Genomic DNA, 56,102 nt, shown 5'->3' with positions numbered 1-56,102 from the left:
ACTGAGCTATAACGCCATCGGCGCTCCGAGTATGACAGGCTTCGGCCCCCGTCAAGAGCCAAAGCCAATCTTCTTGAATTATTCGCCTTCGCGTACCGTATCGATCATGCGCTGCACGTTGTCAGGATCGGCATCCGGCGTGATCCCGTGGCCAAGGTTAAAGATATGCGGCCCCTTGGAAAAGGCTTTGACGATCTGGCGCGTATCGTCCACCAGCGCCTGCCCGCCCGTGACCATATGGGACGATGCAAGATTGCCCTGCACACAGCCGTCAACTTGCACATTCTGCGCGGCCCAATCCGCCGAGACAGAGTTATCCAGCGCCACACAATCCACGCCCGTTGCCTTGGCAAACCCGATGTATTTATCTCCTGCCTCGCGCGGGAAACCGATGATCGGAATACCGGGGTGCCGCTTCTTCAGTTCTTGCGTGATCTCGCGGGCCGGCGCGACCGCGTATTTCTCGAACGCATCGCCGGGCAACGATCCCGCCCAGCTGTCGAAAATCTTCATCACCTCGGCCCCTGCGGCAATTTGCGCAGACATATATTCGATGGTTGCCTTGGTAATCAGGTCCAGAAGCTTTTCAAAAAGCGCGTTATCTTGCGTGCGCAGCAGATGGGCTGGCCCCTGATCCTTGGTCCCCTGCCCTGCAATCATATAGGTCGCCACGGTCCAGGGCGCGCCGGCAAAGCCGATCAACGTCGTCTCCCGCGGCAGCGCCGCGGTAAGGTTACGCACCGTCTGATAGATCGGGTTCAACGTCTCGTGAATATCACCCACGGGCCGCAGCTTGTCGAAATCCGCCTGCGTGGTGACAGTCGACAGGCGCGGCCCTTCGCCAGTGACAAACCACAGATCCGCGCCAAGCGCTTGTGGTACAAGCAAAATATCCGCAAACAGGATCGCCGCGTCAAACCCGTAACGACGGATCGGCTGCAAGGTGACCTCTGTCGCAAGATCAGGATTATAGCACAGCGATAGGAAATCCCCCGCCTGCGCCCTTGTCGCCTTATACTCTGGCAGATAGCGACCCGCCTGCCGCATCATCCAGATTGGTGGCACCGGCAACGTCTCTCCTGCCAATGAACGCAGAATGGTTTTGCTTTGCGTATCGGTCTGCGGCATCTGGGTTTCCTACTCTTCAAAGGTTTTGTCTTAGGTCAAGATGTAGCGCCCCGATGTCAAGGCAATGGCACCGCTTGTCAGATCAGATCGGCCCCCCTAAAGAAGGGCCATGACTGTGAACCTGCCCACCCCCGAAAATCCTATGCGCATAGGTACCCGCGGCTCGCCTTTGGCGATGGCCCAGGCCTATGAAACCCGCGCCCGTCTGGCTGCCGCTTTTGAAATCCCGCAAGCGGCTTTCGAAATCGTGGTGATAAAGGTGACCGGCGATATCATACAGGATCGCCCGCTCAAGGATATCGGCGGCAAGGGCCTGTTTACGCGCGAGATCGAAGAGGACCTGCTGGCGGGCAAAATCGACATCGCCGTTCATTCGATGAAAGACATGCCGACGATCCAGCCGGGGGGCTTGTTGCTCGACACCTATCTGCCCCGCGAAGACCCCCGCGATGCCTTTGTTGCACCGACGCTCTCTGCGCTGGATCAATTGGCCCAAGGCGCGGTTGTCGGCACCTCCAGCCTGCGCCGCCGCGCGCAGCTGTTGCACCAGCGCCCCGACCTGCAAGTCGTCGAATTCCGCGGCAACGTGCAAACCCGTCTGAAAAAGCTCGCCGATGGCAAGGCCGAATGCACCTTCCTTGCGGTGGCCGGCCTGAACCGGTTGGGCATGCAGCACGTCCCCGCCACCCCGATCGACGATACGCTGATGCTGCCCGCTGTCGCGCAAGGGGCGATTGGCATCGAACGCCGCGCCGGTGATATTGACACCGAAGCCATGCTCGCCGCGATCCACGACACCCCCACCGGACAACGGCTCGCGGCGGAACGCGCCTTCCTGCTGACACTCGACGGGTCGTGCGAAACGCCGATTGCCGGGCTCGCGACGCTTGACGGTGATACGCTGCACCTGCGCGGCGAAGTGCTGCGCCCCGACGGATCAGAGGCGCTGAGCGGGGAACGCAGTGGCCCTATCTCAGACGGCGGCCTGATGGGTGTCGATCTTGCTCAAGACCTATTGGCGCAAGCAGGCCCCGGATTCTTTGACTGGCACACCAAAGGGTAAGATCGAAACTTATTTCACACGGCGTTTGAAACTAAGCAACGCATGGGCGCGTTACTCCGTCATGATCAGCAACTGATCACGATATAAACCCAGGAGAACACCATGACTTTCGCCAAGAAAATGATGACAGCAACCGCAGCTCTGGCCCTGACTGCGGGCGCGGCGTTCGCTGAAGAGATGAAAAACCCGATGGTTGGTGGCGCCGAGATGTTTGCCGAAAAAAACATCGTTGAAAACGCCGTGAACTCTGCCGACCACACCACATTGGTTGCCGCCGTAAAAGCAGCCGGTCTGGTCGAAACCCTGTCCGGCGAAGGCCCCTTTACCGTATTCGCCCCCACCAACGCCGGTTTCGACCGTCTTGACGCTGGTGCCGTTGAGAACCTGCTGAAGCCCGAAAACAAAGACCAACTGACCGAAGTCCTGACCTGCCACGTGGTCGGCAAAGCTGTAATGGCCGAAGCCTTGCAAGGCATGATCAAGGATGACGGCGGCGAGCACCCCGTACCCACGCTGGGTGGCTGCACACTGCAAGCATCCTATGCTGACGACGGCCGCATGATGCTGGCCGATGAAAACGGAAACGCGGCGTTTGTGACCATTGCAGACGTTAAACAGTCGAACGGCGTGATCCACGTGATCGATGGCGTGATGCTGCCAAAGCAATAATCTGACACCAAACTGACCGAAAAGGCCCCCTACTTGCACAGTAGGGGGCCTATTTATTCGAGATGGCTCAAATCCCGGCGGAGCCCGCAGGGCGGGGGCTGGCCCCCCTACACCCACTTCGCCAAGGGTGGCAGGCTCATAAGAACCGCATTGGCATCATGGCCGGTTTCCAGCCCGAATTTTGTGCCGCGGTCATAAACAAGGTTATATTCCGCATAAAGTCCGCGATGCACCAGTTGCGCGTCTTTGTCGGCGTCCGACCAGTCTTGCGTGATCCGCTGTTGCACCAGCGGCAAATAGGCAGGCAGGAACGCGCGACCAATGTCTTGGGTCAGGGCAAAGTCGGCCTCCCAATCCCCTGTTGCGTGATCATCCATAAATATCCCCCCCACCCCGCGTGCGCGGTGACGGTGCGGGATGTAGAAGTACTCGTCCGCCCATTCCTTCAGACGCGGGTAAAGATCGCGCCCGTGCGGGTCCAGATGCGCCTTTTGGACAGCATGGAAATGCGCCGTATCCTCGGCATATTCGATACAAGGGTTCAAATCGGACCCACCGCCAAACCAGCTGGCATGGGGCGTCCAGAACATGCGGGTGTTCATGTGCACCGCTGGGGCGTGGGGGTTTTGCATATGCGCCACCAGACTGATGCCTGATGCCCAGAACCGCGGGTCTTCGGTCATGCCGGGGATGCCCTTGCGCGCCGCCATGGCGGCCTGCGCCCGCTCTCCCAATGTGCCAAAAACTGTCGATACATTGACGCCGACTTTCTCGAACACGCGCCCGCCGCGCATCACGCTCATCAGGCCACCGCCCGCGTCGCTGCCATCGTCGCTGCTACGTTTGGTCGGGGTTACCTCGAATGTGCCAGCGACCGCATCTGACAAAGGCCCATTGGCGTGGTCACGCTCCAGCGCCTCAAATGCCTCCACGATCTGGTCGCGCAGGCTGCGGAACCAATCAGCGGCGCGGGTTCTTTCCGCCTCGAAATCATCGGACATGCGCAAAGCCTTTCGTTGCTGTGTTTTTAGTGTGCCGGCGCATCCACGGCGTCCAACAAGGACCGCCCCCCGTCCACCACGATCACTTCGCCGGTCAGAAAGCTTGAACTGTCGGCAGCAAGATACTGGATCGTATCGGCCAACTCCGACGGAGAGGCGATACGCCCCAGCGGCGTGTGATTGCGAATGTCGTCGCGCCATTCACGGTTCTCGGCGCAAGACGCCTTTAGCGAGCCGCTCATCACCGACCCGAAGGCGACGGCGTTCACGCGGATGCGGTGCGGCGCCAGGGTCAGCGCCATTGACCGCGTCATCTGTTCCAGCGCTGCTGCCGCCATGGAATAGGCCATCAGCTCGGGCCGTGTGTGCCGCGAGGTCGTCGAGCTCAGGTTGATGATGCTGCCGACTGCGCCACCCTCTTGCCCTTCGGCTTGTTTGATCATGCGCTTTGCGACCTGCTGTGTCAGCTGCATCGCGGTCATCACGTTTTCCTGCCACAGGGTTTCAACGCTGGTGTCGTCACCGTCCAACGCATCCGTCGGCAAAAACTGCCGCGATGCATTCACCAGCACGTCGACCTCGTCAAAGGCATCGATGGTAGCGGATACAAGGTTCGCAATGGTTAAACGTTGCCGCAAATCGCCCGCGAAAAAGCGGATGTTGCCTTCGTCCTTAGCATCACCCAATTCTTCAATCAGCGCTTTCTCGTCAATGTCGGCGCACATGACATTGGCACCTTTGTCGGCAAACTGACGTGCAATCGCCAGGCCGATGCCGTTTGCGGCCCCTGTGATGATGACGTTCTTGCCAGAGATTGAGAATGACATAGCTCGTTCCTTAATCAGCCGCAGCCAACCTACCGACGCTTGCGCAAGGGCCGTGCCGCGTGAAACAATTTAAACCGCGCATCGCCGCCGATTTCCTCGACATGGGCGAAACGGGTTTTCAACTCTGCCTCATAGGGCAGATGACGGTTTGCCACCATCCACAGTTTGCCTTGAGGCGACAGAATGCGGGCGGCCGTGGCTACAAAAGCCTGTCCGATTTGTGGTTCAGCGGCGCGTCCGATGTGAAACGGCGGGTTCATGATGACGCCGTCCAACCGGTGCGGCGGCTCCCAGCTGGTGGCATCCTCCCAATGAAAAGACGCGCGGTCATCGGTGACATTGCGGCGTGCGCATTCAAGCGCCAGATGCCCTGCCTCAACGACATATAGGTTTTTGATAGCCGGCCGTGTCAGCGCGTGCGCCGACAAAAAGCCCCAACCGGCCCCCAGATCGGCGACCTCGGATCCCAGCTTTTCGGGCAAGGCATCGACCAGCAACGCAGACGCCAGATCGACGCCATCCGCAGAAAAAACCCCCGGTGCAGTCCAAAAACCGCCCTCTGTCAGTTCGGGGCCCTGACGCCAATCGGTAAAGAATTCTGCCGCGGGCTCAGAGATCCAGAACATCTTGCCATGTGCCTTGGAAATCGGGCCCTGCACCGTCACCCGGTCGCGCATTTCGCGCAGGACACTATCGGCACCGTCGGTCTTTTGTCCGTCGATTACAACGATCCCGTCACAGACCTCGCAGGCGGCGGCGATGACAGCGCGGGCTTCGGCCTTGGCGCGTGGCAAGCAGACGATACAGGCCGCATAGCGGTCCTTGATCGTGCGCACGACATCATAGCCCCGTGCCGCCCACGCGTCGTAATCAGACTTAAAGCCATGGATGATCTGAACGCGGTCCTTATCAAGGCCGGGCAAATCACTGTCACGGGGGGGCTGAAAGACGGCAATCGTCCCTTCAGCGGGCAACTCAAGACCACCGCCGTCAAGCGCCAGGTGCAGGCGTGCATCAATCACGTGTTATTCTTCTTTTTCCATAGTGCATTGCAGCGGGTGCTGGTGACGTCGGGCGAAATCCATCACTTGCGCGACCTTGGTTTCGGCGATCTCGTGGCTAAACACACCCACGACCGCCAGCCCTTTTTTATGCACGGTCAACATGATCTCGAAGGCCTGGGCGTGGTTCAGCCCGAAAAAGCGTTCAAGAACGATCACCACAAACTCCATCGGTGTGAAATCATCGTTCAACAGCATCACCTTGTACAAAGGCGGCCGCTTGGTCTTTGGTTTGGTCTTGGTCAACAGATCGGTTTCGTCGTCGTCCCGATCTTTGCCCGCCATCATAAGATCATCAAGGCGCATTGCTGCTCCTGCCTAAGAAGTCGTTTCAAGTGAGTCGTATAGGCGTCTATATAACCCTAAAGCAGAATTAGAAAAGAGGGCGCGCCAAAGATGGGCAATCCGCTTACGACCATCGGTTTTGATGCCGATGACACTTTATGGCACAACGAACGTTTCTTTGCTTTGACACAGGTCAAATTTGCCGAACTTCTTGCCGATTATACAGACCGCGATAGCCTGATGGACCGGCTGCTTGAGGCAGAGCGCCGCAACATTCCGCACTACGGTTTTGGTATCAAGGGGTTCACCCTGTCGATGATCGAAACCGCAATCGAGATCACCCAAGGCCGCGTGCCTGCCGATGTCATTTCTCAAATCCTCGCGGCGGGCCGTGATATGCTGGCGCATCCGGTCGAATTGCTGCCTGATGTTTGTGAAACCCTAGAGGCGCTGCAAGACACCTATACTCTCGTGCTCGTGACCAAGGGCGACCTGCTGGATCAGGAACGCAAGCTTGCTGAGTCCGGACTGCGCGGGATGTTCAGCGCGATAGAGATTGTGTCGGATAAGACCCCGCAAACCTACCAGCGCATCTTTGACAGCCACGGCGACGGTCCGGCCCGTGGCATGATGATTGGCAACTCGATGAAGTCAGACGTAGTGCCGATGATTCATGCGGGCGGCCATGGCGTCTATATCCCGTACGGTATCACCTGGGCACTGGAGCACGCCCCCGCGCCAAGTGATTCGCCCCGCTTTCATCAGATCGCCCGACTGTCCGAGGTGGCAAAGCTACTGCCCTGAACTTTGTTGGATTCTCGCCGCACCTTTGCTGCGTTCTCGCCCAACTCCCGCCACAATCCCGCCGCAATCGCCTCTATAGTGGCGGAAGATTGAGCATACGCTACATGTGCTGCCCAAAAATCGCCGCTTTTGAGGAGCCTGCCACATTGGACGGGTTTATCGAAAATTCGTCCTATGATACGGTGACCTCAATAAAAATGGTCAGTCGAAAAATCGGCGGCTTAGGCAGAGCAAAGGCAGTTGTTATGAGAGTGCGGCGTGTGCAGCCAGCCCGGTTTGGGCTATTCATCCTTGCGGCTATATGGATCCTGATGATCTTGCCGCTCAGCGCAATGGCGGCCCCTTATGCCGCTTATGTTATCGACGCCCGTACAGGCGAAGTGCTGCATTCCCAAAACGCCGACACCCGTCTGCACCCGGCCTCCCTCACCAAAATGATGACACTTTATATCGCATTCGAGGCGATTAAACGTGGTGAGATCTCGCTGGACAGCAAGGTCAAGATCACCAGCCACGCCGCGTCCGAACCGCCCAGCAAACTAGGGCTGAAATCGGGTCAAACCATCTCCCTGCGCTACTTGATCCGTGCGGCTGCCGTCAAATCTGCCAACGACGCCGCCACCGCCATCGGCGAGGCGATCGAAGGCTCCGAGGCAAATTTTGCACGCCGCATGAACCGCACCGCCAAAGCGCTCGGCATGACCAACACCACCTTCAAGAACGCCCACGGCCTGACAGAATCCGGCCACATGTCTACCGCCCATGACATGACCATCATGGGCCGCCACCTGCTGTATGATCACCCTGAATACTACAACCTGTTCTCGCGCATCACAGCCGATGCCGGCGTGCGCAAAGTCAGCCACACCAACCGCCGCTTTCTCGGCTCCTACAAAGGCGCTGACGGCATCAAAACGGGCTACACCCGTGCCGCGGGCTTCAACCTCACGGCCTCCGCCGAACGGGGCAATGAACGGGTGATCGTGACAGTTTTCGGCGGCACCTCGACCAGTGCGCGTAACGCCAAAGTAACCGAGCTGATGGATCTGGGCTTTCGCCGCGCCCCGTCTAGCGCGCCTTTGAACAAACCCTCAAAACCGGCCTATGCCGACATCGAAGACACGCCTGTCGCCTCCAACGGAGGGGCTGGAAAAGTCATCCGTCTTGTGGGCGCGGTCACCAGCTCCAAACGCCCGACCTTGCGTCCGGGTCACCAGGCTCAGGTCGTTGTCGCAACCGCCGAAGCACCGCAAGCGACCTCGCCTATTCTGAATGCCGACATCACCGCAGCACTGCAAGAGGCGCAGAAAACCGCGCCAGCCATCGTCGCCGCGGCCCCTGCCCCCGAACCCGAAGCAGAAACCCTGCTCGCCGCTGTCTCTGTGCGTCCGACCCTGCGCCCCTCTGCCGCCGCATCGCTGGTCGAAACAGCCGCTGTCAGACAGATCACCCCCAAAGCGCCCCCCGCACCCGAAGTCATCACGCGGGTTTCCACCTCTGGCGGCCGTCACTGGGGCGTCAACGTGGGTCGTTATCCCAGCCGCTATGCCGCAGAGAAAATCCTGCTAAAGACCGCTTTGGCCGAAATCTCGACCCTCGACGGGAGCCTGCGCAAAGTCGTGCGCCGCCCGCAGGGGTTCGACGCCAACTTCCTTGGCATGACCCGCGAGACAGCCGATCTGGCCTGTCGCCGCTTGGTCGCACGTAATGTGAACTGCTTTATGATCGGGCCAAGCTCCTAAGCTTGGCCTGCTCAGGTCGTCGCCTGCAACAAGGTGCGCGTATAGTCTGACTTTGGGTTGTCATACAGCGTATCCACGTCGCCGTATTCGACCACATCCCCCCGCTTCATCACCATCACCTTATGCGACATCGCGCGCACGACCTTGAGGTCGTGGCTGATGAACAGATACGCCAGCCCGTATTTGCGCTGTAGATTGCGCAGCAGGTCCACGATCTGCACCTGCACGGTCATGTCCAGCGCCGAGGTCGGCTCGTCCAGCACCAGCAGTTTGGGCCGCAGCACCATCGCCCGCGCAATCGCGATCCGTTGACGCTGACCGCCGGAAAATTCATGCGGATACCGGTCCATCGTGGCAGGGTCCAACCCCACCTCGATCATCACATCATGCACCAGCTCACGCGGGTTTCGGTCCGGGTCGACCTTATGCACGCTCAGCCCTTCGGCGATGATCTGCATACAGGTCATCCGCGGCGACAAGCTGCCAAACGGGTCCTGAAACACGATCTGCATATCCTTGCGCAGCCGCCGCAACTGCCCCGTGGACCAACTGCGCACGTCCTGCCCCATAAAGCTGATCCCCCCTTCAGAGGAGATCAGCCGCATGATGGCCAATGCCAGCGTCGTCTTGCCAGAACCGGATTCGCCGACGATGCCCAAGGTCTCTCCGGCACGCACAGATAAAGAGGCGTCATTGACCGCCTTCACGTGATCCACGGTCTTGCGCATGAACCCCTTCTGGATCGGGAACCAAACCTTCAGATGGTCGGTGCTGGCGATGACTTCGGCATCGTGTGGCACAGGGTCGGGGCGGCCCGATGGTTCGGCCCCTAGTAGCTTGATCGTATAGGGGTGCTGCGGGTTCTCGAAAATCTCGTTCGTGGGGCCGTGCTCGACGATCTCGCCCTGTTTCATCACGCAGACGCGGTCCGCGATGCGACGCACGATTCCCAGATCATGGGTGATGAACAGCAGGCCCATGCCCTCGCTGTCTTTTAGCTCTTTCAACAGATCAAGGATTTGCGCCTGAATGGTTACATCCAGCGCAGTGGTCGGTTCATCCGCGATCAGCACGTCGGGTTTGTTGGCCAGCGCCATCGCAATCATCACACGTTGCCGTTGCCCACCCGACAGCTGGTGCGGGTACGCCCCCAGCCGGCTTTCAGCGTCAATGATCCCGACCTTGTCCAGCAGTTCAAGGATACGCGCCCGCGCCTCCGCCCCCGCCACGCCCTGATGCAGCGCCAGTGATTCCGACAGCTGTTTCTCGATCGTGTGCAGCGGGTTCAACGATGTCATCGGCTCTTGGAAGATAAAGCTGATGTCATTGCCGCGCACCTTGCGCAGCAGCTTGCCGCTCGCGCCGACCATCTGCTGCCCGTCATACAGCACCGATCCAGACACCTCGGCACTGTCGCCCAACAGCGATACGGTGCTCAACGCCGATACGGATTTACCCGAGCCGGACTCCCCCACCAGCGCCACGGTTTCCCCGCGCTGCACGGCAAAGCTCACGCCCTTGACCGCATGGGTCAACGCACCTTCCTGACGGAAGGACACGCGCAGGTCCTCAACTTGCAGCACCGCAGTGGACGGGGTCGAAGGCGTCATGAGAACGTCTTTCTCGGGTCAAAGGCGTCGCGGATCCCCTCGAAAATAAAGATCAGCAGCGACAGCATGATGGCAAAGGTGAAGAACGCGGTGAACGCCAGCCAGGGCGCTTGCAGGTTCTGTTTGGCTTGCAAGGTCAGTTCGCCCAAAGACGGTGCCGACGACGGCAGGCCGAAGCCCAGAAAATCAAGGATCGCAAGCGTGCTGATCGTGCCGGTAATGATAAACGGCAGCATCGTCAGCATCGCGACCATCGCATTGGGCAGCATGTGGCGGAACATGATCGTCATATTCCCCACCCCAAGCGCGCGCGCCGCACGCACATATTCAAGGTTCCGCGCCCGCAAGAATTCCGCCCGCACCACACCCACCAGCGACGTCCAACTGAACAGCACCAGCAAGAACACCAGCAGCCAGAAACTACGTCCCAGAATGGCGAACATGATGATGATCACATACAGCGATGGGGTCGAGGTCCAGATTTCGATCACGCGCTGAAAGATCAGGTCCGTCCAGCCGCCAAAGAACCCCTGCACCGCCCCTGCGATGATCCCGATCAGCGATGCGGCACCGGTCACAATCAGGGTAAAGATGATCGACAACCGGAAGCCATGAATAACCCGCGCCAACACGTCACGTTTGGTACCATCGGTGCCCAGCAGGTTCTGCCCGTCCGGCGGCAGCGGGGCCGCGCCGGGCCGGTCCACGGCGGTATTAAAGCTATAAGGGATAGGCGGCCAGATCGACCAGCCCGCCGCAATCGCCTCGCCTCCGACCTCGCCATCCTGCGCGTCCTCGATGATCCCCTCGGGGTCGTCCAGACAGTCGATCACCCCGCCCGAGGCGATCAGACATTGAACCTCGGGGTCGCGGTAGATCGCTTCGGTCAGGAAATCACCGCCGAATTCGGTCTCGGGATAGAACTTGAAAATCGGCATGTAATAGTCGCCGCGGTAGTTCACGAGGATCGGCTTGTCGTTGGCCACAAATTCAGCGAACAGCGAAATCCCGAACAGGATCGCGAAAATCCAAAGGCTCCAATAGGCGCGACGGTTACGGGTAAAATTACGCCAGCGGCGTTGGTTCAGCGGGGATAGCGCCATAGGGTTCAGCCCTCGCGTTTTTCAAAGTCGATGCGCGGATCAACAACCACATACATCAGGTCAGACAGGATACCGACCACCAAGCCGATGAGGCCAAAGATGAACAGTGTGCCGAAGACGATCGGATAATCCCGTGCGACCGCCGCTTCGAACCCCAGACGGCCCAAGCCATCAAGGCTAAAGATCGTTTCGATGATCAGCGAGCCGCCAAAGAACACGCCGATAAACACCGCTGGAAAGCCCGCGATCACAATCAGCATCGCGTTGCGGAACACATGGCCGTACAGCACTTTGCGTTCTGACAGGCCTTTGGCCCGCGCAGTGACGACATATTGCTTTTTGATCTCGTCGAGAAAGCTGTTCTTGGTCAGCAACGTTAGCGTCGCAAAGGCCGAGATGGTCGAGGCCAGCACCGGCAGCGTAATGTGCCAGAAGTAATCCGCGACCTTGCCCAATGGGCTCAGCTGGTCAAAGTTATCCGAGGTCAGCCCCCGCAGCGGGAATATCTGCCAATAGGACCCGCCCGCGAACAGCACCAGCAGCAGGATCGCGAACAGAAAACCGGGAATCGCATAGGCCGCGATAATCGCGCCGGAGGTCCATGTATCAAAGGCCGTGCCATCCTTGACCGCCTTGCGGATGCCAAGGGGGATCGACACCAGATAGGCGATCAACGTGGACCAAAGCCCCAACGTGATCGACACGGGCAGCTTTTCCTTGATCAACTCGATCACGCTGATCGACCGGAAGTAGCTGTCGCCGAAATCGAACCGCATGTAATTCCATAGCATGTTCACGAACCGCTCTACCGGTGGTTTGTCGAAACCGAACTCTTTCTCAAGCTCTGCGATGAATTCGGGCGGCAGTCCCCGTGCACCTACGTAATTCTCGTTGCCGCCGGTATCGACCGCGTTGCCCGCATCCGATCCCCCGCCCGAGAACCCTTCAAACACGTCACCACCGCCCTGAATACGCGCGATCGCCTGTTCAACAGGGCCACCCGGCACAAACTGTACCAGTGCAAAGTTGATCAGCATGATCCCAAGCAAAGTCGGTATGATCAGCAACAGCCGTCGAAGAATATATGCGCCCATGGCCGGCGTTTACCTCAGTGCGCCCGCAGCGCGCAAGGCGTCTGCTTTGTCCGCGTCGTACCACCAGAAATCGAGATAGCCCAAAGCGTAAGGCGGCTGCGTTTCAGGGTGTTCGTACTGGTCGTAATAGGCGGTCCAGAAACTGTCGTTATACCAGGTCGGGATCATGAAGAATTCATAGCGCAGTGCCCGATCCAGCGCCATCAGGCTAGCGTCCTCTTCCTCTTTCGTGTCGGCCGCCAGCGACGCGGTCACAATCGCATCCACCAGTGGGCTGGCAAGCCCCGCAGGGTTGAACAGCGAATAGGCCGCCGCCTCTGACCCATAGCGTTGTTCCAGCCCGGTGCCCGTGCCCAGAAACGCACCATAGCTGTCATAAACCATGTCATAATCGCGGTCCCGTTCGCGGGCCGTGTATTGGGAACTGTCGACTTTCTCGAGCACGGCATCAATGCCCATGTTCTGCAAATTCGACATAAAGTTTTCAATCACCGCCGACAGCGTGGCCGATCCAGACGAGTTCAACAAAAACCGCAGCTGCAAGGGTTTGCCCTGCACATTATAGCGTTTGCCGTCATCGCCCACGGCCCAACCGGCCTCGTCCAGCAGTTTCATCGCGCGGCGCAAGTTGCGACGGTCCGACAGGCGGCTCGCATCCGACGTATGCGGCACTACGGCGTCTTGCGTCAGCAGTTCGGGCGGCACGACATCGCCAAGGCTTTCCAGCAGCGCCAGTTCGGCCCCTTGGGGCGTGCCCGTGGCCATCAGCGGGGTATCTTGGGTAAACGATGCACGCGGTTTAAACAGCCCGTATTGCAGCGATTCATTGGTCCATTCAAAGTTGAACCCCAACGCTACGGCCTCGCGCACGCGCTTGTCTTGCAACACCTCGCGGCCAAGGTTGAACACGATGCCCGAGGGCGTGGGCGGCGACCCGTCGGGAATATCCTCTTTCACCACCTGCCCTGCGGTCACCTTGGGGAAGTCGTAGGATGATGCCCATTGTTTCGAGCTGCCCTCGGTACGGAAGGTATATTCACCCGCCTTAAAGGCCTCGAACGCGGAATTTTCATCGCCGAAGTATTCCACGCGGATTTTATCAAAGTTGTTGCGGCCCACGTTGAACGGCAGGTCCTTGCCCCAGTAATCGGGGTTGCGCTTGTAGACGATCCGACGGTTCACATCGATGCTGTCGATCATATACGGGCCAGACCCGGGCGAGGTTTCAAGCCGCGATTCGTCGAGCCGCGCGCCGGTTTCCTCGTACCATTTTTTCGACCATGCAGGCACACCGCCGACCTGTTCGATCAGGCTGCGGCGCGACACGCCGGGGCTGAAATAGAACTTGATGGTGTAATCGTCGATCACCTCGACCTCGGGGATCAGCTTGCGCACTGCATCGGCATAGGATTTCAGCCCCTGATCCAGCAGCAGGTTGTGGCTGAAGGCGATGTCATGGGCCGTCACCGGATCACCGGTCGAGAATGTGGCGTCCTTGCGCATGTGGAACACCACCCAGTCCTTGCTCTCGGGGTATTCAAGGCTCTCGCACAGCAGGCAATAGGCTTCGCCGTAAACATCGGCGGGCACGGTCTCTCCGCCAACGCCCTCGCCCAACAGGCTTTCGTACATTACCGTGCTCAGCGCGCCGCCGCGGCCCTTGCGTGAATAGGGGTTCATCGAATCAAACGTCCCAAGCGTCGAGATTGAAATCTCGCCGCCTTTGGGTGCGTCGGGATTCACATAGTCGAAATGGGTGTAATCGGCGGGGTATGTCAGATCGCCATAAAAGGAATAGCCATGCGCGGTGATGATATCGCCGCTGCCTTGTGCGGCATCCTCCTGCCCCCAAGCTGTCCCGCCCAGCATCGCCACCCCAAAGACAAGTAAAGCCGCGCCAGCGACGCGCAGCATGGGGGTTTGCGATTTTGTGTCAGCACGGGCATGGGTCCGGGGCATCGGGCGTATCCTTTATAACAACGGGCGTTAGGCGGTGGTCGCCGCGGCAGATGACTGCCGGATACACGCTAACGGCCCGACCGCCCAAGTTACAAGTTGCGAATATGTTACCTGACTGAAAACAGGGCACTTCACAGCAAAAGGCCGCCCACGAGGGGGCGGCCTTGCATTCGGAATATAGGATGGATCAGTTGTCCAGGCTGTCGAGATAGGCGATGACATCTGCCCGGTCTTCGATCTTGGGCAGACCTGCAAAACCCATCGTGGTGCCCGGTGCAAAACCCGCAGGCTTGGTCAGGAACGCGTTCAGGTTTTCAGGTGTCCATGTGTCCGCGGCTTTCTCAAGCGCGCCGGAGTAGGACGCATACCCGTCAGCGGAATCAACCGGACGCCCGACAACACCGTAAAGGTAGGGACCAACCGCATTCGCACCGTCTTCGGCCCTGTGACAAGCGGAACATTTACGGAAAACCTTTTCGCCTTTGGACGGATCGGCGGCCGCCATAATCTCGGCAAAATCGACTTCTTCTGCGGGCTCTCCGCCAGCGGAGGCATCAGCCACTTCAATCACATAGCCCTGTTCGCCATGCGAACCCGCATTATAAAGCTCTTCGCCCGCGAATTTGCCAAGCAGAAGGACAAGCCAAGCGCCAAACAGGCCGGCAGCGATTTTGGTAACGGTCATTGTATCGAACATGCGTGAAGGTCCATCGTTGGTATTCGGGCATCGTATTGCAGGCGTATCTATTGCTTTCCCTTCGTCGGGGCAAGGTGTAGTTACCGCGACCAAACGCCATAGTTGGCAACGGCTTGAAGAAGGATGCCCCTAATGACCCATAAAACCGCGCCGCGCATCGCGTTTCAAGGCGCTTTGGGGGCCTATAGCCACGAAGCCTGCCTGCAAGCCCGCCCCGACATGATCCCCGTGCCCTGCATGACCTTCGAAGGGGTGATCCGCGCCGTGCGCGAAGGCCGCGCCGATCTGGCAATGCTGCCGGTCGAGAACTCTACCTACGGGCGCGTCGCGGACATTCACCGGCTTTTACCACAAAGCGGGCTGCGTATCATCGGCGAGGCATTTGTGCGGGTACGCATCAGCCTGATGGCCCATGACGGTGTGAAGCTGGAAGACATCAAACACGTGCGCGCGCATATGGTGTTGATCCCGCAGGCGCGCAGCTGGCTGGACGCCCATGGCATCACCTCAGAGGCAGCGGCGGACAGCGCGGGTGCGGCGGCTGATCTTGCGGTGTCGGATGAACGTGACGTGGGTGTGCTGGCAAGCGAGGTCGCGGCGGATATTCACGGGCTTAAGGTGCTGGCCCGCGACATCGAGGATCTGGATCATAACACCACGCGCTTTTTGCTGATGTCACCCGAGCTGGACCAGACCCGCCGTGCGGACAATATGCTGACCACCTTTGTGTTCCAGGTGCGCAACATCCCCGCAGCGCTGTACAAGGCCATGGGCGGCTTTGCGACGAATGGCGTCAACATGACCAAGCTGGAAAGCTATATGGCGGGCGGGTCGTTCACGGCGACGCAGTTCTATGCCGATATCGAAGGCCACCCCGAAGACCCCGCCGTCGCCCGAGCGATGGAAGAACTGGAACACTTCACCAATGTGATCGAGATTCTAGGCGTCTACCCCGCGCATCCCGACCGCCACGGAAAATAAGCGCGTCAAACCCCTTAGCGGGGTTTGTGGTAGCGTTCTTCCATGTCCTTGGCGTAGTCGCCGACGCGTTTCTTGAACTTCTTGGTCAGCGCGTTTTTGGCCAGCTTCAACGACTGCACCAAAAGACGCGCCGACAGGTTTTGCGGCTTGAGGTCAAGTGCTACCATGATCCGGGTGCGGCTGCGCGACAGCGCGACCAGATCAAAGCTCATATCGCCGGTCAGCCCCTGCGACCGGGTTTCCAGCTTCATCTCTGTCGGGCGTTCGAAACGGTCCATCTCGACCTGAAGCGCGCGGCGCTTGCCGCGCATGTCAAAGGCAGCTTCCCACTGCATCCCCGCCCCCGGTTCTGCTAGCTGGTCCACGCGCTGGACCTCGGCACCGCGGCGCATGGCGGCACGTTCGAACTGGTCAAATTCGCACAGCATCTCGAATACCGCATCAATCGGCGCGTCGATGTCTTCTTTGGTGGAAAATTTCATGTTCTGCCTTGTCCGTCGTCTTTCCCGAAGGTTGCCTTAATCCAGCGTATCCGCAAGCCAGTTTTGCAGCAAGAAATGGGCGATTGCCCCTTTGCGGGCCGGTTTGATTGTGGGGTGCTGTCCGGCGAAGACATCCATCATCTCTTCTTTGGTGACCCACATCGCCGCTTCGATTTCCTTGGGGTCGATGGTGATCTCGCTGCTGGTCGCCTCTCCGGCGCAGCCGAACATCAGCGAGGCGGGAAATGGCCAAGGCTGGCTGGCAAGGTAGCTGACGGTGCCAACCTGAACACTGGCCTCTTCAAAGACCTCGCGGCGCACCGCGGCCTCCAGCGTTTCGCCCGGTTCGACGAACCCCGCCAAAAGCGAGAACATACCCTCGGGCCAGCCCGGCGACCGGCCCATCAGGACAGAGTTGCCATGGGTAATCAGCATGATCACAACCGGATCGGTGCGCGGGAAATGCGAGGCGCGGCAAGCGGGGCAGTTGCGTTGCCAGCCTGCGTCATTCACCACCGTTTCAAACCCGCAGCGCGCGCAGTACCCATGGCTATCATGCCATGCCAAAATCGCCTTGCCCGTCGCGGCCAGTTCGGCGTCGCGCGGGGTGAGCCATGTCATCACCTGACGCATTTCGACAAACACAAAGTCGGGCGGCAGCATCGGGTGGCGCTGTTCGCTTTGATCCACAAAAGACCCCAGCTGGCGCGGATCGAATATCTCGTCCGGCATCCACGGTGACAGGTCATAGGCAAAGCGCGCAGCACCGTCTTCGCGCCCCAGCAAGATCGGGGCGGAACCGGCATCGGCGAGTGCGGGATGATCCAGTGGCAAACGCACCAAAGACGCGGGGCGCGCGGGGTCGACCAACACCTTGCCGCGCCAGAACAGAATGGCGCGGGCGGCATCATCTGCACGCAGTGCGGCCACGGCGTCTTTGTCGGCGCGGACCTCTCCGGCACGGTCCAGCGCGGACCCTCCGAAAGTCACCGTTTCAGCGTGCTTCATGCGTATCCTCCCGATTGCGTGGTACATGCCTATTGGCCAATTCCAGCGATGCCAAGGCTGCATGATCCCCCTGCCCGATAAAAACGCATAGGGAAAAACGCCTTTGGGTCCGTCTTGCATCCCACCGGACCCTATACTATATGGGCGGTGAGAGGTTGGTGCGGGCAGGTGCCTCGCCAACCCGGTCAGATCCGGAAGGAAGCAGCCGTAACGAGACCCACTTGGGTCGTTATCAGCCTCTCACCCCTGCGTATTTTGCAAGGCAAAATACGCGTCGCCCCGCAGGGTCATCCAAAGGATGGCACGAGAGGGGCAGCCCACCCCGCCTTAACAATATCTGCTTATTGCCCCTGCCCCGATGTATTTGATCATCGGCATTTTGGCACGGCCGAAAGCAACAGGTCAGGTTACCCATGGGTAACTTAACCTGTTGTTTATAATAGTTATTTTTTCGTTATGGCGCCGAACGCTCTTACAGTTGCTCTGCGGCAAAGGTATCGCATTGCCCGACCTGACCGCTGTCAAACCCGCGCTGGAACCAGCTTGAACGCTGCTCGGACGTGCCATGGGTAAAGGTGTGCGGCTGCGGGACACGACCGGCCTGACGTTGCAGGTGGTCATCGCCGATCTTGCGGGCGGCATTCAATGCCTCGTTCAGATCGCCACGCTCCATCAGACCCTGAACGTTTTTGGCCCATATGCCGGACAGGCAATCAGCCATCAGTTCAAGCCGGACCGTCAGCGCATTCGCCTCAGTGGTGGAGGACTGGCGACGCAGCGCATCAACCTGAGGCAGGATACCCAATTCATTCTGCACATGGTGGGCGACCTCATGCGCAATGACATAGGCGGCGGCGAAATCCCCGCCTGCCCCCATGCGCTGCGCCAGAAGATCAAAGAATTGCGTGTCGATATAGGCTTTTTCATCCGCGGGGCAGTAGAACGGGCCCGTCGCACCAGAGGCACCGCCACACGCGCTTTGCGTCACATTTGAAAAGACGACGAGCTTGGGCGGCACATAGTCACGGCCCAACTGCTGTGGGAAAATCTCGCCCCAGACGTCTTCTGTGGTGGCCAGAACCTGTGCGGTAAATTGCGTGGCTTCGCCGTCACTTTCAGACACGGGTGCGCCCTGCTGGGTTTGCGGCGCGCCCCCACCACCAAGCAAGGGTGATACGTCTATTCCGGTAAAATACCCGATTGCCAGCACGGCCAGAACGCCGACGATCCCCAGACCGCCCGCACGACCGGCACCCCCACCGCCCCCGCCGCGGCGCACCTCTACGTTTTTGCTTCGTCTGATGCCACGCAACCGCATAATTCTGTCCCCGCAATGTCAAATATTATTGTCAGCGTAACGCGCGAGGCGCACAATAGTTCAATGAATAAAAGCAATGAACTGGCCGAGAACCGCACCGATTGGGCCGAAGACCGCACGATTCTGGCGAATGAACGCACCTTTGCGGGATGGATGCGCACGGGGATGGCGTCGCTTGCCGTAGCGATCGGGCTTAAGGCGGTGTTTGGGGATTTCGACCCGACATGGGCCGCGAAAGCCGTCGCCTCGATCTTTGTCGTGGCGGCGGTCTATATCTTCTGGGCGGCCCATGATGCGGCGACCAAGACGCTGGACCGGCTGAACGACCACCATGCCAATGCGCAACCCAATGCGCGGATGAAGACGCTGGCGGTGATTTTCAGCTTTGCCTCGGTTGCGGTTGGCGGCATCCTTTGGATGCTCTAGGTTCAGGGCCTTAATCGAATCTTGCAGGATCGTCATGACAGCACCCTCTGCCTATCGCGTATTGGCCCGCAAATACCGGCCTGAAACCTTTGCCGATCTGGTCGGGCAGGACGCGATGGTACGCACGCTGAAAAACGCGTTCGAGGCGGATCGCATCGCGCAGGCGTTCATCATGACCGGCATCCGCGGGACCGGTAAAACCACCACGGCGCGGATCATCGCCAAGGGGATGAACTGCATCGGGCCGGACGGCAATGGCGGGCCGACGACAGACCCCTGCGGTGTTTGCGAACATTGCGTCGCCATTATGGAGGGCCGCCACGTCGACGTGATGGAGATGGATGCCGCATCCAACACCGGCGTCGGCAACATCCGCGAGATTATCGACAGCGTGCATTACCGCGCGGCCTCGGCCCGGTACAAAGTCTATATCATCGATGAGGTGCACATGCTGTCGACAGGGGCGTTCAACGCGCTGCTGAAAACGCTGGAAGAACCGCCCGAGCACGTCAAATTCATTTTTGCGACGACCGAGATCCGCAAGGTGCCCGTAACCGTTCTGTCGCGGTGTCAACGGTTCGACCTGCGCCGGATTGAACCCGAGGTGATGATCGCGCTAATGCGCAAGATCGCCACGGCGGAGAATGCACAGATTGCCGATGACGCGCTGGCGTTGATCACCCGCGCCGCCGAAGGGTCGGCGCGCGATGCGACGTCGTTGCTGGATCAGGCGATCAGCCATGGCGCGGGCGAAACAACGGCCGTGCAGGTGCGCGCCATGCTGGGGCTGGCGGATCGCGGGCGGGTGCTGGACCTGTTCGATATGATCCTGCGCGGCGATGCGGCCGGCGCGCTGAACGAGCTGGGCAACCAGTATTCGGATGGGGCCGACCCGATGGCCGTGCTGCGCGATCTGGCCGAGATCACCCACTGGGTATCCGTGGTCAAGATCACCCCCGACGCCGCCGAAGATCCCACCGTTTCCCCCGAAGAGCGCACCCGCGGCGTGACCATGGCCGAAACCTTGCCAATGCGCGTGCTGACCCGTCTGTGGCAGATGCTGCTGAAGGCACTGGACGAAGTCGCCAGCGCCCCGAATGCAATGATGGCCGCCGAAATGGCAGTGATCCGCCTGACCCATGTCGCCGATCTGCCCAGCCCGGAAGAACTGGCGCGCAAGCTGGCCAACGCCACGCCGCCGCCTGCCTCGCCACAAGGTCCGGGCGGGGGTGCCACGGTGCCTTCGGGGAATGGATCGACCGGCGCAATGGGCAGCCAGCAGATGTCGGGCGGGCCTGCGGGCGGCGCGACGATGGCAGCGCTTGCACCGGCCGTGTCCTCGGCGCTGGCCCAATATCCGAGTTTTGAACATGTGGTCGAACTGATCCGCAGCAACCGCGACGTCAAGCTGCTGGTGGAGGTCGAAACCTCGGTCCGCCTTGCCGCCTATCAACCGGGCCGGATCGAATTCACCCCGACAGATTCCGCCCCCCGCGATCTGGCGCAGCGCCTTGGCACGCGGTTGCAACTGTGGACCGGCAACCGCTGGGCGGTGACCATCGTGGGCGACAGCAGCGCCAAAACCATCGCCGAAATCCGCGACGCCAAGGAAAACGCGCTGAAATCGCAGGCCGAGAACCATCCGCTGATGCAGGCCGTCATGGCGAGCTTTCCGGGGGCCAAGATCCTGTCGATCCGCACGCCGGAGGAAATCGCCGCCGCCGCTGTGTCCGAAGCGCTGCCCGAGGTCGAAGACGAATGGGACCCCTTCGAGGACGACTGAGCCTGCCGGTCTCGTCGCCGCCTCTCTGGCCTCTGCCCCCTTGTCGGACCGCGGCAAAGACCGCATATACATAGGCAAATATAGCTACAGGAGACGACCACATGCTTAAAGGTTTGGGTGCCATGGGTGACATGGCCAAAATGATGAAAACCGCGCAGCAGATGCAGGGCAAGATGGCCCAACTGCAAGAAGACATGCACAATATCATCGTCGAAGGTGAATCCGGTGCCGGTCTGGTCAAGGCGACCTGCACTGCCAAGGGCGAGCTGAAGTCGCTAGATATTGACCCGTCGATCTTTAACGGCGACGAGAAAGAAGTCGTCGAGGACCTGATCCTCGCCGCGATCAAGGACGCGCAGACCAAAGCTACGGATCGCGCCCAGTCCGAGATGAGCAAGCTGACCGAAGGCATGGGTCTGCCCGCGGATATGAAGCTGCCGTTCTGATCCTTCCAAATGGGGTTAAATCCTCGCCGAAGGCATTAGAACTCTTTCACACCAACGCCATGGGGGTCCACGGATGAGCAGCACACGCGACATTGATGCGCTCATCGACCTGATGGCGCGCCTGCCCGGATTGGGGCCACGCTCGGCCCGCCGGGCGGTGCTGCATCTGATCCGTAAACGCGCGCTGTTGCTGACCCCCTTGGCCGATATGATGCAGACCGTGGCGGCGACGGCGCGTGAATGTGTCAACTGCGGCAATGTCGGCACCACGGACGTCTGCGATATCTGCACTTCGGAAAAACGCGCCAATGGCGAGATTTGCGTCGTCGAAGATGTCGCCGATCTATGGGCGATGGAACGGTCCGGCGTGTTCAAGGGGCGGTATCATGTGTTGGGCGGCACGCTGTCGGCGCTGGATGCCATTGGTCCGCAGGAATTGCGCATACCACGCTTGATCGATCGTGTGCGTGAAGATGCCGTATCCGAGGTTATTCTCGCGCTCAACGCCACCATCGACGGGCAAACCACGGCGCATTACATCGCCGACCAGCTGGAAGGTCAGGTGCGGTTGACGTCACTGGCCCAAGGGGTGCCCATCGGCGGCGAGCTTGACTACCTCGACGACGGGACGATCACTGCGGCGATGCGGGCGCGCAAGTCGCTCTAGGGCTTTAAGCCATCTTTAATCTTTTTGCGCTGCCAAGCGCTGCCGCATCTGCGCAAGTTCGATCAGGGCTGCGTCGCGCTCTGCCTCCAGCTGGGTAATGCTGCGGCCTGCGGCTTCGGTGTTCACACCCTCTACCAGTCGCGCGCGGGTGTCGGCGTCCAGTGTGGGCGAGCCTAAGCTGTCCCAGCGTTTTTGCTGGCTTGGCCCCAAGTGTTCGAGATAGCCCGCCATGCCCCCCACGCCCCCGCCAAGGTGATAGGCCATATGCGCCCCCAAGACCGACCAGCGCAGCCCCGGCCCGTTGACCAGCGCCATGTCCACCGCGTCGACATCCGCGATGCCGTCGGCAACGATATGCACCGCCTCGCGCCACAGGGCCGACGACAGACGGTTGGCAATATGCCCTACCGCGTCTTTTTTCAATCGCACGGGGGCGGAGCCGAGACTGCGGTAGAATGCTTCGGCCCAGTCGACCACTTTCGGGTCAGGGCCATAGAGCTCAACCAGCGGCACCAGATGCGGCGGATTGAACGGGTGGGCGGTGATCAGACGGTCGGGGGAGCGCATCCCCGGTACAAGGTCCGACCACGGGTGCGCCGAGGTGCTGGAGGCGATGATCACATCGCGCGGCACCGCCGCTTCGATCTGGGCATAAAGCCGGTGTTTCAGCGGTATGTTTTCGGGCGCGTTTTCCTGAATCAGGACCGCGCCTCGAAGAGCGTCCTCTAATCTGTCGTGGACGGTCAGGTCGCCCTGCGGTGCAGCACCCGTCTTGATCTGTTGCAGCTGCGTCAAAGGCCCTGCCACGCGGGCGGCAAACCCGCCGCGGGCACCCGTGTCGGGATCCCATGCGCGCACAGTGTGGCCGGCATGCTGGAACAGGGCGGCCCAGCTGGCCCCGATTAACCCGCATCCCACGATCGCGACACAGCAAGGGGCCACAGCCGCAGCGTCCTTAGTCAAGCGACAACACCGTTTCTGCGCCGTTTTCCAGCACGTAGACGCAGCCCTGACGGTTCGAGAGCTGGCCCAATTCGTCGCGGCTAAGACCACAAAGCGCACCACGCAAAAGCTGCCCGCTGAGCCCGTGGGCAACGATCACGGTGGGTTCGGTCAGCGTGTCGACAAAGGCATTCACCCGCGCCTGAAACACGTCAAAGCCTTCGCCATCGGGTGCGGCGCAATAGAATTCCATATGCGGACTTTGCGGCGTGATGCCTTCGGGGAGGTTCTTGAAGATATCGGCGCGCAGGTGTCCTTCCCAGCTGCCGGCGAAAATCTCTTTCAGGCGATCGTCGGTCTGGTAGTCCCGCCCGCCGAGCGCGATATCCGCAGTCTGGCGCGTGCGTTTGAGCGGCGACACGATGCAGGGTGGGTTCTGCGCAAGGATCGGGGCCATCAGTTCGGCCTGTTGCTGCGCGTGGATCTTGCCCCGTTCAGACAGCACGGATTCGGTCTGGCCTTGCACCCTGCCCTCTGCGTTCCATTCGGTTTCGCCGTGTCGCAGGAACCAGACTTTGGGGTAGGATTTCATGATGACGGGCCTTTTATCGTGTTGAGCTTTCTAGCACTTTGGCTCAAGCGCCCGCAGAACGCCACCCACACAAAAATCAAGCAACAGATCGCGATATGCTAAGGGACTGTCGGGCACTTCGCTTTGCGCCAACCCTGCGATGCGGATGCCGCTTGCGACAATAGAAACCATCGAGGCCACGGTCAGCGACAACAGCGCGGCAAGCTGGTCGCGGCCGGCATCGGGGCATAAACGCTCCATCTCGTCGAGGTAGACGGCGGCGACACGATCATACAGCGGGCCGGCTTCGAGATAGTAGCGTTCGTCGGACACGATCCGCGCCACCAATTGCGCATAGGCGCGCCATTGTGGATCCCCGCGCGAGGCGATTTCGAGGTAGGGCGTAACATAGGCGTCGATCAGGGTTTCCAGCGTCAGTCTTTCGGTCGCTTTCAAAGCGGACAGCCTGGAGATACGCAGCGCATTCAAGGTTTCGACCCGGCGTTTCAAAACGGTCAGGAACAGTTCCTGTTTCGTGCCCCCGTGAAAGCCGACAACGCCAAGGGTCACGTCGGCCTCTCGGGCAATCTGGCGAATGCTGATCGCATCAAAGCCCCGTTCGGCAAAGCAACGTTCGGCGGCATCAAGCACCCGCTCGCGGGTAATCTCGCCTCGGGCGACGCGCCCGTCTTTGCTTGTCCCGTCTTCCCTTCGGTCAGTCATGACAGCACGGCCCCTTCAGTCAGGTCATATGGTCTATTGATCTGCATCCTGCGCAGTCTGGCAGTATCGGAATATGCCCTGCGTCTTTTATTATTGGTCGCATCGTGTTGTTTTACAAACGCTATCAATGTCCCAGCTTTTCAGGTCGTTAAGAGCGAATTCGGCAGCGCTTAGCGGTATCTTAACGTGTTTGCGACCCGAATTTGTAAAGAATCAGCTATTACCACAGGGAACTAGCACCCGATGGTTGAACCAGCGAACAGAGCGACACGGCATAGGCTAAGCCGCCGAACCTGCACGTGTATCACCGAAAACACTTTCAACTTGATTAATAGTATAGGGCACGACGTGATTCGTTTTGCATTCATCCGTTCCGCGCTATGTGAGGGTGCGATGGTTATCCTGCGCCCTTCGCCGCCGCGCAGTGTACTTTCCCCGCCCCGGAAGCGCAGTGGAGGTGGATATTTCAAACTAAGTGTACTATCGCATACCAAACTTTAGGAAAGGCTGGATACCATGGCTGACACGCAGACACCCGACATCATTTACACACAGGTCGACGAGGCCCCCGAACTGGCGAGCTATTCGCTGCTGCCGATCATCCGCAGCTTTGCCGATGCGGCGGGCGTTTCTGTGGGCACCCGTGATATTTCCTTGTCGGGGCGCATTCTCGCGGCTTTCCCCGACGCGCTGACCGATGCGCAAAAACAGTCTGACGATCTGGCGATCCTGGGCGATCTGGTGAAAACGCCCGACGCCAATGTGATCAAGCTGCCGAACATTTCGGCGTCGGTGCCGCAGCTGGTTGCCGCGGTTAAGGAATTGCAGGGTCAGGGCTACGCTCTGCCCGACTATCCCGAAGCCCCAAGCACCGACGCGGAAAAGAAAGCCCGTGCGGCCTATGACGCGATCAAGGGCTCTGCTGTGAACCCTGTTCTGCGCGAGGGTAACTCTGACCGTCGTGCGGCCAATGCGGTCAAGAAATACGCGATGGCGAACCCCCACTCGATGGGCACATGGTCCAAGGACAGCAAAACCAAAGTATCGTCGATGTCGGGCGGTGATTTCTTTTCGAACGAGAAATCGCTGACGCTCACCGACGCGCAAGCCGGTGCGGCCAAGATTGTGCATGTCGGCGCTGACGGGTCCGAGACCGTGTTGAAGGACGGCGTTTCTTTCCCTGCGGGCACTGTGGTCGACACCACGTATATGTCTGCCAAGGCGCTGGATAAATTCCTGGCCGAGCAGATCGAAGAGACCCAAAAAGAAGGCACATTGTTTTCGTTGCACATGAAGGCGACGATGATGAAAGTGTCGGACCCGATCATCTTTGGCCACGCTGTGCGTGAATACCTGAAGCCCGTGTTCGACAAATACGGTGACGAGCTGAAGGCGGCGGGTGTGAACCCGAACGCAGGCATCGGCGACATGATGGAGCGTATTAAGGACAACGCCGAGATCACCCAAGCCGTCAAAGACGCGATGGATGCACGCCCGCCGATGTATATGGTGAATTCCGACAAAGGGATCACCAATCTGCACGTGCCATCCGACGTAATCATCGACGCGTCCATGCCCGCGCTGATCCGCGCCGGCGGCAAAGGCTGGGGCCCCGACAATAAGGAACACGACACCAACTGCGTGATTCCTGACAATTCATACGCCCCCGTCTATGAAGAAAGCATTAATTACTTCAAAGAAACCGGCGCGCTGGACCCGACCACGTCGGGCACTGTGCAGAACATCGGTTTGATGGCGCAGAAAGCCGAGGAATACGGATCGCACCCCACCACCTTTGAAATTCCGGCTGACGGCACCGTGAAAATGATCGCCGCCAATGGCGACGTGATTTCCGAGCACAGCGTCGAGGCGAATGATATCTGGCGCGCGGCGTCTGCCCGTAAGGCCCCGATCGAAGACTGGGTACAGCTGGCCATCGACCGTCAGAAAGCCGAAGGCTGCGAAGCGATCTTCTGGCTGGACGAGAACCGTGCCCATGACGCAGAGCTGATCGCCTATGTAAAGCCGATCCTTGAAGCCAAGGGCGTGGCCGACAAGTTCCAGATCATGTCCCCCGCCAAGGCCACGCGCCAGACGCTCGAGACGATCCGCAAGGGCGAGAATTCGATCGCGATCACCGGCAACGTGCTGCGCGACTATCTGACCGACCTGTTCCCGATTTTGGAACTGGGCACCTCGGCCAAGATGCTGTCGATCGTCAAGCTGATGCAGGGCGGTGGCCTGTTTGAAACCGGTGCGGGCGGGTCCGCCCCCAAGCACGTGCAGCAGCTGGTTGAAGAAAACCATCTGCGGTGGGACAGCCTGGGCGAATTCTGTGCGTTGGGCGAAAGCCTGAAGTTCCTCGCGGACCAGAAGGACAACGTCAAAGCGGGCATCTTGGGCAAAGCGGTAGACGCCGCGACCCAAGGCATTCTGGACAATAATAAATCGCCATCGCGCAAAGTGGGCGAACCGGACAACCGCGCCAGCCACTATTACTTTGCCCTCTATTGGGCACAGGCGCTGGCAAGCCAGAGTGACGACGCCGCATTGGCCGAACATTTTGCCCCCATCGCGGAAAAACTGGCCGCGAATGAGGACAAGATCATGGCCGAGCTGGCCGAGGTTCAGGGCAAAGCGGTCGATCTGGGGGGCTACTTCCATTCCGACCCCGCCAAGACCGAAGCGGTTATGCGCCCCTCGGCCACGTTGAACGCCATCATCGGCTAAGGGTCACCTAGTTCAAGGCCGTTGCGCCCCGTCCTTTTACCGAAGGGCGGGGCGTTTTCATGTCTGCCCGCTTTTGGTCGGTGCAGATCGTTCGTCGGGCAGCCGGCTGCGCACTCGGCAAATAACCGTCCCGCGCCCAAGCTGTCAGTTGATCCCTGCGGGCAATCCTTCTATCGAAGAGAGCAATATTTAAACGCCGATAGATCAGGATATTTTCATGACCAAGCCGTTGAACAAAGTTACGCCGAACACATGGGAATTTCTGCGCGATCCGATGATCGTCCCCACCGGGTTTCGCGAATATGACGCGCGCTGGCAGTACCCCGAGGCGATCAACCTGCCGGGCATCACCGCGCTTGGCCTTGGTCTGGGCACGCAGATGCAACAGCGCGGGATCGAGCCCGTTATCGCTGTCGGCAATGATTACCGCGACTATTCCCTATCGATTAAAAATGCGCTGATTTTGGGCCTGATGCAGGCGGGTATTCACGTCAAGGATATCGGCCCCTGCCTGTCGCCCATGGCCTATTTCGCGCAATTCCATCTGGATGCGCCTGCGGTGGCGATGGTCACCGCCTCGCATAACCCCAATGGCTGGACGGGCGTGAAGATGGGCTTTGAACGCCCGTTGACCCACGGCCCTGACGAGATGGCAGAGCTGCGCGATATCGTGCTGGAAGGGCGTGGCGAACAGCGCGAAGGCGGCAAATATGAATTCGTCGATGGCGTGCGCGAAGCCTATCTGGATGATCTGGTGGGCGACTTCAAAATGACCCGTAAGCTCAAGGTCGTCTGCGCCACGGGGAACGGCACCGCAGCCGCCTTTGCGCCCGAACTGTTCCGCCGTCTGGGGGTCGAGGTGGTCGATAGCCACAACACGCTGGATTACACGTTCCCGCATTACAACCCGAACCCCGAAGCGATGGAAATGCTGCATGATATGTCCGACAGCGTGAAAGCCTCGGGCGCGGATTTCGCGCTTGGGTTTGACGGCGACGGCGACCGCTGCGGCGTGGTGGATGACGAGGGCGAAGAGATCTTCGCCGACAAGATGGGCGTCATCATGGCGCGCGACCTGTCCGCGATCTATCCCAACAGCACCTTTGTCGCCGATGTTAAATCAACCGGGCTTTATGCCTCTGACCCCGTGTTGCAGGCCAATGGCGCGACGGCGGATTATTGGAAAACCGGCCACAGCCACATGAAACGGCGGGTCAAACAGTTGGGCGCGTTGGCGGGGTTTGAAAAATCCGGCCACTATTTCTTGGCTGAACCCATCGGGCGCGGCTATGACTGCGGCATGCGCGTCGCGGTAGAGGTCTGCAAGCTGATGGACCGTAACCCCGACATGAAGATGTCGGACCTGCGCCGCGCCCTGCCGCATACGTTCTCGACGCCCACCATGTCGCCCTATGCGTCGGACGAGGACAAATACAACATCCTCGACCGGATCGTCGCCAAGCTGAAAGATGTGACTGAACTGGGTGGCCGCCCCGTGAAAGAGGTCGTGGCCGTGAACGGTGCGCGGGTGATCCTGGACAACGGCAGCTGGGGGCTGGTGCGCGCCTCTTCGAACACGCCGAACCTTGTGGTGGTCTGCGAAAGCTCTGAATCCGAAGAAGAATTGCGCGCGATCTTTGCCGATCTGGACGCGGTGATCCGGACAGAGCCGGACGTTGGCGATTACGATCAAACCTTCTGATTGCATCAAGACTCGCCAAAATCCTCTAAGTTGAGTAGTTACTGATGTGTCTGCCCCCTCGGGCAGGCACATTTTTTGTTTAGGGGCCCTGATGGTAAAACGCGCGCTGATCACCGGCATCACCGGTCAAGACGGGTCCTATCTGGCGGAGTTGTTGCTGGAAAAAGGATATGAGGTGCATGGGATCAAGCGGCGATCGTCATCTCTCAATACGCAGCGGATTGATCATATTTATCAAGACCCTCACGAGGATGACCCCGATCTGATCCTGCATTATGGCGACCTCACCGACAGTTCGAACCTGACGCGGATCATGCGCGAGGTGCAGCCGGACGAGGTCTATAACCTTGGCGCGCAAAGCCATGTCGCGGTCAGTTTCGAGACGCCCGAATATACGACAGAGGTGAACGCCAACGGGGCCCTGCGGCTGTTAGAGGCTATCCGTTTTCTGGGATTGGAAAAAAAGACCCGCTTTTACCAAGCATCAACTTCTGAGCTGTATGGCTTGGTCCAAGAGACACCACAGACGGAGGAAACACCCTTTCACCCGCGCAGCCCCTATGCGGTTGCCAAGATGTACGCCTATTGGATCACGGTAAACTACCGCGAGGCCTATGGGATCTATGCCTGCAACGGCATCCTTTTTAACCACGAAAGCGCCCGCCGTGGCGAAACCTTTGTCACGCGCAAGATCACGCGCGGCTTGGCCAATATCGCGCAGGGGTTGGAGGGGTGTCTTTATATGGGCAACCTCGACGCGCTGCGCGATTGGGGGCACGCCAAGGATTACGTGCGCATGCAGTGGATGATGCTGCAGCAGGACGTGGCAGAGGATTTCGTGATCGCCACGGGCGTGCAGTATTCCGTGCGCCAGTTCATCACGTGGTCGGCGGCTGAGCTGGGGATCACCCTGCGGTTCGAAGGGACGGGCGTGGATGAATATGCGGTTGTCGATAGCGTCAACGGGGGAGATGCCCCCGCGGTCAGCCCCGGAGATATGGTGATGCGCATTGATCCGCAGTATTTCCGCCCCGCCGAGGTGGAGACGCTGCTGGGGTCGCCCGCCAAGGCGAAGAAGAAACTCGGGTGGGAACCGCAGATCACCGCGCAAGAGATGTGTGCAGAGATGGTGGCGAATGATCTGAAAGTCGCGCGGCGGCATGCGTTGTTGAAAGAGCACGGGCTGGATCTGCCGATCCCGCTCGAGAACGGGTAGGCCCATGCGGAAGATCTATATCGCAGGGCATCGCGGCATGGTCGGGGGAGCGATCTTGCGGCAGCTACAGGCGCGCAAGGATGCTGGGGAGGCGTTGGAGCTGGTGACGCGCACCCGTGCGGAACTGGACCTGACCGATCAGGCGGCGGTGCGTGACTTCATGCGTTCTAAGGCACCGGATGTGGTGATCCTCGCCGCAGCCAAGGTTGGCGGGATCATGGCGAACAATACATATCCGGCTGAGTTCATTTACGAAAACCTGATGATCGAATGCAATGTGATCCATCAGGCGTTTGCGGCGGGGGTTCAACAGCTGCTGCAACTGGGCAGCTCTTGTATCTATCCGCGTGACGCGGCGCAGCCGATGGCGGAAGAGGCCCTGCTGACTGGCCCGCTTGAGCCCACGAACGAGCCTTATGCCATCGCCAAGATCGCGGGCATTAAACTTTGCGAAAGTTATAACCGGCAATATGGCGTGGATTACCGCAGTGTGATGCCAACGAATCTCTATGGACCGGGGGATAATTTTCATCCGCAGAACAGCCATGTTTTGCCCGCCCTGATCCGCCGTTTCCACGAGGCCACGCGCGACGGGGCGGCGGAGGTTGTGATTTGGGGCAGCGGCAAACCGATGCGGGAATTTCTGCATGTGGACGATATGGCGGAAGCGTCGCTGTTTGTGCTCGACCTGCCGCGTGACGTTTACGCCGCGAATACGCACCCCATGCTCAGCCATATCAACGTGGGCACGGGCCGCGATGTCAGCATCGCCGCGCTGGCGCAGATGGTGGCAGAGGTCACAGGGTTTGAAGGGCGGCTGGTGTTCGACAGGTCTAAGCCCGACGGGACAATGCGCAAGCTGATGGATGTCTCGCGGCTGGCCGATATGGGATGGCGCGCAAGGATCGATTTGGAAGACGGGTTGCGCGAAACCTATGATTGGTTTTTGGAGCAGGAAAGGCTGCGGAGCTAAATCACTCGCATTTGATTAATCTCTCGTTAGAATTTTTCAGATTTAATGCCCCGATGATGCAAGCCATTCTTCTTTGCGGCGGGTCGGGCACACGTCTTTGGCCACTGTCGCGCAAATGCTACCCCAAGCAGTTTGCCAAACTGATGGGCGACGAAAGTCTGTTCCAGATCTCGGCCCGTCGCCTGTCCGGCCCCGAATTTGCCGCTCCGATCATTGTGACGGGGGACCCGTTCCGTTTTATCGTGACCGAACAACTGGCGCAGGTCGAAATGACGGCGCAGGCGATCTTGATTGAACCTGACGGGCGCAATACCGCCCCTGCAATCATCGCCGCCGCACTATACGTCGCACAAACTGATCCGCAGGCGCTGATGCTGGTGGCCCCGTCGGACCATGTGATCCCCGATTGTGATGCCTTTGCCCAGACGGTGCAGGCGGCCGTTCCGCGGGCACAGGCTGGTGATCTGGTCACATTCGGCATAACGCCCACGCGGGCCGAAACGGGCTATGGTTATCTTGAGCTTGCCGCGGATGCAGACGCCACAGCCAAATCCCCGCAACCCCTTGCGCGCTTTATCGAAAAGCCGGACGGCCCGACCGCGACCGCGATGCTGGAGGGAGGGAATTTTCTGTGGAACGCGGGCATTTTCCTGTTTACCGCGCAGGCGATAATTGATGCTTACCACACCCACGCCCCCGACCTGATCAGCGCCGTCACCGCAGCGCTCAACGGGGCGGATTCGGATCTGGGGTTTACCCGTCTCGAGGCCGAGGCGTGGGGCCAAGCCGATGATATCTCTGTCGATTATGCAATCATGGAAAAGGCAGATAACCTGGCGGTGATGCCTTTCGCCGCCGGCTGGTCCGACTTGGGCGGTTGGGATGCGGTCTGGCTGGAAAGCGGGCCGGACACGGCAGGGAATGTCTGTTCCGACAATGCAACGGCGATTGACTGCGCGGGCACGCTGTTGCGGTCGGAAACCGACGGGTTGCAGCTGGTGGGCATCGGGCTGGACAATATCATCGCCGTTGCCATGGGCGATGCGGTGCTGGTCGCGGATAAATCGCAGGCGCAGCGGGTCAAGGAAGCCGTTGATGCCCTGAAGAAACGTGATGCGAGCCAAGCGGTGCAGTTGCCGCGCGATTACCGGCCCTGGGGGTGGTACGAAAGCCTTGTGATCGGCGGACGGTTTCAGGTGAAACGCATCGTTGTGAACCCCGGTGCCGCGCTCAGTCTGCAAAGCCACCATCATCGGTCGGAACATTGGATTGTGGTGGAAGGCACCGCAAAAGTCACTGTGGACGAGACGGTGAAGCTGATCAGCGAGAACCAATCGGTCTATATTCCGCTCGGGTCCGTTCACCGGATGGAGAACCCCGGCAAACTGCCCATGGTACTGATCGAGGTCCAGACCGGCAGCTATTTTGGCGAGGATGATATTATCCGCTACGAGGATGTCTATGCGCGGGGCTGAGGCTTCGTCTATCGCGAAAATGAAAAAAGCGCCCCCGGCTAGGGGCGCTTTCGCTTTTCAAGCTCAGTGCCGGATCAGCTGCGCGACAGGACGCTGGCAGGGCGCGCTTTGGCCAGACCACTTGTGATAAAGCCTGCTAGCACTGCTTTGATCAGGTCGCCGGGGATGAACACGGTGACAAGGGCAGCGGATTCAAGCAACGATTTGTCCAACGCGTTCGACAGGCCAATGATCCCGAAGATATAAAGCACGACGATCCCGCCGATGACCGAGGCGACCGCCGCAACGAGTGTCAGCGACGGCCCGTACCATTTTTCAACGATCAGGCCAGTGACAAAAGCCGCCACGGGAAAGCCGATCAAAAAGCCCGACGACGGCAGCATGAACGCGCCAAGCCCGCCGTTGCCACCCGCCAGAAGCGGCAGACCAAGGGCGACCAGCAGCAAGAAGAGCAATACCGCCAGCGCGCCGCGTTTCGCCCCCAGCACGGTCCCGCAGAGCATGATACCAAGACTTTGCGCCGTGATCGGCACGCCAAAGCCCAGCGTGAATTTAGGGATCAACGCAAGCGCTGCAATCAGGGCAGCAAACAGCGCGACGAGGGTCAGGTTACGTTCCATTGGAGAGGTCCTTTGCGTAAATTTGACAGCATGTATCCCCGCGATCCCGCAATTAAGCAAGCGTCGTGATCGTGACCAAAGGTCAGGCCTACATTATGCAACCGGCGCGGCACTCGCCAGCAGCGCAGACACGTCCAGATGTGTTTCCATGTGGTCGGCCAGCGCATCGAGCGTGTCTTCGACGGTCTGACTGTAGGAGGTCGGACCCGCAGTCAGCCCCAGCTGTTGCAACCACGCGCTGCGGAACGCGTCATTGGTAAACAGCCCATGCAGATAGGTGCCGCTGATCTTGCCGTCGCGCGACCCTGCCCCGTCTGGCACACCGTTGATGCGCGAGAACGGGGCGGTGCAATCGGGCCCCAAGGTCTGGCCGATGTGGATTTCATAGCCGTCGATCTGGGTGGCGGTCGCGGTGTGGTCTGCGGTGACGCGGGTCAGGGTCTTGTCCGGTGCCATACGGGTTTCGACATCCAGCAGGCCCAGCCCCTCTTCGCGGCCCGCAGGTCCCTCAAAGCCCTGAGGGTCCTCGATAAACCGGCCCAGCATTTGGTAGCCGCCGCAAATCCCCAGCACCGCGCCGCCGCGCCGAACATGAGCATATAGGTCGATGTCCCACCCTTGAGCGCGCAGGAACGCGAGATCGCCGCGGGTGGATTTCGTGCCCGGCAGGATCACCAGATCGGCGTCGGCGGGCAGCGGCGTACCGGGGGGCACCATGGTCAAGCGCACCGACGGCTCCGCCGCAAGCGGGTCAAGGTCGTCGAAATTGGCGATGCGCGACAGCATCGGGCAGACGATGTGGAAACCGCCCGCCGATGGGGCACGCGACAGGTCCACCGCGTCTTCGGCGGGCAGCAGATGGGCATTGGCGAACCATGGCAGGGTGCCAAAACCGGTCCAGCCGGTGCGGCGTTCAATCTCGCGGTAGCCGTCGTCAAAAAGGCTCACATCGCCGCGGAACTTGTTGACCAGAAAGCCGGTGATCATCGCCGCGTCCTCCGGGTCCATCACCACTTGGGTGCCGACAATCTGGGCGATGACGCCGCCACGGTTGATATCGCCGGCCAGCACGACGGGCACGCCTGCGGCGCGGGCAAAGCCCATGTTGGCAAGGTCGTTCTGGCGCAGGTTCACCTCAGCCGGGCTCCCCGCCCCTTCGACGATAATCAAATCGGCGCTTTGTCCGAGGATACCGAAGCTTTCGAGCACGGGGGCCATCAGCCCTGCCCGGGCTTTGCTGAAGTCACGCGCTTGCAGGGTGCTGTGGCGCTGCCCTTGCACGATCACCTGCGACCCGCTGTCGGTTTCGGGTTTCAGCAGGATGGGGTTCATATGCACCGACAGGGACCGCCCGCAGGCAATCGCTTGCAGGGCCTGTGCGCGGCCAATCTCTCCGCCATCGTCGGTGACGGCGGCGTTGTTCGACATGTTCTGCGGTTTGAACGGCGCGACGGAAAGCCCCCGACGCGTGGCCGCGCGGCACAGGCCCGCCACCAGCATGGATTTCCCCACATTCGATCCGGTGCCCTGGATCATGATAGCGCGGGTGGGCATGGCGGAACCTCGTGGTTTTCGTGCAGCCCTTGGTGTCAGTCCGCGGTGATCCCGTCAAGCATCCGCAACGCGCCGGCACGGGGGGCGGTCGCGGTAAAATCCGCGCAAAGCGGGTTTGGCCCCCGCGTTATGACAGCCGCTGCTTGACAGAGGCGGGCAAATGACCAATGCAGGGCGTATGTTGGTTCCTGTCCCAGACAGGCGAAGAGGGAACGCGATACGCATTGATCCAGCCTTGGGTCAGCGCCAAGCGCAGCCGCCCCCGCGACCGTGACCGGAGAGACCTTTCAACCACTGGCCCGATGGCTGGGAAGGTGAAAAGTTGCAAGGCAAGCTGCCTTAGATCCGCAAGCCGGGAGACCTGCCAGCATAGTTTGTAACGGGCGAACGGGGTGTTTCGCGACTGGCCTAGAACGCTGTTCGCATGTCGTTCGCTGCTGGCGATCCCCCTTGGCCCATCGACGTATGAGGCAAGATATGACCACCACGGATCAACCGGTCACCGTCACCATCTGCACCACCTGTCGCGCAGGTCAGATCACCTCCGAGGACGCGCCGCGCCCTGGGCAACAGCTGTTTGACGCGCTGTCGGGGCACCTGCCTGACGGTGTGCAGCTGCGCGGTGCCGAATGTCTGTCGGCCTGTTCGCGGGGCTGTTCGATGGTCCTGTCGGGTGGCCCCTCGCGCTGGACCTATGTGTATGGCGATCTCGACACCGACGCGCATTTGTCCGATATCGTGAATGGCGTTTCCGCCTATGCCCAGACCACCGATGGCGTGGTACCCTGGCGTGAACGCCCCGTGGTTTTCCGCAAACAATCCATCGCCCGCATCCCCCCACAGGAGCCTACCGAATGACCAACCTTACCAAAATTCCCGTCACCGTGATCACCGGTTTTCTGGGTGCCGGCAAAACCACCTTTATCCGTCACCTGATGGAGAATGCGGGCTCCAAGCGTCTGGCCGTGCTGGTCAATGAATTCGGCACCGCCGGTGTGGATGGCGATATCCTGAAATCCTGCGCGATCGACAACTGCCCCGCCGAGAACATTGTCGAGCTGGCGAACGGTTGCATCTGCTGCACCGTGGCCGATGACTTTATCCCCACGATCGAGGCGTTGATGGCTTTGCCGCAAACGCCGGATCACATCCTGATCGAAACCTCTGGCCTTGCGCTGCCCAAACCCTTGCTCAAGGCGTTTGACTGGCCCGCAATCCGGTCGCGCATCACCGTGGACGGCGTGATCACCCTTGCCGATGCAGAAGCTGTGGCGAGCGGGCAGTTCGCCCCCGATCTAGATGCCATCGCTGCACAACGTGACGCGGATGACAGCCTGGATCACGAAACGCCGCTGTCCGAAGTCTTTGAGGACCAGATTGCCTGCGCCGATATCGTGCTGCTGTCCAAGGCCGATCTGGCGGGCCCCGAAGGCGTAGAAGCCGCCCGCAAGGTGATCGAGGCGCATGCACCGCGCAAGCTGCCGATCATTCCGATGACCGAAGGCGTGATTGACCCGCGCGTTGTACTGGGGCTCGAAGCCGCCGCCGAGGATGACATCGACGCACGCCCCAGTCACCACGACGGGCATGATGACCACGAGCATGACGATTTCGAAAGCGTTGTGATCGACATGGGCGAAGTCGCCGATGTCGCCACGCTTGAGGCCGCCGTGCTGCGGCTGGCGCGCGAGCAGAAAATCCTGCGCGTCAAAGGCTATATCGCCGTTCAGGACAAGCCGATGCGTCTGCTGGTGCAGGCCGTGGGCGAACGTGTACGCAGCCAGTTCGACCGCCCTTGGGGGGATATGCCGCGCCGCAGCCAGCTGGTCGTGATCGCAGAGCATGATCACGTGAACGAAGCCGCGATCCGCGCGGTGCTAGAGGGCTAAACTGCCATGCATGTCGTCTTTCGCGAAAGCCACGGACTGGATCAAAGCGATCTGCCCCAAGACTTGGGGCAGACGCCGGCGGATCTGGTTGTGCTGTCCTTTTCAGACAGTGATCTGGGGGCTTTCGCGGCGGGCTGGCATCGTGCCGAAGGCGGGCTGCCGTCGTTGCGGCTGGCCAATCTGGTGGCGCTGAAACATCCTTTGTCTGTCGATACCTATGCTGAACAGACCCTTGCGGGGGCCAAGGCGGTTTTGGTGCGGCTGATCGGCGGCGAGAGCTATTGGCCTTACGGGCTTGCCACCTTGCAAGATATGGCGCGCAAACAGCAGATCGCGCTGGCGGTGCTGTCTGCGGACGGCCAACCCGACCCACGGCTCGACGCGCTGTCGACGCTCCCCCATTCGACATTAAGACGCTTGCAACATCTGTGCGATACAGGTGGCGCGGTGGCTGCGCAGGCGGCACTGGCGCAGCTATCGCTGGCCGCAGGGCTTTATGCGGGGCCGGCAAAAGGGGCCAAGACCGTACCTCAAGCAGGGTTTTACCAGCCCCACACTGGCGTGATCCCCGCGCCGGAGGCATCTGACAAGCCGCGCGCCATCGTGACATTCTACCGGTCCTATCTGACGGCCGCCGATACCGACCCTGTGGATGCCCTGATCACGGCGCTCGAGGCCCGCGGTTTTGACGCCATTGGGTTGTTCGCGCCCAGCATCAAGGGGGACACCGCCCCGTGGATCGCGCAGCAGATTGCCCGGCTTGATCCGGCGGTGATCGTGAACGCCACCGCTTTTTCCGCCCAGCGCGGGCCGGATGAACCGTCAGTCTTGGGCGTATCAGATTGCCCCGTGGTGCAGGTGGCCCTGTCCACCGCGCGGCGGCGCGATTGGGCGGGATCAGAGCGGGGGCTGTCGCCCACCGATCTGGCGATGCATGTCGTGTTGCCCGAGGTGGATGGCCGTCTGTTTGGCGGCGTCGTCAGCTTTAAACAACCCGGCAAACGGGACGAGGCGTTGCAATACAGCCGTTTCGCACACCGCGCCGATGCAGCGCGTGTGAATTTCATCGCGGATCGGGTGCTGCGTTTGCACCAACTGCGCGTGCAGGACAATGCGGCAAAGTCCATTGGGGTCGTGCTGTCGACCTATCCTGGCAAGGACTGGAACATGGCCCATGCGCTTGGGTTGGATGCGTTGGCGTCCCTGCGCGAAATGACAGCGCAGTTGGCGGTGCAGGGCTATGACGTCGATGCGCATGCGCTGGCCGATACGCAAACTGTGGCCAGCCGTCTGGGCACCGAAACCATCCGTTGGCCGCTAGAGGGTTACAAAGCCGCCCTCGCCAAGCTGCCGCAGGTGCTGCGCGATGACCTGACTGAAAGCTGGGGCGCGCCGCAGGACGATCCGCTGTTTCACGACGGGGCGTTCTGCTTTCCGGCGCTGCGCAGTGGCAAGCTGCTGGTTGCCCTACAACCCGAACGCGGCACTTTGGCCGAACGGGACGACGACTATCACGATCTGAGCCGCACGCCGCGTACGGGCTATGTCGCCTTCTATCTGTGGCTGCAACAACAGGCCGATGCGATGGTGCATGTCGGTGCGCATGGCACGCTGGAATGGCTGCCGGGCAAATCCGTCGCCCTGTCAGAGGTCTGTTGGCCCGAGGCGCTGATTGGTCCGATGCCGGTGATTTATCCTTTCATCGTCAACGATCCCGGCGAGGCCGCGCAGGCCAAGCGCCGCATCGGGGCCGTCACCGTGGGGCATATGCCACCGCCGCTCGTGGCGTCGAAACTGCCCGAAGACTTTGGCCGGTTGGAACGGTTGCTCGACGAATATTCTACCGCAGACGGGCTCGACCCCGCGCGGCGCGACCGGCTGATCGCTGATATCCGCACCGAAGCGCAGGGCCGCGGCGTAGAGCAGGACCTAGGTCTTGATGCCAGTGCCAGCGCGGCAGAGGCGTTGACCCGCATCGACCGCTTTGTCTGCGACATCAAGGAAACGCAATACGGTGACGGGCTGCATGTATTTGGTGCAGGCGATCATGGCGCGAGCGAGATCGACGGGCTGATCGCGGCCTTGTCTGCGCGGTTCGTGCCCCCCGGCCCTTCGGGATCGCCCTATCGCGGGCGCAGCGATGTGCGGCCCACGGGGCGCAACCTGTTCACTACCGATCCGCGTGCTGTACCGTCGCGGGCGGCCTATACCCAAGGGGTGAAGCTCGCCGAGGAACTGCTGCGCAAGCATTTGCAGGATCACGGCGACTGGCCCAAGGGGTTGGTCATGGACATGTGGGGCTCTGCCACCATCCGCACCGCGGGCGAGGAATTTGCCATGGCGCTGCATCTGGCCGGTCTGTCGCCCCGCTGGGATGACGGCAGCGACCGCGTCAGCGGGTTCGATATTCTGCCGCTTGCGCTGTTGAACCGTCCGCGCATTGACGTGACCCTGCGGGTGTCGGGCCTGTTCCGCGATATGTTCCCCGGTCTGGCGCAGCTGTTCGAGGCGGCGATTGCCAAGCTGGCCGAGCGTCCCGAAAGCGCTGCCGACAACCCATATCTGGTCCAGACCCCCCGTGTCTTTGGCCCGCGCCCCGGCTCTTATGGCTTGGGGATCGGCGCCGCGATGGATGACTATTCCGACGAAGCACGCGCAGCGGCGGGAGAGGCCTGGCTGGCTGCGTCGTCCTACGCGATCGACGCGCGCGGAGAGATCACCTATGCCCGCGACGCGCTTGAGACGCAGCTGACGCGGGCCGATAGCTTCGTGCACCTGCAAGACCTGCCCGAGACCGATCTGCTGATGGCAGAGGATTACGCCGCCCATGAAGCAGGCTTTGCCGCCGCGATGCAGCGTTTGGGCAAGGGCGGTGCTGCCGCGCTGTATCATCTGGACGCCACCCGCCCTGACCAGCCTCGTGCCCGCACCCTGACCGAAGAGCTCGCCCGTGTCGTGCGCGCCCGTGCCGCCAACCCTGATTGGGCCACCGGCATGATGGCGCATGGTTTCCGCGGTGCCGCCGAGATCGCGGCGACGCTGGATCACCTTGCCGCCTTTGCGCATCTGGCGGGCGTTGTGCCGGACCACCTGTTCGACCTGATGTTCGATGCCACGCTGGGGCGCGATGATCTGGTCGACTTTATGCAAGATGCCAACCCGCAAGCGCTTGCCGCATTGCGCGCGCGGTTTGATGCGTTGCACCGTGCGGGGCTTTGGTCTTCGCGCCGCAACTCTGTCCTCGCCGAATTGGGAAGCCCCGCATGAGCGCGCCGCAGGTCTTTGGTTGGTGCCCCGGTGCGCTGCGGCCGATGATGTCGGGGGACGGGCTCGTGGTGCGGCTGCGTGTGCCGATGGGGCGGCTGAACCCCGATCAAATCCGCCGCGTTGCCACGCTGGCGCGCACCCATGGCAACGGCATGATCGATCTGTCGGCCCGCGCGAACCTGCAACTGCGGGGGGTGACAACTGATAGCCATGTCGCGCTGATTGACGGGCTGCGCGAGATTGGCCTTGTCGATGCCGATCTGGACGCAGAGGCGCGGCGCAATATCACCGTGACGCCGTTCTGGCAGGATGGGGACGACAGCCACCACGTGGCGCAAGCGCTGGCCCATGCGCTCTCCAGCGACGACGCGCCCGACCTGCCCAGCAAGTTCGGCTTTGCGATCGATTGCGGGGAGCGGCCTGTGCTGACGGTCACCTCTGCGGATATCCGCATCGAACGCAGCGCCGCTGGCTTGATCTGCCGGGCGGACGGGGCTGGGATGGGCCAACCGATCACAGTGGATACCGCCGCAGATGCTGCGCTGGCGCTGGCGCGATGGTTTCTGGACACCGGTGGCGTGACCGACGGACGGGGGCGCATGGCGGCGCATATCGCGACGCGGGGGGCTCCGCCGGATGCGGATACCGCCCCCCTGCCCGCTGCGCCCGTCCCTGAGCCGGGTGTGACCCCGCAAGGCACGCTGCTCGGGTTTTCCTTTGGCCAGACCACGGCGGAAAGCTTTGCGCAGCTGGCAAAGCTTGGCGCGCTGCGACTGGCCCCTTGGCGCATGGTTCTGATGGAAGGGGCCGCCCTCCTGGCTCCTCTGCCCGATTTTATCACCGACGCGAGCGATCCGCGCCGCCGTGTGCAGGTCTGTACCGGCGCCCCCGGCTGCCGTCAGGCCCTGTCAGACACACGCCATGCGGCCCAAGCCATCGCCGCGCATCTGTCGCCGGACAGCGACGATACGATCCATATCTCGGGCTGCGCCAAAGGCTGCGCCCATCCCGCCCCTGCCCCCGTCACGCTGACCGCCAGCCATGACGGGCATTTCACCCTTACCCGCCACGGGCGCGCGGGCGATCCGCCGCAAAGCGCGCCGCTGACAGTGACCCAAATTCAAGACAGGAGGCTTTGAGTGCCCCACACATACGAGACCAACGGTGCCGCGATCTATCTGGAAAGCTTTGCCACCATCCGCGCCGAGGCCGATCTTGCCCGCTTTACACCCGACGAGGAGCGTGTGGCCGTGCGCATGATCCATGCCGCCGGTCTGGTCGGGCTGGAAAAGCACGTACAGTTTTCTGAAAATATGGCGCAGATTGCGCGGGCGGCGCTGGCAGACGGCGCGCCGATCCTGTGTGATGCGCATATGGTCTCCGAAGGGATCACACGTACGCGTTTGCCCGCCGACAACCAGATCATCTGCACCCTGCGCGACCCCAAGGTGCCCGAGATGGCACAGCAGATGGGCAACACGCGCTCTGCCGCAGCGCTGGAACTGTGGCGGCCGCATCTGGCGGGGGCTTTGGTGGCCATCGGCAATGCGCCGACGGCGCTGTTTCACCTGCTCAATATGCTCGAAGACCCCGACTGCCCGCGCCCTGCGGCCATCATCGGTTGCCCCGTCGGCTTTGTCGGCGCGGCGGAATCGAAAGAGGCGCTGATGCAGGATTTGCCCGTGCCGTCGATGATTGTGCAGGGGCGTTTGGGCGGTTCGGCAATTACAGTGGCCGCGGTGAACGCGCTGGCCACGTGGAAGGAATAACGATGGGCAAGGTCATTTGCATCGGGCTTGGCCCCGGCGATCCCGAACTGATGAGCGTCAAGGCGCACCGTTTGCTGACCGGCGCGCAGCACGTCGCGTTTTTTCGCAAACCCGGGCGGCGCGGGCAGGCCCGCACCATCGTGGACGGCATCATGGCCGAGACGGCGGTGGAACATGCGATGGAATACCCCGTCACGACAGAAATCCATTTCAGCGATCCAGAATACAACCGTCTGCTGTCGGCTTTCTACGACGATTGGGCTGACCGTTTGACCGACCTTTCGCAGACCGAAGATGTGATCGTGCTATGTGAAGGGGACCCGTTCTTTTACGGGTCGTTCATGCATCTGCACAGCCGCCTTCAGGGCCGCGCCGAGGTTGAAATCGTGCCCGGTATCACCGGCATGTCGGGCTGCTGGACAGCCACGGGGCATCCGATCACTTGGGGTGATGATGTGCTGACCGTGCTGATGGCGACGCTGGACGAAGAAGAGCTGACCACGCGGGCCGCCAACACCGATGCGCTGGTGGTGATGAAGATCGGACGCAACCTCGACAAACTTAAACGCGCGTTGACCAAGGCGGGCCGCTTGCAAGACGCATGGCTGGTGGAGAAAGGCACGATGGCAGGCCAGACGGTGCAAAAGCTGACGGAAGTCCCCGCCGAAGTGCCCTATTTCTCGATCGCGATTGTGCATGGACAAGGGCGCCGCCCATGACCGGCTGGGTGCGTGTTGTCGGCCTTGGCCCCGGTGACGAGGCGCTGGTGACACCAGAGGTGCGCGCCACCGTGGACGAGGCCACCGATATTGTCGGCTATATCCCCTATGTGCGCCGGATCACGCCGCGGGACGGGCTGACCCTGCATGAAAGCGACAACCGTGTAGAGCTGGACCGCGCCGCCCATGCGTTAAAGATGGCGGCAGCGGGGCACCGTGTGGTGGTGGTGTCTTCGGGCGATCCGGGGGTGTTTGCCATGGCCTCTGCCCTGTTCGAGGCGCTGGAGAAAGGCCCGAAAGACTGGCTGGCAATCGACATTCGCATCCTGCCCGGCATCACCGCGATGCTGGCGGCGGCGGCACGGCTTGGGGCACCCCTCGGGCATGATTTCTGCGCGATCAACCTGTCAGATAACCTGAAGCCTTGGTCGCTGATCGAAAAGCGGTTGCGGCTGGCAGGCAAAGCGGGCTTTGCTATGGCGTTCTACAACCCGCGCTCGGCCTCGCGGCCGCATCAGTTCGCCACCGCGCTTGATATTCTGCGCGAGGCTTGCGGGCCGGAGACCTTGATCTCTTTCGCACGGAACGTGAGCCATCCCGACGAGACCTTGCGCACTGTCACGCTGGCCGAAGCGACGCCAGAGATGGCCGACATGCGCACAGTTGTGATCGTGGGCAACGCCGATACCCGCCGCGTCGGGTCGCATATCTACACGCCACGGTCTGCCGAATGATCGAGCCACGCCAAGATATCGTCGAGCTGCGCGAATGTCGTGCGAGGGGGCACTGCGGGGCGCTGGATCATCAGCACGCGCAGCCCCAGTTCGCGCGCGGCGATGAGCTTGGCCTCGGCCCCCGTGCCGCCGGCGTTCTTGGCGATGATCAGCTCGGTCCCGTGGTCGCGCAGCAGGGCGATGTCTCCGGCCACGTCGAACGGCCCTCGGGCGAGGGTTACGGTCGTGTGCGGCAAGGGCAGCGGCGCGTTGGGCTGGTCCACCAGCCGCAGCAGATAGTGGTGTTGGGGATGGTCGGCAAAGACGGGCAACGCCTGCTTGCCGATGGCCAGAAAGACCCGCGTCGGGGTCTGCGGCAGGGATGCGGCGGCGGCTTCGATATCAGGCAGATGGGTCCAGGTGTCGGCGGCGGTCTCGGACCACGGGGCACGTTCATACGCGGCCAGCGGGATACCGGCCTGCGTACAGGCGGCATGGGCGTTACGACTCATCTGTGCGGCGAAAGGATGGGTCGCGTCGATCACGCGGGTGATGTGGTTTTGCGCGATAAAGTCCAGCAATCCGGCCACGCCACCGAAACCACCCACGCGGGTGGGCAACGGTTGCGCCACGGGGGCCGCCGTGCGTCCGGCATAGCTGAACAGCGCATCATCGCCACGTTCAGTCAGCGCGCGGGCGAGGCTGGAGGCCTCTGTCGTGCCGCCAAGAATGAGGGTGCGCGTCATGGTTGATCCTGTCGGTCCGTGGGTGACCCTGATCGGTCTGGGCGAAGATGGCCTTGCTGGGTTGACCGATGCAAGCCGAAAGGCGCTGGCCGAGGCCGAAGTGATCTTTGGCGGGCCGCGGCATCTCAGCTTATGCGACGCAGGCGCGCGGGGGCGGGAATGGCCGCTACCGTTCAGCGTAGAGCCGGTGTTGGAACATCGCGGGCGCGCGGTTGTCGTGCTCGCCTCGGGCGATCCGTTCTGGCACGGCGTGGGCGGTTCGCTGGCGCAGGTGCTGGACCCGTCGGAATGGCGCTGCTTTCCCGCGCCGTCCTGCATGACTCTGGCGGCTGCCCGACTTGGCTGGCGATTGGAAGAGGTCACGATCCTCGGCCTGCACGCGGTTCCGTTCGAGGTGTTGCTGCCCCATCTGGCCGAAGGCGCTCGGCTCATCTGTACGTTGCGCGATGGTGTGGCCCCTGCGGCGCTGGCTGAGTATTTAAACGCGCAGGGTTTCGGCGCCTCCCGCCTGACGGTGATGGAGGCGCTCGGCGGTCCGCGTGAAATCTCGCGTGGGGCCGATGCCGCGACGTTTGACTTGGCCGGCATTGCCGCCCCCGTGGTGGTGGCGATTGCGGTGTCGGGGGGGGCTGGGATCAGCCACGCAGCGGGGCGGCCCGAGGGGCTTTTTGCCCATGACAGCCAGATCACCAAATCGCCGATGCGCGCGTTGACGCTTGCTGCGCTGGCCCCCCGAGCGGGGGAGCTGCTGTGGGATGTGGGGGGCGGATCGGGCTCTGTCTCTGTCGAATGGTGTCTGGCCGCGCCGCAAGCGCAGTCCATCGCCATAGAGCCGCGCGAAAGCCGGTGTGAAAATATCACCGAGAATGCCCGCCGCTTTGGTCTGGCGGGTCGGATGCGCTGCGTGCACGGCACGGCCCCCGATGCGCTGGCCGATCTGCCCCTGCCTGCTGCTGTCTTTCTGGGCGGCGGCGCGACCGAGGATGTGTTGCAGGCGATCTGGGACAGGATCACGCCGGGCACGCGGTTGGTGGCGAATGCGGTGGCGCTTGAGACGCAAGCCTTGCTCATCCGCTGGCACGGGATGCACGGCGGGCAATTGCTGCGGATCGATCTGGCGCAGGCCGCCCCCTTGGGGACCATGCAAGGCTGGCAACCAAGCCGCCCGCAACTGCAATGGAGCGTGACCCGATGATCGTTGCAGGCATAGGGATGCGGGCAGATGCAACCGAGGCGGATTTACACGCGGCACTGACGCTGACACGGCGCACGCCGGACACATTGGCGACGCTCGCGATCAAGGTGACGCCGGCGTTGCGGCTTTTTGCAGACAATCTGGGGGTGCCGCTGATCGAACTGTCGGAAGCCGATATTGCGGATATCCCGACGCGCACCGTGTCGCCGCGTATTCAGGCGCGGTTCGGGACAGGATCACTTGCCGAGGCCGCCGCATTGCGCGTCGCCGGTCGCGGTGCCAAATTGACGACCTTGCGTGTGACCAGCCCCAATGGCATGGCCACCGTAGCTATCGCGGAAGGAATTGCCCCATGACTGTTCACTTTATCGGCGCGGGCCCTGGTGCCCCTGATCTGCTGACCCTGCGGGGGCGCGACCTGATCGCGGCCTGCCCTGTCTGCCTTTATGCTGGGTCGCTGGTTCCGTCAGAGCTGCTTGCGTACTGCCCAGCCGACGCGAAAATTGTGAACACCGCGTCGCTGTCGCTCGATGATATCATGGCAGAGATCAAAGCCGCCGATGATGCCGGTCACGACGTCGCGCGGTTGCATTCGGGCGATCTGTCGGTCTGGTCCGCCATGGGCGAGCAGCTGCGCCGGTTGCGCGAGCTGGGCATCAATTACGACATCACCCCCGGCGTGCCTGCCTTTGCCGCTGCTGCCGCCGCGTTGGGCACTGAACTTACGCTGCCCGAAGTCGCACAATCGCTGGTGCTAACGCGGACATCTGGGCGGGCGTCGGCCATGCCCGAGGGCGAAACGCTCGAGAATTTCGCCGCCACGGGTGCTACGCTGGCGATCCACCTGTCGGTGCATGTGCTGGATGATGTGGTCGCGCGGCTCACCCCTCATTACGGAGAGGACTGCCCCGTCGCCATCGTCTGGCGCGCAAGCTGGCCAGACCAAAAGGTGGTGCGGGCGACTTTGGGCACCGTGATCGACGCCACCGACGGCGAACGCGGGCGCACGGCGCTGATCCTTGTGGGCCGCGCGCTGACGGCAGAGGAGTTCCGCGAAAGCTGTCTGTATGCCGGCGATTATGACCGCCGTTTCCGCCCCGTGGGCACAGAGCCACGCTTTCCCGAGGGCACAGAATGATAGAGACAACGCAACTGCCCAAAGGCCTGATGATCTCGGCCCCCGCGTCGGGCACGGGCAAGACCACGTTGATGCTCGGCCTGCTCAATGCGCTCAGCCGTCGTGGTGTTGACGTGCGTCCGTTCAAAAGCGGGCCGGATTATATCGACCCCGGCTTCCACCGTGCGGCGTGCGGGCGGTCGTCGTATAATATCGACAGCTGGGCCATGGGCTCGGGCGTGTTGTGCAACCTGATCGGCACCGCCCATGGCGGAGATCTGGCGTTGATCGAAGGGTCGATGGGGCTGTTCGATGGTGTCGCGCAACCGGGGGAAACCTCTAACGGGGCGAGCGCGGATATCTCTGCCATGACGGGCTGGCCGGTGGTTTTGCTGCTGGATGTATCGGGTCAGGCGCAATCGGCTGCGGCCACAGCACTTGGGTTCAAGACGATGCGCCCGGATGTGCTTGTCGCGGGTGTGGTGCTGAACAAGGTCGCCAGCCCCCGCCACGAGGCGCTGCTGCGCTTGGGGATGGAGCAGGTCGGCATCCCTGTTCTGGGCGCGCTGCCCCGTCAGGGATCGGTCGCGCTGCCGGAACGCCACCTCGGCCTCGTGCAGGCCGAAGAACAGCCAGAGCTGATGAAGCTGCTGGATGCGGCGGGAGACTTTATCGCGGAGCATATCGATCTTAATCTGATCGTCTCAGTCGCCCAAGGGCGCAGTATTCCCGATGGGCCAGACGTATTGCCCCCGCCCCCCGGTCAACGGATCGCCTTGGCCAGGGATGCCGCATTCTCGTTTATCTATCCGCATCTTCTGGATCACTGGCAGGCTGCGGGCGCGCAGGTATTGCCCTTCTCGCCGCTGGCGGATGAGGCACCGGACGGCAGCGCGGATATTTGCTGGCTGCCCGGCGGCTATCCTGAGCTACACGCCGGTCGCCTTGCCGCTGCCGCGCAGTTCCGCGATAGCCTGCAACAGTTTGCCACGACGCGCCCGGTGCATGGGGAATGCGGGGGCTATATGGCGATGGGGGCCGGATTGGTCGACAAGGAAGGTGTGCGGCATCAGATGGCAGGGCTGCTCGGACTGGAAACCAGCTATGAGAAGCGCAAGATGCATTTGGGCTACCGGCTGGCCACCCTGAACGAACCCGGTCCCGGATATGACGCAGGTGCACGGTTGCGCGGTCATGAGTTCCACTATTCCACCATCCTGTCGCAGCCCGATACACCGCTGGCGCGAGTGGTCGATGCCAATGGTGCCGAAGTGCCTGAAACCGGATCGCGGCGCGGCCATGCCACGGGTACGTTCTTTCACCTGATCGCGGGGGCATCATGACGGGTTTTGTGTCTTTCGTTTCCTCTGGTCCCGGTGACCCCGAACTGCTGACCGTCAAGGCGGTGAAGCGGTTGCAAGAGGCCGAAGTCGTGCTGTTTGACGATCTGTCGGCGGGTCCGATCCTTGAACATGTCTCGGTCGAGGCGGATTTGATCGGGGTTGGCAAACGCGCGGGCCGCCAGTCGCCGAAACAGGATCATGTCAGCCGCCTGCTGGTCGAACATGCGCTGACCGGCGCGCGGGTTGTGCGGCTCAAAAGCGGCGACGCGGGCGTGTTTGGACGGCTTGAGGAAGAGATCAGCGCGCTGAAAGAGGCGGGTGTCGCCTTTGAGATCATCCCCGGTGTGACAGCGGCGTCCTCGGCGGCGGCGGCGGCGATGATCCCGCTGACACGGCGGCTGACCGCGCGGCGCGTGCAGTTCATCACCGGCCACGGGGAATCGGGGGCTTTGCCGGACGATCTGAACATGGCGGCATTGGCCGATGCCACCGCGACCACGGTCGTCTACATGGGGCGCCGTACCTTTGCCGGTTTCGCCGCGCGGTTGATCGAGGCGGGTCTGCCCGGATCGACCCCTGCCCTGCTAGCCGAGGCGGTATCGACCCCCGATCAAAAGCTGAGCCGGCACACGGTGGAAAGCCTTGCCAATCTGCCGCTGGATCCCGCAACGTCAGCACCTGCGTTGATCCTATACGGACCGCTGAGCGAATAGACCGCTTGACAAAACCGGCCTGAAAATGAACACCTAATCTGGACGGTTCCCCGTGCGCTTTTGGGCAAACGGGGTGAAAAGGGAATACGGTGCGGTGCCAACGCAAAGGTGCCTAATCCGGAACTGCCCCCGCACCTGTAAGTGAAGAGCAAACCGCATTGCCACTGGGCCAATCAGCCTGGGAAGGCGCGGCACGCATGGACGCACAAAGTCAGGAGACCTGCCGTCAAGGGGATGATCCCCGATCCAACTGGCTGCCTTTCGGGGCAGCTTTCACATCATGCCGTCGGGGAAGACGGCAAGGAGACCTGAACATGCATATCGAACCCGAAGTCGTGACCGGCGCAAAGCTGGTCCTGTCCTATGGCACCGCCGCCGGTGCTGCGGCCTATACCGCGAAAACCGCGATGGACTCTGTCCGTGAAAAAGGCGTCGTGCCTTTTGCGGGTGGGGCCATCGTTGCCACCGCGTTGACCTTTGTCTTTTTTCAACTTTTCCCGCATTTCCCCGTGGGCGTGAGCGAGGTTCACCTGATCCTTGGTTCGACCCTGTTTTTGCTGTTCGGCGTGGCCCCTGCTGCTGCCGGTCTGGCGCTCGGTTTGCTGGCGCAGGGCATGTTCTTTGCCCCCATCGACCTGCCGCAATACACGATGAACGTCACCACGCTGCTGGTGCCCTTGTTCATGGTCTCGGCGCTGGCCAAACGGATCATCGCGCCCAACACCGCCTATGTTGATCTGACTTATGTTCAAGCGCTCAAGCTGTCGACCGCGTTTCAGGCGGGCGTTGTGGGCTGGGTCGCGTTCTGGGCCATCTACGGTCAGGGCTTTGCCGCCAGCAACATCGCCGCTGTCGCCAGCTTTGGCGGGGCGTATATGATGGTCATCCTGATCGAACCGCTGGTCGATCTGGCCGTGCTCGCCGCTGCCAAGACCCTGCGTGATGTTGCAGGCAGCGCAGTGTTCACCAAGCGTCTGACCCAATCCGCCGCTGAATAACCCAAGACCAGACGCGGCCCCTTCCCTTCGGGTCGCGTCACACTACCGGAGCCATAAGATGTTTACGCTTTCACTGATCGGCATCGGGTCCGGCAACCCCAAACACCTTACCTTGCAGGCCATCGACGCGCTGAATGCCTGTGACGTGATCTTGATCCCGTCCAAGGGCGCGGGCAAGGATGATCTGGCCGGTCTACGCCACGAGATTTGCGCTCAGGTGCTGCGGTCGGACGGGCCTGCTATTCACGAATTCACCCTGCCCAAACGTGACGCTGCCAACCCTGATTATCACGCGGGCGTGCACGATTGGCACGATGCTATTGCGCAGGTCTGGCTGGCCGAGATGCAGCGCATCCTGCCCCAAGGCGGGCGCGTGGGTTTTCTGGTGTGGGGCGATCCGTCGTTGTACGACAGCACGCTGCGCATTGCAGAGCGTCTGCAACAGGTGGTGCCGCTTAGCGTCGATGTGGTGCCGGGGATCACGTCGCTGCAGGTGTTGACGGCCGGCCATGCGATCCCGCTGAACACCATTGGCAACCCCGTCATGATCACTACCGGACGGCAGCTGCGCGATCACGGTTGGCCCGAGGGCATCGATACCATCGCCGTCATGCTGGACGGGACCTGCGCGTTCGAGGTGCTGCCAAGGGACGCCGGTTTCCACATCTGGTGGACCGCTTATGCCGGGATGCCAAATGAGCGGCGCATCGCGGGGCCGCTGGATCAGGTCCGCGACAAGATCATTGCGACACGCGCAGAGGCCCGCGCGGCGCATGGGTGGATCATGGATATCTACCTGCTGCGCCGCTAGAAGCTTTGGTCTAAAGCTCTTCGAGCCGTTGCAGGATCGGGCAATCAGGGCGATCGTCGCCAGCGCATTCATGCACCAGATGCGTCAACGTATGACGAATATCCTGAAGGTCCGCGATCTTGCTTTCGATCTGCGCCAGATGTTGCTGTGCGATGGCACGGACATCCGCGCTGGCGCGGTCCTGATTGTCCCAAAGCGCCAGCAAGTCGCGACAGTTTTCAATCGTGAACCCCAAGGTGCGCGCGCGCCCCAGAAAGGTCAGCTTGTGCACGTCACTGTCGCAAAAGCTGCGATAGCCATTGGTATCCCGCGCTGGTGTGATCAACCCGATGTCTTCGTAATAGCGAATGGTCTTGGCAGGCAGGCCCGCGCGTTTTGACACGTCACCGATGTTCATAGACGTCTCCTTTCGTTGAATTAGGTGGTTGCAGCCGCGGCGACCCACCGCAGGCGCAACGCATTAAACAGGACAAACACGCTTGAGAGTGCCATCGCAGCGGCAGCAAGCACCGGCGACAACAGCACACCGAATAGCGGGTACAGAATACCTGCGGCGACAGGGATCAGCAGCACGTTATATCCAAAGGCCCAGAACAGGTTCTGACGGATATTGCGCATCGTGTGCTGGCTGATGTGCAGCGCGTTGACCACACCTTGCAGATCGCCCGACATCAGCACCACGTCGGCTGCTTCAATCGCGACATCGGTGCCGGTGCCAATGGCAATGCCCACGTTGACACCGGCCAGCGCGGGCGCGTCATTGATGCCATCCCCGACAAAGGCGACCTTGTGCCCTCCATCTTGCAGTTTCTGAAGCGCTGCGACTTTGCCCTCGGGCAGGACTTCGGCGACCACAGTGTCGATCCCCAATGTGCGCGCGATTGCCTGTGCCGTTGCCTTGTTGTCACCGGTGATCATGGCGATTTTCAGCCCCGCGTCGTGCAACGCCTTGAGCGCTTTGGGCGTTGTCTCTTTGATCGGGTCGGCAACACCGATCATCGCAACCAGTTCCCCGTCAACAGCGGCGAACAGCGGCGTCTTGCCGTTGGCACCCCATGCGGCCGACCGCCCCTCTGCGGCCGCAAGAGAGACCCCTTCGAGGGTCATAAACCTGTCCGCCCCGACCAGCACGCTATGGCCTTCGACCTCGGCGCGAACGCCCTGGCCCGTCTGGGACGTAAAGGATGTGACCTGCGCCAGCGACAGCTCCTCTGCCTCGGCATGGCGGATGATGGCGGTGGCGATCGGGTGCTCTGACTTGGCCTCGACAGAGGCGACAAGCCGCAAGGCATCGGACCGGGTCCAACCGTTGAAGACGTCCAGATCGGTCACCTCCGGGCGTCCGGCGGTCAGCGTCCCTGTCTTGTCGAGCGCGATGGTATCCACCTCTGCCAAGGTCTGCAGCGCATCCCCCTTGCGAAACAGCACGCCCAGCTCGGCACCTCGTCCCGTGCCGACCATGATAGAGGTCGGCGTTGCCAGACCCATCGCGCAAGGGCAGGCAATAATCAGCACGGCAACGCTGGCCACCAGCGCGAACCCCAACGATGGCTGCGGCCCGACGGCCAGCCAGATCAGGAAAGTCGCTGCCGCAATCGCCATGACCGCGGGCACGAACCACATGGTGATGCGGTTGACCAAATCCTGAACCGGCAGCTTCGCGCCTTGGGCATCTTCGACCATGCGCACGATCTGCGACAAAGTCGTATCCGCACCGACATGGGTCGCGCGGTAAACCAAAGCGCCAGTGCCGTTTACCGTCCCGCCGACAACGTTTGTATCCGCTTCTTTTTCCACCGGTATAGGTTCGCCGGTGATCATGCTTTCGTCCACAAACGACGTGCCGCTGGTGACGGTCCCGTCCACCGCGATCTTTTCCCCTGGACGCGCATGGATCAGATCCCCGACGACAATCTCATCGATCTCTATCTCGGCCACTTGCCCCCACCGCTCTACACGCGCGGTTTTAGGGCGCAGGCCGATCAGTTTGCGAATGGCCTGGCCTGTCTGGCCCTTGGCGCGTGCTTCAAGCGTGCGCCCCAGCAAGATCAACGTGACAATCATCGCTGCGGCCTCGAAATAGACAGCCTGCGCGCCAGCGGGCAGCACCTGCGGCGCAAACAACGCGACGGTCGAAAAGCCCCAGGCCGCTGTGGCACCGAGAAAGACCAGCGAATTCATATCAGGCGTGCGTTTCAACAGCGCCGGAACACCGGTGACAAAGAAGCGCCGCCCGGGCCACGCCAGCACGATGGTGGTCAGAACGAACTGGATCGACCAGCTGAGCTGCTGACCAACTGTGGTCATCACCCAATGATGAAACGCCGGGATCATATGCCCGCCCATTTCCAGCACAAACACCGGGAGAGTCAGCGCTGCGGCCAAAAGCGTCATGCGTTTCAGATGCGCCGCTTCTTCTATCTTGCGGTCGGGTGGTGACGCCATCGAGGCGTCTTTGACAGGGGTGGCAGGGTAGCCGGCGGCTTGTGCGGCTTGCACAATTGCGGTGTCCGCGTCCGCGGTCAATGTGTGTACCACGGCTTCTTCGCGGGCCAGATTGACAGAGACGTCGACAACGCCGGGCACCGCAGCCAGGGCGCGTTCGACCCGACCGACGCAGGAAGCGCAGGACATGTTTTCAATGGCATAGCGCCGGTTTTGCACTGTGGCAGGGTACCCCGCGGTGTCCAGTGCAGCAACGACAGCCTTGGGATCAAACCCCGATGTCACCTGCAATGCTGCCGTCTCAGAGGCAAGGTTCACGCGGGCTTCCTGCACACCATCGACGCGGCCAAGCGCCGCCTCGACCCGCCCCACGCAAGAGGCGCAATTCATGCCGCTTATCTCAAGATTGATCGCAACTACATCGCCCATTCTCAGCCTCCTCAGAGTGTGTTGCCCCTCAGATAGGACTTCCAGTCACTGGAGGGTCAAGCGGTAAAATTTAATTTAATTCATATTGTTCAGAATTCGCCGCTTTTCCGCGGGGCGTTTAACGATTTCGAAACGGATAGGCCCGATCTTCACTGCAAAGCGATATACGGAGGGTGCGTATCGACGGATGACAACAAAAACATTGGTTATCAAAGGCAAAGGCGGGTTGGGAAACCGCATATTGTCTGCAGTTTCGGGCTTGGTTTACGCTGACTTATCCGGGCGTACACCCGTGATTGACTGGCGCGACGGCAGCTATGCTCCACTTGGTATAAACGCCTATCCGTTGCTGTTCCAATCCCCGATCACAGGTGAAATCGTTGATGAACATTCAGACATATGCCCCGCGATCTGGACCGGCAAACTGCATCGCCAACCGCAGGATATGATCGACGCCTATATGCCCCAATCCCATTCAAACCCCTGGGGGTATCGCAGGCTATGTGTTGATCTAAAGCGATTAGACCACCCTCAGGAAACGGCCGTCTACTGGTCCTACCTGCCCAAGCTGGCACGTATGCAGCATCACTTGCGCCGTGACCCTCGCTTTGCCCACAGGGGGGAGCGTGAAATTCTGGCCGACTACCTGGGGCGCTACTTTACCCCCAATGCGCGGGTGCGCAGAGCGCTGTCGCAGATGCGCCGCGCGTCAAAGAGGCCCAGTATCGGCGTACACATCAGATTTACGGATCGCAAAATCCCGCTTCGCCCCGTACTGGCGACGCTGCGACGGCTAACATCATGCCACCCGGATGCGATCATCTTTCTTGCCACAGACAACGCGCAGATCGAGCAACGTCTGACACGTGAATTCGACAAAGTAATGACCCACCCGAAACGGCTGGACGCCTCGGGCCATCGCTTGCACGGGCCGGATACAACCTGCGATCGGCAACGCGAAGCAGAGAATGCGTTGATCGACATGTGGCAATTGTCGCGCTGCGATCATCTCATCTATTCGCACCGTTCTACCTTTTCTGTGACATCCGCCTGTTTGGGGTGTTTTTCAAAGGTACATACTCATGATGTCGAACGGTTTTCAATACGGCTGTGGGCGAAGGACCTTTTGCAGCGCTATGCCTAATCATACCCCTGTAGCCAAAGTTTTCGTGCAGTCCAAACCGCCGCCCAATGCGCTGCCCGCGCCCGCCGGTCGGCCCTGTTCGACGCTATTAGGGGCCGCGTGGCCAGATACCGCGTCGCAGACCAAAGCCACATCAAGAAGATCCCCGCGCCCCTATGCGATTTGGGCCAGTGATCGCGGATCAAAGATGCGCGCGATGTCATCACTGCAATGGCCTTTGCCTCTGTGCGCGATGTGGAGGCCCCAACATGGTGTACGATCTGCGCATTTGGCGTGATCATCGGGTGGTACCCGAAAGCCCGTGCGCGCAGACACAGATCGGCATCCTCGCCATACATGAAATACTTGGGGCTGAACCCGCCCAACCGGCGCCAAAGTGAAGCTTCGATCAGCAAGAAGCATCCGACGACGATGTCCACCTGCCGCACGGTGTCGCGCGCCCAGCCACCATAAGCTTCAGGGTTAAAAAACCTGTTCTTCGTCAAAGCTGTGCTGACCCCGGTCGCCTTAAAGAGTAGGCTTACCAATGTGGGCCGCGCCCAGCATGACGCGATGTTCAACGCGCCGTTCGCAAAAACAGTCCGGCCGCCCCAGATTCCAGCCTTCGGATAAAGTCGCGCAAAGTCGATCAGGCGATCAATCGCCTCGTCCTGCAATTCTGTATCGGGGTTGAGCAAAAGCACGTAGTCAGATGCGCAATCTAGCGCAGCCAAGTTATTGCCACGCGCAAAGCCAAGGTTCTGCGGCGCTCGAATCAGCTGTACCTGCGGAAACGCAGAAGCAATTGCATCCGCAGAACCATCTGAAGACGCATTATCCAAGACGACACAGTCAAAACGCGTTGCGTGGGTATGTTGGTACAACGTTTCGAGCGCCTTTAACGTCATGATGCGCGTATTATAGCTAACGATCACGACGGTTAACGTGACTGGTGCGGACGACGACGCTACGCCGGCCTGCGCCATCGTCAGCATCCCGTTGCGCGAAATACCACGCACGCTGTCGCTTTTAATATTCGTAAGTCCTGTTTTATTGAAAGCGAAGCAAAATACTGCTCGTCAAAATGAGCGCGTTCGACAAATTTCGATCTATTGCGTGCAGAAACCTGCCAGTTCCCGCTGATTCCCGGCCGCAGACGGTAATAGCTTTTTCCACAATACAATACTTGTTGAGACACCAGCATGGGTCGCGGGCCAACCAAACTCATATCGCCGCTGAGCACGTTCAAAATTTGAGGAAGTTCATCCAGCGATGTGCAGCGCAAGAAGCGCCCCAGTTTTGTCACTCTAGGATCGAGGCACAGTTTGTGGCTGCGCTGCCATTCTGATTGCGCTGCGGGATTTTTCGCCAAATATGCGTTAAGGTAGCCCGGATCATGAGGCCGCATGGTGCGCAGCTTCCACATCCGAAAAATCTGCCCATTTCTGCCGACACGTTCCTGAGCAAAGAATGGATTAAGCCCAGATCCCGCGACCAAGCCTGCCAGTAACGCGATCATAGAAAACGCGATCGGGAACAGCAGTAGACATAAAAGGAGGTCAAAGCAGCGCTTCCCGTAGCGCTGATATAGGTCCGACCGCACATATAAGTGCGGCCTGGTTTGCATATGATGATCACGCTGTTTTTGAAGTAAATTACTTTGATACATCTGAAACTCCTTCGTCGGCGTGCGCCAGGGAAAAATCGATGCATCAAAGCGTATGGGAGCAGGCTTACTGCTGGGTTAAGAATACATGTTCAATTTGAGCTATTGTGTAGAAAGAGGGGCGCACTGCCGCTCGAAGGAAAACGTTGTGAGGTAAACACAAACTGTTGAGAGTGTCCGATCTTCTGTGTAATTGCGATCTGGTCCATGCTTCCTGAGAGGAGCAAGGACGATGACCATATCCAAGGAACTGCTGGACGAACTACTGAAGGGCTGCGAGCGGCCTGAAGATCTGCTTGGCGATGCCGGGCTAATGAAAGAGCTCAAGATCAAGCTGATGGAGCGAATGCTCGGTGCTGAGTTGACGTCACATTTGGGCTATGAAGACGGCAAGGATGCCCCGCCTGATCAGACCAACCGTCGCAACGGGTCATCCGCCAAGAGATTGAAGGGGCAAGACGGCGAACTGCCTATCGCTGTGCCACGGGACCGGGACGGT

The 56,102-nt window shown here is 60.8% G+C and carries 53 protein-coding genes, 1 tRNA gene, 1 other RNA gene and 2 riboswitches (1 of these 57 running past the window's edge); of the genes, 31 read left to right on the top strand and 24 right to left on the bottom strand.

The features are described 5' to 3' along the window. Both BLQ98_RS02060 and hemE read right to left on the bottom strand, forming a co-directional pair. Positions 1-16: transfer RNA gene (locus BLQ98_RS02060), tRNA-Met, on the bottom strand; it reaches 61 nt to the left of the window's first position. Positions 17-78: 62 nt separating this feature from the next. Next, positions 79-1,128: a uroporphyrinogen decarboxylase gene (gene hemE, locus BLQ98_RS02055; RefSeq protein WP_093731693.1), complete on the bottom strand. Its 1,050-nt coding sequence runs from the start codon at positions 1,126-1,128 to the stop codon at positions 79-81. 109 nt (positions 1,129-1,237) lie between these two features. Between hemE and hemC the strand changes: the two genes are divergently transcribed. Then, positions 1,238-2,191 carry a hydroxymethylbilane synthase gene (hemC, locus tag BLQ98_RS02050; protein WP_093731692.1) on the top strand — a complete coding sequence of 318 codons (954 nt, stop codon included), beginning with the start codon at positions 1,238-1,240 and terminating at the stop codon, positions 2,189-2,191. Positions 2,192-2,293: 102 nt separating this feature from the next. Continuing rightward, positions 2,294-2,860 (top strand): fasciclin domain-containing protein, encoded by a 567-nt coding sequence (locus tag BLQ98_RS02045; protein WP_093731691.1) that lies wholly within the window; start codon positions 2,294-2,296, stop codon positions 2,858-2,860. A 107-nt stretch (positions 2,861-2,967) separates the two neighbouring features. On the opposite strand, the gene hemF is transcribed toward BLQ98_RS02045, so the two are convergent. Genes hemF through clpS form a run of 4 tightly spaced genes read right to left on the bottom strand, consistent with a single transcriptional unit; the run spans position 2,968 to position 6,055 of the window. Further along, positions 2,968-3,861, bottom strand: a complete 894-nt coding sequence (gene hemF / locus BLQ98_RS02040; protein ID WP_093731690.1) for an oxygen-dependent coproporphyrinogen oxidase — start codon at positions 3,859-3,861, stop codon at positions 2,968-2,970. Positions 3,862-3,887: 26 nt separating this feature from the next. After that, entirely contained in the window at positions 3,888-4,688 is an 801-nt protein-coding gene (locus BLQ98_RS02035; RefSeq protein ID WP_093731689.1) for an SDR family NAD(P)-dependent oxidoreductase, read from the bottom strand. Positions 4,689-4,717: 29 nt separating this feature from the next. After that, positions 4,718-5,710 (bottom strand): class I SAM-dependent methyltransferase, encoded by a 993-nt coding sequence (locus BLQ98_RS02030; protein ID WP_093731688.1) that lies wholly within the window; start codon positions 5,708-5,710, stop codon positions 4,718-4,720. A 3-nt stretch (positions 5,711-5,713) separates the two neighbouring features. Next, positions 5,714-6,055, bottom strand: coding sequence for an ATP-dependent Clp protease adapter ClpS (gene clpS, locus BLQ98_RS02025; protein WP_005850026.1), 342 nt, complete (start codon positions 6,053-6,055; stop codon positions 5,714-5,716). Between the two features lie 90 nt (positions 6,056-6,145). On the opposite strand from clpS, the gene BLQ98_RS02020 reads away from it, so the two are divergent. Together BLQ98_RS02020 and BLQ98_RS02015 are read left to right on the top strand one after the other, a co-directional pair. Next, positions 6,146-6,838 carry an HAD family hydrolase gene (locus BLQ98_RS02020; protein ID WP_093731687.1) on the top strand — a complete coding sequence of 231 codons (693 nt, stop codon included), beginning with the start codon at positions 6,146-6,148 and terminating at the stop codon, positions 6,836-6,838. Positions 6,839-7,083: 245 nt separating this feature from the next. Further along, positions 7,084-8,580 carry a D-alanyl-D-alanine carboxypeptidase family protein gene (locus tag BLQ98_RS02015; protein ID WP_093731686.1) on the top strand — a complete coding sequence of 499 codons (1,497 nt, stop codon included), beginning with the start codon at positions 7,084-7,086 and terminating at the stop codon, positions 8,578-8,580. Between the two features lie 11 nt (positions 8,581-8,591). On the opposite strand, the gene BLQ98_RS02010 is transcribed toward BLQ98_RS02015, so the two are convergent. The 5 genes from BLQ98_RS02010 to BLQ98_RS01990 form a co-directional block, all read right to left on the bottom strand. Further along, the gene (locus BLQ98_RS02010; RefSeq protein ID WP_093731685.1) at positions 8,592-10,190 is read right to left on the bottom strand and encodes an ABC transporter ATP-binding protein; all 1,599 of its coding nucleotides are present in this window, start codon (positions 10,188-10,190) and stop codon (positions 8,592-8,594) included. Continuing rightward, positions 10,187-11,293 carry an ABC transporter permease gene (locus BLQ98_RS02005; protein ID WP_093731684.1) on the bottom strand — a complete coding sequence of 369 codons (1,107 nt, stop codon included), beginning with the start codon at positions 11,291-11,293 and terminating at the stop codon, positions 10,187-10,189. The genes BLQ98_RS02010 and BLQ98_RS02005 overlap by 4 nt, the downstream gene beginning before the upstream one ends. A gap of 5 nt (positions 11,294-11,298) precedes the next feature. Next, complete coding sequence (locus BLQ98_RS02000; RefSeq protein ID WP_093731683.1) at positions 11,299-12,387, bottom strand: microcin C ABC transporter permease YejB; 1,089 nt, start codon at positions 12,385-12,387, stop codon at positions 11,299-11,301. A gap of 9 nt (positions 12,388-12,396) precedes the next feature. Next, positions 12,397-14,346: an extracellular solute-binding protein gene (locus BLQ98_RS01995; protein WP_093731682.1), complete on the bottom strand. Its 1,950-nt coding sequence runs from the start codon at positions 14,344-14,346 to the stop codon at positions 12,397-12,399. Positions 14,347-14,533: 187 nt separating this feature from the next. Continuing rightward, positions 14,534-15,043, bottom strand: coding sequence for a c-type cytochrome (locus tag BLQ98_RS01990; protein WP_093731681.1), 510 nt, complete (start codon positions 15,041-15,043; stop codon positions 14,534-14,536). Between the two features lie 132 nt (positions 15,044-15,175). Between BLQ98_RS01990 and BLQ98_RS01985 the strand changes: the two genes are divergently transcribed. Further along, complete coding sequence (locus BLQ98_RS01985; RefSeq protein WP_093731680.1) at positions 15,176-16,024, top strand: prephenate dehydratase; 849 nt, start codon at positions 15,176-15,178, stop codon at positions 16,022-16,024. Positions 16,025-16,038: 14 nt separating this feature from the next. On the opposite strand, the gene BLQ98_RS01980 is transcribed toward BLQ98_RS01985, so the two are convergent. Then, positions 16,039-16,506, bottom strand: a complete 468-nt coding sequence (locus BLQ98_RS01980) for an SRPBCC family protein (protein WP_093731679.1) — start codon at positions 16,504-16,506, stop codon at positions 16,039-16,041. A 36-nt stretch (positions 16,507-16,542) separates the two neighbouring features. After that, on the bottom strand, positions 16,543-17,514 hold the full coding sequence (gene nudC, locus BLQ98_RS01975; protein WP_093731678.1) for an NAD(+) diphosphatase: 972 nt from the start codon (positions 17,512-17,514) through the stop codon (positions 16,543-16,545). 148 nt (positions 17,515-17,662) lie between these two features. Between nudC and ffs the strand changes: the two genes are divergently transcribed. Further along, positions 17,663-17,760, top strand: an RNA gene (ffs, locus tag BLQ98_RS01970) — signal recognition particle sRNA small type. Between the two features lie 226 nt (positions 17,761-17,986). Here the strand turns inward: ffs and ypfJ are convergent. Next, positions 17,987-18,832: a KPN_02809 family neutral zinc metallopeptidase gene (ypfJ, locus tag BLQ98_RS01965; RefSeq protein ID WP_093731677.1), complete on the bottom strand. Its 846-nt coding sequence runs from the start codon at positions 18,830-18,832 to the stop codon at positions 17,987-17,989. A 63-nt stretch (positions 18,833-18,895) separates the two neighbouring features. Here ypfJ and BLQ98_RS01960 point away from each other — a divergent pair, with 63 nt between their 5' ends. The 4 genes from BLQ98_RS01960 to recR all read left to right on the top strand — a co-directional run bounded on the left by BLQ98_RS01960 (position 18,896) and on the right by recR (position 22,154). After that, on the top strand, positions 18,896-19,258 hold the full coding sequence (locus tag BLQ98_RS01960; RefSeq protein WP_093731676.1) for a DUF202 domain-containing protein: 363 nt from the start codon (positions 18,896-18,898) through the stop codon (positions 19,256-19,258). Positions 19,259-19,292: 34 nt separating this feature from the next. After that, positions 19,293-21,041 (top strand): DNA polymerase III subunit gamma/tau, encoded by a 1,749-nt coding sequence (locus tag BLQ98_RS01955; RefSeq protein ID WP_093731675.1) that lies wholly within the window; start codon positions 19,293-19,295, stop codon positions 21,039-21,041. Positions 21,042-21,142: 101 nt separating this feature from the next. Further along, complete coding sequence (locus BLQ98_RS01950) at positions 21,143-21,487, top strand: YbaB/EbfC family nucleoid-associated protein (protein ID WP_005850050.1); 345 nt, start codon at positions 21,143-21,145, stop codon at positions 21,485-21,487. Between the two features lie 73 nt (positions 21,488-21,560). Beyond that, positions 21,561-22,154 (top strand): recombination mediator RecR, encoded by a 594-nt coding sequence (recR, locus tag BLQ98_RS01945; RefSeq protein WP_093731674.1) that lies wholly within the window; start codon positions 21,561-21,563, stop codon positions 22,152-22,154. Between the two features lie 15 nt (positions 22,155-22,169). Here recR and BLQ98_RS01940 read toward each other — a convergent pair whose 3' ends face one another. From BLQ98_RS01940 to BLQ98_RS01930, 3 genes are read right to left on the bottom strand one after another with little or no spacing between them, the layout of a single operon-like run. Beyond that, positions 22,170-23,117 (bottom strand): 3-hydroxyacyl-CoA dehydrogenase NAD-binding domain-containing protein, encoded by a 948-nt coding sequence (locus BLQ98_RS01940; RefSeq protein WP_244148361.1) that lies wholly within the window; start codon positions 23,115-23,117, stop codon positions 22,170-22,172. Continuing rightward, on the bottom strand, positions 23,110-23,688 hold the full coding sequence (locus BLQ98_RS01935; protein ID WP_093731672.1) for a histidine phosphatase family protein: 579 nt from the start codon (positions 23,686-23,688) through the stop codon (positions 23,110-23,112). Before BLQ98_RS01935 ends, BLQ98_RS01940 begins: the two co-directional genes overlap by 8 nt. A 30-nt stretch (positions 23,689-23,718) precedes the next feature. Further along, a complete protein-coding gene (locus BLQ98_RS01930) occupies positions 23,719-24,390 on the bottom strand; it encodes a TetR/AcrR family transcriptional regulator (protein ID WP_093731671.1) in 672 nt (223 codons plus the stop codon). A 516-nt stretch (positions 24,391-24,906) separates the two neighbouring features. Here BLQ98_RS01930 and BLQ98_RS01925 point away from each other — a divergent pair. The 5 genes from BLQ98_RS01925 (at position 24,907) to BLQ98_RS01905 (ending at position 32,486) form a co-directional block, all read left to right on the top strand. Next, positions 24,907-27,120, top strand: coding sequence for an NADP-dependent isocitrate dehydrogenase (locus tag BLQ98_RS01925; RefSeq protein ID WP_093731670.1), 2,214 nt, complete (start codon positions 24,907-24,909; stop codon positions 27,118-27,120). A gap of 217 nt (positions 27,121-27,337) precedes the next feature. After that, positions 27,338-28,822 carry a phosphomannomutase/phosphoglucomutase gene (locus tag BLQ98_RS01920; protein WP_093731669.1) on the top strand — a complete coding sequence of 495 codons (1,485 nt, stop codon included), beginning with the start codon at positions 27,338-27,340 and terminating at the stop codon, positions 28,820-28,822. Positions 28,823-28,913: 91 nt separating this feature from the next. Next, on the top strand, positions 28,914-30,038 hold the full coding sequence (gene gmd, locus BLQ98_RS01915) for a GDP-mannose 4,6-dehydratase (RefSeq protein WP_093731668.1): 1,125 nt from the start codon (positions 28,914-28,916) through the stop codon (positions 30,036-30,038). A gap of 4 nt (positions 30,039-30,042) precedes the next feature. Beyond that, entirely contained in the window at positions 30,043-31,011 is a 969-nt protein-coding gene (gene fcl, locus BLQ98_RS01910) for a GDP-L-fucose synthase (protein ID WP_093731667.1), read from the top strand. Between the two features lie 53 nt (positions 31,012-31,064). Further along, positions 31,065-32,486 carry a mannose-1-phosphate guanylyltransferase/mannose-6-phosphate isomerase gene (locus tag BLQ98_RS01905; protein WP_093731666.1) on the top strand — a complete coding sequence of 474 codons (1,422 nt, stop codon included), beginning with the start codon at positions 31,065-31,067 and terminating at the stop codon, positions 32,484-32,486. A gap of 74 nt (positions 32,487-32,560) precedes the next feature. Here BLQ98_RS01905 and BLQ98_RS01900 read toward each other — a convergent pair whose 3' ends face one another. Both BLQ98_RS01900 and BLQ98_RS01895 read right to left on the bottom strand, forming a co-directional pair. After that, a complete protein-coding gene (locus BLQ98_RS01900; RefSeq protein WP_093731665.1) occupies positions 32,561-33,106 on the bottom strand; it encodes a biotin transporter BioY in 546 nt (181 codons plus the stop codon). 93 nt (positions 33,107-33,199) lie between these two features. Continuing rightward, positions 33,200-34,660, bottom strand: a complete 1,461-nt coding sequence (locus BLQ98_RS01895) for a cobyric acid synthase (protein ID WP_093731664.1) — start codon at positions 34,658-34,660, stop codon at positions 33,200-33,202. A 165-nt stretch (positions 34,661-34,825) separates the two neighbouring features. Beyond that, positions 34,826-35,043: riboswitch (cobalamin riboswitch) on the top strand. Between the two features lie 94 nt (positions 35,044-35,137). Between BLQ98_RS01895 and BLQ98_RS01890 the strand changes: the two genes are divergently transcribed. Genes BLQ98_RS01890 through cobJ form a run of 7 tightly spaced genes read left to right on the top strand, consistent with a single transcriptional unit; the run spans position 35,138 to position 43,038 of the window. Next, a complete protein-coding gene (locus BLQ98_RS01890; protein ID WP_093731663.1) occupies positions 35,138-35,518 on the top strand; it encodes a DUF1636 family protein in 381 nt (126 codons plus the stop codon). Then, on the top strand, positions 35,515-36,549 hold the full coding sequence (gene cobW, locus BLQ98_RS01885) for a cobalamin biosynthesis protein CobW (RefSeq protein ID WP_093731662.1): 1,035 nt from the start codon (positions 35,515-35,517) through the stop codon (positions 36,547-36,549). Before BLQ98_RS01890 ends, cobW begins: the two co-directional genes overlap by 4 nt. A gap of 6 nt (positions 36,550-36,555) precedes the next feature. Then, complete coding sequence (gene cobN / locus BLQ98_RS01880) at positions 36,556-39,816, top strand: cobaltochelatase subunit CobN (RefSeq protein ID WP_093731661.1); 3,261 nt, start codon at positions 36,556-36,558, stop codon at positions 39,814-39,816. Continuing rightward, positions 39,813-40,955, top strand: a complete 1,143-nt coding sequence (gene cobG, locus BLQ98_RS01875; RefSeq protein ID WP_093731660.1) for a precorrin-3B synthase — start codon at positions 39,813-39,815, stop codon at positions 40,953-40,955. Before cobN ends, cobG begins: the two co-directional genes overlap by 4 nt. Continuing rightward, positions 40,956-41,585 carry a precorrin-8X methylmutase gene (locus tag BLQ98_RS01870; RefSeq protein WP_093731659.1) on the top strand — a complete coding sequence of 210 codons (630 nt, stop codon included), beginning with the start codon at positions 40,956-40,958 and terminating at the stop codon, positions 41,583-41,585. A gap of 2 nt (positions 41,586-41,587) precedes the next feature. Further along, positions 41,588-42,304 carry a precorrin-2 C(20)-methyltransferase gene (locus BLQ98_RS01865; protein WP_093731658.1) on the top strand — a complete coding sequence of 239 codons (717 nt, stop codon included), beginning with the start codon at positions 41,588-41,590 and terminating at the stop codon, positions 42,302-42,304. Then, entirely contained in the window at positions 42,301-43,038 is a 738-nt protein-coding gene (gene cobJ, locus BLQ98_RS01860) for a precorrin-3B C(17)-methyltransferase (RefSeq protein ID WP_093731657.1), read from the top strand. Before BLQ98_RS01865 ends, cobJ begins: the two co-directional genes overlap by 4 nt. Here cobJ and BLQ98_RS01855 read toward each other — a convergent pair. After that, positions 43,014-43,763 carry a cobalt-precorrin-6A reductase gene (locus BLQ98_RS01855; RefSeq protein WP_093731656.1) on the bottom strand — a complete coding sequence of 250 codons (750 nt, stop codon included), beginning with the start codon at positions 43,761-43,763 and terminating at the stop codon, positions 43,014-43,016. The two genes, cobJ and BLQ98_RS01855, sit on opposite strands and share 25 nt — an antisense overlap. On the opposite strand from BLQ98_RS01855, the gene cbiE reads away from it, so the two are divergent. From cbiE to cobF, 7 genes are all read left to right on the top strand, one after another. Further along, positions 43,762-44,958 (top strand): precorrin-6y C5,15-methyltransferase (decarboxylating) subunit CbiE, encoded by a 1,197-nt coding sequence (cbiE, locus tag BLQ98_RS01850; protein ID WP_093731655.1) that lies wholly within the window; start codon positions 43,762-43,764, stop codon positions 44,956-44,958. The genes BLQ98_RS01855 and cbiE overlap by 2 nt on opposite strands. Next, complete coding sequence (locus tag BLQ98_RS01845) at positions 44,955-45,314, top strand: cobalamin biosynthesis protein (protein ID WP_093731937.1); 360 nt, start codon at positions 44,955-44,957, stop codon at positions 45,312-45,314. The genes cbiE and BLQ98_RS01845 overlap by 4 nt, the downstream gene beginning before the upstream one ends. After that, complete coding sequence (cobM, locus tag BLQ98_RS01840) at positions 45,311-46,096, top strand: precorrin-4 C(11)-methyltransferase (RefSeq protein ID WP_093731654.1); 786 nt, start codon at positions 45,311-45,313, stop codon at positions 46,094-46,096. Before BLQ98_RS01845 ends, cobM begins: the two co-directional genes overlap by 4 nt. After that, the gene (locus tag BLQ98_RS01835; protein WP_093731653.1) at positions 46,093-47,418 is read left to right on the top strand and encodes a cobyrinic acid a,c-diamide synthase CobB; all 1,326 of its coding nucleotides are present in this window, start codon (positions 46,093-46,095) and stop codon (positions 47,416-47,418) included. Before cobM ends, BLQ98_RS01835 begins: the two co-directional genes overlap by 4 nt. After that, a complete protein-coding gene (cobA, locus tag BLQ98_RS01830; RefSeq protein ID WP_093731652.1) occupies positions 47,415-48,131 on the top strand; it encodes a uroporphyrinogen-III C-methyltransferase in 717 nt (238 codons plus the stop codon). The genes BLQ98_RS01835 and cobA overlap by 4 nt, the downstream gene beginning before the upstream one ends. Positions 48,132-48,157: 26 nt before the next feature. Continuing rightward, positions 48,158-48,373: riboswitch (cobalamin riboswitch) on the top strand. 72 nt (positions 48,374-48,445) lie between these two features. Next, positions 48,446-49,129, top strand: a complete 684-nt coding sequence (locus tag BLQ98_RS01825) for an energy-coupling factor ABC transporter permease (RefSeq protein WP_093731651.1) — start codon at positions 48,446-48,448, stop codon at positions 49,127-49,129. A gap of 58 nt (positions 49,130-49,187) precedes the next feature. After that, positions 49,188-49,940 (top strand): precorrin-6A synthase (deacetylating), encoded by a 753-nt coding sequence (gene cobF / locus BLQ98_RS01820; protein ID WP_093731650.1) that lies wholly within the window; start codon positions 49,188-49,190, stop codon positions 49,938-49,940. A 10-nt stretch (positions 49,941-49,950) separates the two neighbouring features. On the opposite strand, the gene cueR is transcribed toward cobF, so the two are convergent. Next, on the bottom strand, positions 49,951-50,337 hold the full coding sequence (gene cueR, locus BLQ98_RS01815; protein WP_093731649.1) for a Cu(I)-responsive transcriptional regulator: 387 nt from the start codon (positions 50,335-50,337) through the stop codon (positions 49,951-49,953). Positions 50,338-50,357: 20 nt separating this feature from the next. After that, positions 50,358-52,814 (bottom strand): heavy metal translocating P-type ATPase, encoded by a 2,457-nt coding sequence (locus BLQ98_RS01810; RefSeq protein WP_093731648.1) that lies wholly within the window; start codon positions 52,812-52,814, stop codon positions 50,358-50,360. A 187-nt stretch (positions 52,815-53,001) separates the two neighbouring features. On the opposite strand from BLQ98_RS01810, the gene BLQ98_RS01805 reads away from it, so the two are divergent. Further along, complete coding sequence (locus BLQ98_RS01805) at positions 53,002-53,958, top strand: NodZ family protein (protein WP_093731647.1); 957 nt, start codon at positions 53,002-53,004, stop codon at positions 53,956-53,958. Here BLQ98_RS01805 and BLQ98_RS01800 read toward each other — a convergent pair. Next, positions 53,955-54,956, bottom strand: a complete 1,002-nt coding sequence (locus BLQ98_RS01800) for a glycosyltransferase family 2 protein (RefSeq protein WP_237271157.1) — start codon at positions 54,954-54,956, stop codon at positions 53,955-53,957. The genes BLQ98_RS01805 and BLQ98_RS01800 overlap by 4 nt on opposite strands. Continuing rightward, positions 54,926-55,606, bottom strand: a complete 681-nt coding sequence (locus BLQ98_RS01795) for a sugar transferase (protein WP_093731646.1) — start codon at positions 55,604-55,606, stop codon at positions 54,926-54,928. Before BLQ98_RS01795 ends, BLQ98_RS01800 begins: the two co-directional genes overlap by 31 nt. Positions 55,607-55,835: 229 nt before the next feature. On the opposite strand from BLQ98_RS01795, the gene BLQ98_RS01790 reads away from it, so the two are divergent. After that, positions 55,836-56,102: transposase (locus tag BLQ98_RS01790; RefSeq protein WP_208596005.1), on the top strand; the 267-nt coding region annotated here is incomplete at its 3' end.

Source organism: Sulfitobacter litoralis, from assembly GCF_900103185.1.
GTDB classification, from domain to species: Bacteria; Pseudomonadota; Alphaproteobacteria; order Rhodobacterales; family Rhodobacteraceae; genus Sulfitobacter; species Sulfitobacter litoralis.
Note: the sequence above shows the minus strand (reverse complement) of the source record. Positions and strands in the feature narration are given on the sequence as shown.

What these genes read in the sequence shown, in the direction of transcription:
- hemE (WP_093731693.1), bottom strand. Translation starts at nt 1,128, where the DNA reads ATGCCGCAGACCGATACGCAAAGCAAAACCATTCTGCGTTCATTGGCA.
- hemC (WP_093731692.1), top strand. Translation starts at nt 1,238, where the DNA reads ATGACTGTGAACCTGCCCACCCCCGAAAATCCTATGCGCATAGGTACC.
- BLQ98_RS02045 (WP_093731691.1), top strand. Translation starts at nt 2,294, where the DNA reads ATGACTTTCGCCAAGAAAATGATGACAGCAACCGCAGCTCTGGCCCTG.
- hemF (WP_093731690.1), bottom strand. Translation starts at nt 3,861, where the DNA reads ATGTCCGATGATTTCGAGGCGGAAAGAACCCGCGCCGCTGATTGGTTC.
- BLQ98_RS02035 (WP_093731689.1), bottom strand. Translation starts at nt 4,688, where the DNA reads ATGTCATTCTCAATCTCTGGCAAGAACGTCATCATCACAGGGGCCGCA.
- clpS (WP_005850026.1), bottom strand. Translation starts at nt 6,055, where the DNA reads ATGCGCCTTGATGATCTTATGATGGCGGGCAAAGATCGGGACGACGAC.
- BLQ98_RS02020 (WP_093731687.1), top strand. Translation starts at nt 6,146, where the DNA reads ATGGGCAATCCGCTTACGACCATCGGTTTTGATGCCGATGACACTTTA.
- BLQ98_RS02015 (WP_093731686.1), top strand. Translation starts at nt 7,084, where the DNA reads ATGAGAGTGCGGCGTGTGCAGCCAGCCCGGTTTGGGCTATTCATCCTT.
- BLQ98_RS02010 (WP_093731685.1), bottom strand. Translation starts at nt 10,190, where the DNA reads ATGACGCCTTCGACCCCGTCCACTGCGGTGCTGCAAGTTGAGGACCTG.
- BLQ98_RS02005 (WP_093731684.1), bottom strand. Translation starts at nt 11,293, where the DNA reads ATGGCGCTATCCCCGCTGAACCAACGCCGCTGGCGTAATTTTACCCGT.
- BLQ98_RS02000 (WP_093731683.1), bottom strand. Translation starts at nt 12,387, where the DNA reads ATGGGCGCATATATTCTTCGACGGCTGTTGCTGATCATACCGACTTTG.
- BLQ98_RS01995 (WP_093731682.1), bottom strand. Translation starts at nt 14,346, where the DNA reads ATGCCCCGGACCCATGCCCGTGCTGACACAAAATCGCAAACCCCCATG.
- BLQ98_RS01990 (WP_093731681.1), bottom strand. Translation starts at nt 15,043, where the DNA reads ATGTTCGATACAATGACCGTTACCAAAATCGCTGCCGGCCTGTTTGGC.
- BLQ98_RS01985 (WP_093731680.1), top strand. Translation starts at nt 15,176, where the DNA reads ATGACCCATAAAACCGCGCCGCGCATCGCGTTTCAAGGCGCTTTGGGG.
- BLQ98_RS01980 (WP_093731679.1), bottom strand. Translation starts at nt 16,506, where the DNA reads ATGAAATTTTCCACCAAAGAAGACATCGACGCGCCGATTGATGCGGTA.
- nudC (WP_093731678.1), bottom strand. Translation starts at nt 17,514, where the DNA reads ATGAAGCACGCTGAAACGGTGACTTTCGGAGGGTCCGCGCTGGACCGT.
- ypfJ (WP_093731677.1), bottom strand. Translation starts at nt 18,832, where the DNA reads ATGCGGTTGCGTGGCATCAGACGAAGCAAAAACGTAGAGGTGCGCCGC.
- BLQ98_RS01960 (WP_093731676.1), top strand. Translation starts at nt 18,896, where the DNA reads ATGAATAAAAGCAATGAACTGGCCGAGAACCGCACCGATTGGGCCGAA.
- BLQ98_RS01955 (WP_093731675.1), top strand. Translation starts at nt 19,293, where the DNA reads ATGACAGCACCCTCTGCCTATCGCGTATTGGCCCGCAAATACCGGCCT.
- BLQ98_RS01950 (WP_005850050.1), top strand. Translation starts at nt 21,143, where the DNA reads ATGCTTAAAGGTTTGGGTGCCATGGGTGACATGGCCAAAATGATGAAA.
- recR (WP_093731674.1), top strand. Translation starts at nt 21,561, where the DNA reads ATGAGCAGCACACGCGACATTGATGCGCTCATCGACCTGATGGCGCGC.
- BLQ98_RS01935 (WP_093731672.1), bottom strand. Translation starts at nt 23,688, where the DNA reads ATGAAATCCTACCCCAAAGTCTGGTTCCTGCGACACGGCGAAACCGAA.
- BLQ98_RS01930 (WP_093731671.1), bottom strand. Translation starts at nt 24,390, where the DNA reads ATGACTGACCGAAGGGAAGACGGGACAAGCAAAGACGGGCGCGTCGCC.
- BLQ98_RS01925 (WP_093731670.1), top strand. Translation starts at nt 24,907, where the DNA reads ATGGCTGACACGCAGACACCCGACATCATTTACACACAGGTCGACGAG.
- BLQ98_RS01920 (WP_093731669.1), top strand. Translation starts at nt 27,338, where the DNA reads ATGACCAAGCCGTTGAACAAAGTTACGCCGAACACATGGGAATTTCTG.
- gmd (WP_093731668.1), top strand. Translation starts at nt 28,914, where the DNA reads ATGGTAAAACGCGCGCTGATCACCGGCATCACCGGTCAAGACGGGTCC.
- fcl (WP_093731667.1), top strand. Translation starts at nt 30,043, where the DNA reads ATGCGGAAGATCTATATCGCAGGGCATCGCGGCATGGTCGGGGGAGCG.
- BLQ98_RS01905 (WP_093731666.1), top strand. Translation starts at nt 31,065, where the DNA reads ATGATGCAAGCCATTCTTCTTTGCGGCGGGTCGGGCACACGTCTTTGG.
- BLQ98_RS01900 (WP_093731665.1), bottom strand. Translation starts at nt 33,106, where the DNA reads ATGGAACGTAACCTGACCCTCGTCGCGCTGTTTGCTGCCCTGATTGCA.
- BLQ98_RS01895 (WP_093731664.1), bottom strand. Translation starts at nt 34,660, where the DNA reads ATGCCCACCCGCGCTATCATGATCCAGGGCACCGGATCGAATGTGGGG.
- BLQ98_RS01890 (WP_093731663.1), top strand. Translation starts at nt 35,138, where the DNA reads ATGACCACCACGGATCAACCGGTCACCGTCACCATCTGCACCACCTGT.
- cobW (WP_093731662.1), top strand. Translation starts at nt 35,515, where the DNA reads ATGACCAACCTTACCAAAATTCCCGTCACCGTGATCACCGGTTTTCTG.
- cobN (WP_093731661.1), top strand. Translation starts at nt 36,556, where the DNA reads ATGCATGTCGTCTTTCGCGAAAGCCACGGACTGGATCAAAGCGATCTG.
- cobG (WP_093731660.1), top strand. Translation starts at nt 39,813, where the DNA reads ATGAGCGCGCCGCAGGTCTTTGGTTGGTGCCCCGGTGCGCTGCGGCCG.
- BLQ98_RS01865 (WP_093731658.1), top strand. Translation starts at nt 41,588, where the DNA reads ATGGGCAAGGTCATTTGCATCGGGCTTGGCCCCGGCGATCCCGAACTG.
- cobJ (WP_093731657.1), top strand. Translation starts at nt 42,301, where the DNA reads ATGACCGGCTGGGTGCGTGTTGTCGGCCTTGGCCCCGGTGACGAGGCG.
- cbiE (WP_093731655.1), top strand. Translation starts at nt 43,762, where the DNA reads ATGGTTGATCCTGTCGGTCCGTGGGTGACCCTGATCGGTCTGGGCGAA.
- BLQ98_RS01855 (WP_093731656.1), bottom strand. Translation starts at nt 43,763, where the DNA reads ATGACGCGCACCCTCATTCTTGGCGGCACGACAGAGGCCTCCAGCCTC.
- BLQ98_RS01845 (WP_093731937.1), top strand. Translation starts at nt 44,955, where the DNA reads ATGATCGTTGCAGGCATAGGGATGCGGGCAGATGCAACCGAGGCGGAT.
- cobM (WP_093731654.1), top strand. Translation starts at nt 45,311, where the DNA reads ATGACTGTTCACTTTATCGGCGCGGGCCCTGGTGCCCCTGATCTGCTG.
- BLQ98_RS01835 (WP_093731653.1), top strand. Translation starts at nt 46,093, where the DNA reads ATGATAGAGACAACGCAACTGCCCAAAGGCCTGATGATCTCGGCCCCC.
- cobA (WP_093731652.1), top strand. Translation starts at nt 47,415, where the DNA reads ATGACGGGTTTTGTGTCTTTCGTTTCCTCTGGTCCCGGTGACCCCGAA.
- BLQ98_RS01825 (WP_093731651.1), top strand. Translation starts at nt 48,446, where the DNA reads ATGCATATCGAACCCGAAGTCGTGACCGGCGCAAAGCTGGTCCTGTCC.
- cobF (WP_093731650.1), top strand. Translation starts at nt 49,188, where the DNA reads ATGTTTACGCTTTCACTGATCGGCATCGGGTCCGGCAACCCCAAACAC.
- cueR (WP_093731649.1), bottom strand. Translation starts at nt 50,337, where the DNA reads ATGAACATCGGTGACGTGTCAAAACGCGCGGGCCTGCCTGCCAAGACC.
- BLQ98_RS01810 (WP_093731648.1), bottom strand. Translation starts at nt 52,814, where the DNA reads ATGGGCGATGTAGTTGCGATCAATCTTGAGATAAGCGGCATGAATTGC.
- BLQ98_RS01805 (WP_093731647.1), top strand. Translation starts at nt 53,002, where the DNA reads ATGACAACAAAAACATTGGTTATCAAAGGCAAAGGCGGGTTGGGAAAC.
- BLQ98_RS01795 (WP_093731646.1), bottom strand. Translation starts at nt 55,606, where the DNA reads ATGTATCAAAGTAATTTACTTCAAAAACAGCGTGATCATCATATGCAA.